General features: G+C 55.6%; 56 protein-coding genes and 3 pseudogenes (2 of these 59 running past the window's edge). 26 read left to right on the top strand and 33 right to left on the bottom strand.

Features of this window, described 5'->3' with window-relative positions:
- The 3 genes in view from fdnG to fdnI are tightly spaced (at most 11 nt apart) and all read left to right on the top strand, a layout consistent with a single transcriptional unit that may run on beyond the window.
- Positions 1 to 2,039 carry the 3' portion of a formate dehydrogenase-N subunit alpha gene (fdnG, locus tag C0560_RS10835; protein ID WP_248858509.1) on the top strand. 1,009 nt of this gene lie to the left of the window's left edge, so 2,039 of the gene's 3,048 nt are visible here — the last part of the coding sequence; its start codon lies beyond the left edge, outside the window; its stop codon occupies positions 2,037 to 2,039.
- Between the two features lie 11 nt (positions 2,040 to 2,050).
- On the top strand, positions 2,051 to 2,935 hold the full coding sequence (gene fdxH, locus C0560_RS10830) for a formate dehydrogenase subunit beta (RefSeq protein WP_248858508.1): 885 nt from the start codon (positions 2,051 to 2,053) through the stop codon (positions 2,933 to 2,935).
- Positions 2,928 to 3,584 carry a formate dehydrogenase-N subunit gamma gene (gene fdnI / locus C0560_RS10825; RefSeq protein WP_100780102.1) on the top strand — a complete coding sequence of 219 codons (657 nt, stop codon included), beginning with the start codon at positions 2,928 to 2,930 and terminating at the stop codon, positions 3,582 to 3,584. Before fdxH ends, fdnI begins: the two co-directional genes overlap by 8 nt.
- 84 nt (positions 3,585 to 3,668) lie before the next feature.
- Here fdnI and ppk2 read toward each other — a convergent pair whose 3' ends face one another.
- Entirely contained in the window at positions 3,669 to 4,487 is an 819-nt protein-coding gene (ppk2, locus tag C0560_RS10820; protein WP_107703536.1) for a polyphosphate kinase 2, read from the bottom strand.
- A 143-nt stretch (positions 4,488 to 4,630) separates the two neighbouring features.
- Here ppk2 and C0560_RS10815 point away from each other — a divergent pair, with 143 nt between their 5' ends.
- The gene (locus tag C0560_RS10815; RefSeq protein WP_100780104.1) at positions 4,631 to 5,272 is read left to right on the top strand and encodes a Qnr family pentapeptide repeat protein; all 642 of its coding nucleotides are present in this window, start codon (positions 4,631 to 4,633) and stop codon (positions 5,270 to 5,272) included.
- Positions 5,273 to 5,392: 120 nt separating this feature from the next.
- Positions 5,393 to 6,568, top strand: a complete 1,176-nt coding sequence (gene araJ / locus C0560_RS10810) for an MFS transporter AraJ (RefSeq protein WP_100780105.1) — start codon at positions 5,393 to 5,395, stop codon at positions 6,566 to 6,568.
- A 6-nt stretch (positions 6,569 to 6,574) separates the two neighbouring features.
- Here the strand turns inward: araJ and C0560_RS10805 are convergent, their stop codons facing one another.
- The 7 genes from C0560_RS10805 to C0560_RS10775 form a co-directional block, all read right to left on the bottom strand.
- Positions 6,575 to 7,666 carry an alkylhydroperoxidase domain protein gene (locus C0560_RS10805; protein WP_248858506.1) on the bottom strand — a complete coding sequence of 364 codons (1,092 nt, stop codon included), beginning with the start codon at positions 7,664 to 7,666 and terminating at the stop codon, positions 6,575 to 6,577.
- A gap of 9 nt (positions 7,667 to 7,675) precedes the next feature.
- On the bottom strand, positions 7,676 to 8,665 hold the full coding sequence (locus C0560_RS10800; protein WP_248858505.1) for a putative FMN-dependent luciferase-like monooxygenase: 990 nt from the start codon (positions 8,663 to 8,665) through the stop codon (positions 7,676 to 7,678).
- Positions 8,662 to 10,269, bottom strand: a complete 1,608-nt coding sequence (locus C0560_RS10795) for an ABC transporter ATP-binding protein (protein WP_248858504.1) — start codon at positions 10,267 to 10,269, stop codon at positions 8,662 to 8,664. Before C0560_RS10795 ends, C0560_RS10800 begins: the two co-directional genes overlap by 4 nt.
- Complete coding sequence (locus C0560_RS10790) at positions 10,266 to 11,117, bottom strand: ABC transporter permease (RefSeq protein WP_100780110.1); 852 nt, start codon at positions 11,115 to 11,117, stop codon at positions 10,266 to 10,268. Before C0560_RS10790 ends, C0560_RS10795 begins: the two co-directional genes overlap by 4 nt.
- A complete protein-coding gene (locus C0560_RS10785) occupies positions 11,114 to 12,058 on the bottom strand; it encodes an ABC transporter permease (protein ID WP_123427875.1) in 945 nt (314 codons plus the stop codon). Before C0560_RS10785 ends, C0560_RS10790 begins: the two co-directional genes overlap by 4 nt.
- A gap of 10 nt (positions 12,059 to 12,068) precedes the next feature.
- Entirely contained in the window at positions 12,069 to 13,688 is a 1,620-nt protein-coding gene (locus tag C0560_RS10780; RefSeq protein ID WP_248858503.1) for a TIGR04028 family ABC transporter substrate-binding protein, read from the bottom strand.
- A gap of 142 nt (positions 13,689 to 13,830) precedes the next feature.
- Complete coding sequence (locus C0560_RS10775) at positions 13,831 to 15,033, bottom strand: NAD(P)/FAD-dependent oxidoreductase (RefSeq protein WP_248858502.1); 1,203 nt, start codon at positions 15,031 to 15,033, stop codon at positions 13,831 to 13,833.
- A 211-nt stretch (positions 15,034 to 15,244) separates the two neighbouring features.
- Here C0560_RS10775 and C0560_RS10770 point away from each other — a divergent pair, with 211 nt between their 5' ends.
- A complete protein-coding gene (locus C0560_RS10770) occupies positions 15,245 to 15,754 on the top strand; it encodes an Rrf2 family transcriptional regulator (protein ID WP_100780116.1) in 510 nt (169 codons plus the stop codon).
- Between the two features lie 5 nt (positions 15,755 to 15,759).
- On the opposite strand, the gene adhP is transcribed toward C0560_RS10770, so the two are convergent.
- Positions 15,760 to 16,770, bottom strand: coding sequence for an alcohol dehydrogenase AdhP (adhP, locus tag C0560_RS10765; protein WP_100780117.1), 1,011 nt, complete (start codon positions 16,768 to 16,770; stop codon positions 15,760 to 15,762).
- 272 nt (positions 16,771 to 17,042) lie between these two features.
- Here adhP and C0560_RS10760 point away from each other — a divergent pair, with 272 nt between their 5' ends.
- Complete coding sequence (locus C0560_RS10760) at positions 17,043 to 17,642, top strand: inorganic diphosphatase (protein WP_248858501.1); 600 nt, start codon at positions 17,043 to 17,045, stop codon at positions 17,640 to 17,642.
- A gap of 37 nt (positions 17,643 to 17,679) precedes the next feature.
- Here the strand turns inward: C0560_RS10760 and C0560_RS10755 are convergent, their stop codons facing one another.
- The 6 genes from C0560_RS10755 to C0560_RS10730 form a co-directional block, all read right to left on the bottom strand.
- Complete coding sequence (locus C0560_RS10755) at positions 17,680 to 19,389, bottom strand: ABC-F family ATP-binding cassette domain-containing protein (RefSeq protein ID WP_248858500.1); 1,710 nt, start codon at positions 19,387 to 19,389, stop codon at positions 17,680 to 17,682.
- 338 nt (positions 19,390 to 19,727) lie between these two features.
- Positions 19,728 to 21,425, bottom strand: coding sequence for an NAD-dependent malic enzyme (locus C0560_RS10750; RefSeq protein ID WP_102103746.1), 1,698 nt, complete (start codon positions 21,423 to 21,425; stop codon positions 19,728 to 19,730).
- 175 nt (positions 21,426 to 21,600) lie between these two features.
- Positions 21,601 to 21,738 carry a stationary-phase-induced ribosome-associated protein gene (gene sra / locus C0560_RS10745; protein ID WP_102103745.1) on the bottom strand — a complete coding sequence of 46 codons (138 nt, stop codon included), beginning with the start codon at positions 21,736 to 21,738 and terminating at the stop codon, positions 21,601 to 21,603.
- 96 nt (positions 21,739 to 21,834) lie between these two features.
- Positions 21,835 to 22,050, bottom strand: coding sequence for a biofilm-dependent modulation protein (gene bdm, locus C0560_RS10740; protein WP_100780123.1), 216 nt, complete (start codon positions 22,048 to 22,050; stop codon positions 21,835 to 21,837).
- Between the two features lie 139 nt (positions 22,051 to 22,189).
- A complete protein-coding gene (locus tag C0560_RS10735) occupies positions 22,190 to 22,711 on the bottom strand; it encodes a VOC family protein (RefSeq protein WP_248858499.1) in 522 nt (173 codons plus the stop codon).
- Between the two features lie 51 nt (positions 22,712 to 22,762).
- Positions 22,763 to 23,614: a Vmh family MBL fold metallo-hydrolase gene (locus tag C0560_RS10730; RefSeq protein ID WP_123427886.1), complete on the bottom strand. Its 852-nt coding sequence runs from the start codon at positions 23,612 to 23,614 to the stop codon at positions 22,763 to 22,765.
- 113 nt (positions 23,615 to 23,727) lie between these two features.
- Between C0560_RS10730 and C0560_RS10725 the strand changes: the two genes are divergently transcribed.
- The gene (locus C0560_RS10725) at positions 23,728 to 24,609 is read left to right on the top strand and encodes a LysR family transcriptional regulator (RefSeq protein ID WP_181827895.1); all 882 of its coding nucleotides are present in this window, start codon (positions 23,728 to 23,730) and stop codon (positions 24,607 to 24,609) included.
- A gap of 87 nt (positions 24,610 to 24,696) precedes the next feature.
- Entirely contained in the window at positions 24,697 to 25,125 is a 429-nt protein-coding gene (locus C0560_RS10720; RefSeq protein WP_100780129.1) for an OsmC family protein, read from the top strand.
- Between the two features lie 26 nt (positions 25,126 to 25,151).
- Here the strand turns inward: C0560_RS10720 and C0560_RS10715 are convergent, their stop codons facing one another.
- Positions 25,152 to 25,970, bottom strand: a complete 819-nt coding sequence (locus C0560_RS10715) for a mannuronate-specific alginate lyase (RefSeq protein ID WP_248858497.1) — start codon at positions 25,968 to 25,970, stop codon at positions 25,152 to 25,154.
- A 234-nt stretch (positions 25,971 to 26,204) separates the two neighbouring features.
- On the opposite strand from C0560_RS10715, the gene C0560_RS10710 reads away from it, so the two are divergent.
- From C0560_RS10710 to dsbG, 3 genes are all read left to right on the top strand, one after another.
- Positions 26,205 to 27,686, top strand: a complete 1,482-nt coding sequence (locus tag C0560_RS10710) for a carboxylesterase (protein WP_248858496.1) — start codon at positions 26,205 to 26,207, stop codon at positions 27,684 to 27,686.
- Between the two features lie 181 nt (positions 27,687 to 27,867).
- Complete coding sequence (locus C0560_RS10705) at positions 27,868 to 29,082, top strand: diguanylate phosphodiesterase (protein ID WP_102103739.1); 1,215 nt, start codon at positions 27,868 to 27,870, stop codon at positions 29,080 to 29,082.
- Between the two features lie 169 nt (positions 29,083 to 29,251).
- On the top strand, positions 29,252 to 30,013 hold the full coding sequence (gene dsbG, locus C0560_RS10700; protein ID WP_248858495.1) for a thiol:disulfide interchange protein DsbG: 762 nt from the start codon (positions 29,252 to 29,254) through the stop codon (positions 30,011 to 30,013).
- Positions 30,014 to 30,020: 7 nt separating this feature from the next.
- Here the strand turns inward: dsbG and C0560_RS10695 are convergent, their stop codons facing one another.
- Together C0560_RS10695 and C0560_RS10690 are read right to left on the bottom strand one after the other, a co-directional pair.
- On the bottom strand, positions 30,021 to 31,325 hold the full coding sequence (locus C0560_RS10695; protein WP_181827891.1) for a glycoside hydrolase family 10 protein: 1,305 nt from the start codon (positions 31,323 to 31,325) through the stop codon (positions 30,021 to 30,023).
- Between the two features lie 6 nt (positions 31,326 to 31,331).
- A complete protein-coding gene (locus tag C0560_RS10690; RefSeq protein ID WP_107703553.1) occupies positions 31,332 to 31,619 on the bottom strand; it encodes a VF530 family DNA-binding protein in 288 nt (95 codons plus the stop codon).
- 285 nt (positions 31,620 to 31,904) lie between these two features.
- Here C0560_RS10690 and C0560_RS10685 point away from each other — a divergent pair, with 285 nt between their 5' ends.
- From C0560_RS10685 to C0560_RS10670, 4 genes and pseudogenes are all read left to right on the top strand, one after another.
- Positions 31,905 to 32,900 (top strand): alpha/beta fold hydrolase, encoded by a 996-nt coding sequence (locus C0560_RS10685; protein ID WP_100780140.1) that lies wholly within the window; start codon positions 31,905 to 31,907, stop codon positions 32,898 to 32,900.
- Between the two features lie 44 nt (positions 32,901 to 32,944).
- Positions 32,945 to 33,685, top strand: coding sequence for a response regulator (locus C0560_RS10680; protein ID WP_248858494.1), 741 nt, complete (start codon positions 32,945 to 32,947; stop codon positions 33,683 to 33,685).
- Positions 33,682 to 34,980 (top strand): ATP-binding protein, encoded by a 1,299-nt coding sequence (locus tag C0560_RS10675; protein ID WP_248858493.1) that lies wholly within the window; start codon positions 33,682 to 33,684, stop codon positions 34,978 to 34,980. The genes C0560_RS10680 and C0560_RS10675 overlap by 4 nt, the downstream gene beginning before the upstream one ends.
- A gap of 137 nt (positions 34,981 to 35,117) precedes the next feature.
- A pseudogene (locus C0560_RS10670) lies at positions 35,118 to 36,310 on the top strand (cytochrome c biogenesis protein/redoxin).
- A gap of 44 nt (positions 36,311 to 36,354) precedes the next feature.
- Here C0560_RS10670 and C0560_RS21025 read toward each other — a convergent pair.
- Positions 36,355 to 36,436, bottom strand: a pseudogene (locus C0560_RS21025) (trans-aconitate 2-methyltransferase); the annotation flags it as partial.
- A 72-nt stretch (positions 36,437 to 36,508) separates the two neighbouring features.
- Positions 36,509 to 37,093, bottom strand: a complete 585-nt coding sequence (locus tag C0560_RS10665; protein WP_100780147.1) for an NUDIX domain-containing protein — start codon at positions 37,091 to 37,093, stop codon at positions 36,509 to 36,511.
- 86 nt (positions 37,094 to 37,179) lie between these two features.
- On the opposite strand from C0560_RS10665, the gene C0560_RS10660 reads away from it, so the two are divergent.
- The gene (locus C0560_RS10660; protein WP_248858492.1) at positions 37,180 to 37,953 is read left to right on the top strand and encodes a DeoR/GlpR family DNA-binding transcription regulator; all 774 of its coding nucleotides are present in this window, start codon (positions 37,180 to 37,182) and stop codon (positions 37,951 to 37,953) included.
- Positions 37,954 to 38,006: 53 nt separating this feature from the next.
- Here the strand turns inward: C0560_RS10660 and C0560_RS10655 are convergent, their stop codons facing one another.
- Both C0560_RS10655 and arsH read right to left on the bottom strand, forming a co-directional pair.
- Positions 38,007 to 38,369 (bottom strand): DUF4406 domain-containing protein, encoded by a 363-nt coding sequence (locus tag C0560_RS10655; protein WP_181827886.1) that lies wholly within the window; start codon positions 38,367 to 38,369, stop codon positions 38,007 to 38,009.
- Between the two features lie 306 nt (positions 38,370 to 38,675).
- The gene (arsH, locus tag C0560_RS10650; protein WP_248858491.1) at positions 38,676 to 39,383 is read right to left on the bottom strand and encodes an arsenical resistance protein ArsH; all 708 of its coding nucleotides are present in this window, start codon (positions 39,381 to 39,383) and stop codon (positions 38,676 to 38,678) included.
- Positions 39,384 to 39,470: 87 nt separating this feature from the next.
- Between arsH and C0560_RS10645 the strand changes: the two genes are divergently transcribed.
- The 4 genes from C0560_RS10645 (at position 39,471) to C0560_RS10630 (ending at position 42,265) form a co-directional block, all read left to right on the top strand.
- Positions 39,471 to 39,791 (top strand): metalloregulator ArsR/SmtB family transcription factor, encoded by a 321-nt coding sequence (locus tag C0560_RS10645; protein ID WP_123427901.1) that lies wholly within the window; start codon positions 39,471 to 39,473, stop codon positions 39,789 to 39,791.
- Positions 39,792 to 39,836: 45 nt separating this feature from the next.
- Positions 39,837 to 41,126, top strand: a complete 1,290-nt coding sequence (locus C0560_RS10640) for an arsenic transporter (protein ID WP_248858490.1) — start codon at positions 39,837 to 39,839, stop codon at positions 41,124 to 41,126.
- Positions 41,127 to 41,138: 12 nt separating this feature from the next.
- Positions 41,139 to 41,567, top strand: a complete 429-nt coding sequence (gene arsC, locus C0560_RS10635; protein WP_248858489.1) for a glutaredoxin-dependent arsenate reductase — start codon at positions 41,139 to 41,141, stop codon at positions 41,565 to 41,567.
- Between the two features lie 173 nt (positions 41,568 to 41,740).
- The gene (locus C0560_RS10630; RefSeq protein WP_102103728.1) at positions 41,741 to 42,265 is read left to right on the top strand and encodes a lipocalin family protein; all 525 of its coding nucleotides are present in this window, start codon (positions 41,741 to 41,743) and stop codon (positions 42,263 to 42,265) included.
- A 95-nt stretch (positions 42,266 to 42,360) separates the two neighbouring features.
- Here the strand turns inward: C0560_RS10630 and C0560_RS10625 are convergent, their stop codons facing one another.
- The 3 genes from C0560_RS10625 to budA are packed head-to-tail and all read right to left on the bottom strand — an operon-like array spanning position 42,361 to position 45,623.
- On the bottom strand, positions 42,361 to 43,131 hold the full coding sequence (locus C0560_RS10625) for a (S)-acetoin forming diacetyl reductase (protein ID WP_248858487.1): 771 nt from the start codon (positions 43,129 to 43,131) through the stop codon (positions 42,361 to 42,363).
- 19 nt (positions 43,132 to 43,150) lie between these two features.
- Positions 43,151 to 44,872: an acetolactate synthase AlsS gene (gene alsS / locus C0560_RS10620; protein WP_181827878.1), complete on the bottom strand. Its 1,722-nt coding sequence runs from the start codon at positions 44,870 to 44,872 to the stop codon at positions 43,151 to 43,153.
- Positions 44,844 to 45,623, bottom strand: coding sequence for an acetolactate decarboxylase (gene budA / locus C0560_RS10615; RefSeq protein ID WP_100780161.1), 780 nt, complete (start codon positions 45,621 to 45,623; stop codon positions 44,844 to 44,846). The genes alsS and budA overlap by 29 nt, the downstream gene beginning before the upstream one ends.
- A gap of 105 nt (positions 45,624 to 45,728) precedes the next feature.
- On the opposite strand from budA, the gene C0560_RS10610 reads away from it, so the two are divergent.
- Positions 45,729 to 46,610, top strand: a complete 882-nt coding sequence (locus tag C0560_RS10610) for a LysR family transcriptional regulator (protein WP_248858486.1) — start codon at positions 45,729 to 45,731, stop codon at positions 46,608 to 46,610.
- Positions 46,611 to 46,625: 15 nt separating this feature from the next.
- On the opposite strand, the gene C0560_RS10605 is transcribed toward C0560_RS10610, so the two are convergent.
- Positions 46,626 to 47,960, bottom strand: coding sequence for a PLP-dependent aminotransferase family protein (locus tag C0560_RS10605; protein WP_248858484.1), 1,335 nt, complete (start codon positions 47,958 to 47,960; stop codon positions 46,626 to 46,628).
- Between the two features lie 104 nt (positions 47,961 to 48,064).
- On the opposite strand from C0560_RS10605, the gene C0560_RS10600 reads away from it, so the two are divergent.
- On the top strand, positions 48,065 to 48,955 hold the full coding sequence (locus C0560_RS10600) for a DMT family transporter (protein ID WP_248858483.1): 891 nt from the start codon (positions 48,065 to 48,067) through the stop codon (positions 48,953 to 48,955).
- Between the two features lie 28 nt (positions 48,956 to 48,983).
- On the opposite strand, the gene C0560_RS10595 is transcribed toward C0560_RS10600, so the two are convergent.
- Entirely contained in the window at positions 48,984 to 49,871 is an 888-nt protein-coding gene (locus C0560_RS10595; RefSeq protein WP_248858482.1) for a LysR substrate-binding domain-containing protein, read from the bottom strand.
- Positions 49,872 to 49,982: 111 nt separating this feature from the next.
- On the opposite strand from C0560_RS10595, the pseudogene C0560_RS10590 reads away from it, so the two are divergent.
- Positions 49,983 to 50,557, top strand: a pseudogene (locus C0560_RS10590) (nuclear transport factor 2 family protein).
- Between the two features lie 57 nt (positions 50,558 to 50,614).
- A complete protein-coding gene (gene tam / locus C0560_RS10585) occupies positions 50,615 to 51,373 on the top strand; it encodes a trans-aconitate 2-methyltransferase (protein ID WP_248860278.1) in 759 nt (252 codons plus the stop codon).
- Positions 51,374 to 51,379: 6 nt separating this feature from the next.
- On the opposite strand, the gene C0560_RS10580 is transcribed toward tam, so the two are convergent.
- Both C0560_RS10580 and C0560_RS10575 read right to left on the bottom strand, forming a co-directional pair.
- Entirely contained in the window at positions 51,380 to 51,820 is a 441-nt protein-coding gene (locus C0560_RS10580; protein ID WP_248858481.1) for a GNAT family N-acetyltransferase, read from the bottom strand.
- The gene (locus C0560_RS10575) at positions 51,817 to 52,305 is read right to left on the bottom strand and encodes a GNAT family N-acetyltransferase (RefSeq protein WP_248858480.1); all 489 of its coding nucleotides are present in this window, start codon (positions 52,303 to 52,305) and stop codon (positions 51,817 to 51,819) included. Before C0560_RS10575 ends, C0560_RS10580 begins: the two co-directional genes overlap by 4 nt.
- A gap of 96 nt (positions 52,306 to 52,401) precedes the next feature.
- Between C0560_RS10575 and C0560_RS10570 the strand changes: the two genes are divergently transcribed.
- Entirely contained in the window at positions 52,402 to 52,950 is a 549-nt protein-coding gene (locus C0560_RS10570; RefSeq protein WP_248858479.1) for a GNAT family N-acetyltransferase, read from the top strand.
- 7 nt (positions 52,951 to 52,957) lie between these two features.
- Here the strand turns inward: C0560_RS10570 and C0560_RS10565 are convergent, their stop codons facing one another.
- The 4 genes from C0560_RS10565 to C0560_RS10550 form a co-directional block, all read right to left on the bottom strand.
- Positions 52,958 to 53,872, bottom strand: coding sequence for a bestrophin family protein (locus C0560_RS10565; protein WP_100780169.1), 915 nt, complete (start codon positions 53,870 to 53,872; stop codon positions 52,958 to 52,960).
- 202 nt (positions 53,873 to 54,074) lie between these two features.
- Positions 54,075 to 55,526: a tagaturonate reductase gene (locus C0560_RS10560; RefSeq protein ID WP_107703574.1), complete on the bottom strand. Its 1,452-nt coding sequence runs from the start codon at positions 55,524 to 55,526 to the stop codon at positions 54,075 to 54,077.
- Positions 55,527 to 55,642: 116 nt separating this feature from the next.
- On the bottom strand, positions 55,643 to 56,170 hold the full coding sequence (locus tag C0560_RS10555; protein ID WP_123427930.1) for a GNAT family N-acetyltransferase: 528 nt from the start codon (positions 56,168 to 56,170) through the stop codon (positions 55,643 to 55,645).
- 65 nt (positions 56,171 to 56,235) lie between these two features.
- A protein-coding gene (locus tag C0560_RS10550) for a sensor domain-containing diguanylate cyclase (protein WP_181827870.1) crosses the window boundary here: on the bottom strand, positions 56,236 to 56,651 show its 3' portion. The gene runs 568 nt beyond the window's last position; only the last 416 of its 984 coding nucleotides appear in the window; its start codon lies off the right edge, out of view; the stop codon is at positions 56,236 to 56,238.

Genomic DNA, 56,651 nt, shown 5'->3' with positions numbered 1-56,651 from the left:
CCTGGAACTATCAGTTCGATGAAAACGGTTTTGCGAAACGCGATGAAACCCTCACCGATCCGCGCTGCGTATGGAACTTGCTGAAACAGCACGTTTCTCGCTACACGCCGGACGTGGTGGAAAACATCTGCGGAACGCCGAAAGCGGACTTCCTGAAAGTGTGCGAAGTGCTGGCCTCGACCAGTGCGGCCGATCGCACCACCACGTTCCTGTATGCGCTGGGCTGGACGCAGCACACCGTTGGTGCGCAGAACATCCGTACCATGGCGATGATTCAGCTGTTGCTCGGCAACATGGGGATGGCGGGCGGCGGCGTGAATGCCTTGCGCGGACACTCCAATATTCAGGGGTTAACGGATCTGGGGCTGCTCTCCACCAGCCTGAGCGGCTATCTGACGCTGCCGTCGGAAAAACAGACCGATCTGCAGACCTATCTCGCGGCCAACACGCCAAAAGCGACACTGCCGGAGCAGGTGAACTACTGGAGCAACTATCCGAAGTTCTTCGTCAGCCTGATGAAGTCTTTCTACGGCGATGCGGCGCAGAAAGAGAACGACTGGGGCTTTGAGTGGTTGCCGAAATGGGACCAGGCCTACGACGTCATCAAGTATTTCAACATGATGGATAAGGGCAACGTCACAGGCTACATCTGCCAGGGCTTTAACCCGGTGGCCTCTTTCCCGGATAAAAACAAGGTCGTGCGCAGCCTCAGTAAGCTGAAGTACATGGTGGTGATCGATCCGCTGGTGACGGAAACCTCTAACTTCTGGCAGAACCACGGCGAGATGAACGATGTTGATACCGCGTCGATTCAGACCGAAGTCTTCCGTCTGCCGTCGACCTGTTTCGCGGAAGAAGATGGCTCCATCGCCAACTCTGGCCGCTGGCTTCAGTGGCACTGGAAAGGCCAGGATGCACCGGGCGAAGCGCGTAACGACGGCGAAATTCTGGCCGGTATTTACCATCGTCTGCGCGAGATGTACGCCCAGTCAGGTGGTAAAGGGGCGATACCGCTGCTGAAAATGCGCTGGGATTACAAGCAGCCGGACCATCCGGAATCGGAAGAGGTCGCGAAAGAGAACAACGGCTATGCGCTGGAAGATCTGTATGACGCCAACGGCAATCTGCTGGCGAAAAAAGGTCAGCTGCTGAACAGCTTTGCGCTGCTGCGCGATGACGGTTCAACGGCCTCCTCCTGCTGGATCTACACAGGAAGCTGGACCGAGCAGGGCAACCAGATGGCCAACCGCGATAACGCCGATCCGTCAGGACTGGGCAATACGCTTGGCTGGGCCTGGGCGTGGCCGCTCAACCGTCGCGTGCTCTACAACCGTGCATCGGCGGATATTAACGGCAAGCCGTGGGATCCGAAACGCAAACTGATCGCGTGGAACGGTACGAAGTGGGCGGGGAACGATATCCCGGACTTCAACACCGCACCGCCGGGCAGTGCGACCGGGCCGTTTATCATGCAGCCAGAAGGGCTGGGGCGTCTGTTTGCGCTCGATAAGCTGGCAGAAGGGCCATTCCCGGAGCACTACGAACCGATGGAGACGCCGCTCGGCACCAATCCGCTGCATCCGAACGTGGTTTCCAGCCCGGTGGTTCGCCTGTATGAAGACGACGCGCTGCGCCTGGGTAAGAAAGATAAGTTCCCGTACGTCGGGATCACCTATCGTCTGACCGAGCATTTCCACACCTGGACCAAACACGCGCGGCTCAACGCCATCGCGCAGCCGGAACAGTTTGTCGAAATCAGTGAAACCCTGGCGCGCTCGAAAGGCATCACCAACGGCGATCGCGTGAAGGTCAGCAGCAAACGCGGCTTTATTCGCGCGGTGGCGGTGGTTACGCGTCGTCTGCAGACGTTGCACGTCAACGGCCAGCAGGTCGAGACCGTGGGCATTCCGCTGCACTGGGGCTTTGAAGGGGTGGCGCAAAAAGGCTATCTCGCCAACACCCTGACGCCAAACGTCGGCGATTCCAACTCGCAAACGCCGGAATATAAAGCGTTTCTGGTCAACATCGAGAAAGCGTAAGGAGCGATTCAATGGCTATGGAAACACAAGACATTATCAAACGCTCCGCGACCAACGGCATGACTCCCGCGCCTCGTGCGCGGGACTATAAAGCAGAAGTCGCCAAGCTGATTGATGTCTCTTCCTGCGTGGGCTGCAAAGCCTGCCAGGTGGCCTGTTCGGAGTGGAACGACATCCGCGATGACGTCGGGCACTGCGTGGGCGTTTACGATAATCCGGCGGATCTCAGCGCCAAATCCTGGACGGTAATGCGTTTTAGCGAAACCGATCAGAACGGCAAGCTGGAGTGGTTGATTCGTAAAGACGGCTGTATGCACTGCGAGGATCCGGGCTGCCTGAAGGCATGCCCGTCCGCCGGGGCGATTATTCAGTACGCCAACGGGATCGTCGATTTTCAGCAGGATAACTGCATCGGCTGCGGCTACTGTATTGCCGGCTGTCCGTTCAACGTGCCGCGTCTGAACAAAGAGGATAACCGGGTATACAAATGTACCCTCTGCGTGGATCGGGTCAGCGTCGGGCAGGAGCCTGCCTGCGTAAAAACCTGTCCGACCGGGGCAATTCATTTCGGTACCAAGAAAGAGATGCTCGAGGTGGCGCAGGAACGCGTCGATAAGCTCAAAGCACGCGGATATGACCACGCGGGGATTTACAACCCGCAGGGCGTCGGCGGGACGCATGTGATGTACGTTCTGCATCACAACGACCAGCCAGAGCTGTATCACAATCTGCCTAAAGATCCGGCGATTGATACCTCCATCAACCTGTGGAAAGGAGCGCTCAAACCGCTCGCGGCGGCCGGATTTATCGCCACCTTTGCCGGTTTGATTTACCACTACATCGGTATCGGGCCAAACAAAGAGGTGGATGGCGACGAGGATGAACATCATGAGTAAGTCGAAGATGATTGTGCGCACCAAGTTTGTCGACCGCGCCTGTCACTGGACGGTGGTCATTTGCTTCTTTCTGGTGGCCGTGTCCGGGATCTCTTTCTTCTTCCCGACGCTGCAGTGGCTGACGGAAACCTTCGGGACGCCGCAGATGGGCCGAATTCTGCACCCGTTCTTTGGCGTGCTGATTTTCGTGGTGCTGATGTTTATGTTCGTGCGCTTTGTGCATCACAACATCCCGGATAAGCAGGATATTCCGTGGGTGAAAGGGATTGTCGAAGTGCTGAAAGGCAACGAGCACAAAGTCGCGAAAGTGGGCAAGTACAACGCCGGACAGAAAATGATGTTCTGGACCATCATGAGCATGATTTTTGTGCTGCTGGTGACCGGGGTGATTATCTGGCGTCCCTATTTTGCCCATTATTTCCCGATTCAGGTGATTCGCTACAGCCTGCTGATCCATGCGACCGTCGCCATCATTCTGATCCATGCCATCCTGATTCATATGTATATGGCTTTCTGGGTGAAAGGATCGATTAAAGGGATGATCGAAGGGAAGGTAAGCCGCCGCTGGGCGCAAAAACACCATCCGCGCTGGTATCGTGATGTCGAAAGACTGGAAGCGAAAAAAGAGAGCACGGAAGGGATGAAGTAACCTCATGCGCCGTCGGTATTTGCCGGCGGCGCTGCGTTTGTGCAGTCCTGGGGCAGGTGTTTTATCGGTTGCCCCGGGCGCTTTTCAGAACCGCTCGGCAATATAGCGGAACGGATAATCCGTCGGTTTTACTTTACCCACTTTACGCTTCGGCAGTTTTACCGGCTCGACGGGCAGGGTTTTGTAGGGGATTTGCGACAGCAAATGCGAGATGACATTCAGTCGCACCCGTTTTTTATCCTCGGATCGAGCGACAAACCACGGCGCCCAGGCGGTATCGGTGGCGGCAAACATCGCATCGCGCGCTTCGGTGTATTTATCCCACAGTCTGAACGATTTGATGTCCATCGGTGACAGCTTCCAGGTTTTACGCCCGTCATCAATACGATCCCGCAGGCGGCGCTCCTGCTCTTTGGGCGTCACTTCGAGCCAATACTTGATCAGAATGATCCCCGCATCCACCATCGCCCGTTCCATGGTCGGCGTGCCATCCAGAAACTTTTGCACCTGTTCAGGCGTACAAAAGCCCATGACGCGTTCAACGCCCGCACGGTTGTACCAGCTGCGATCGAAAATCACGATTTCTCCCGCCGAGGGCAGATGCGGCACGTAGCGCTGGAAATAGAGCTGACTTTTCTCTTTCTCTGTCGGCGCGGGCAGCGCAACGACGCGAAACACACGGGGGCTGACGCGCTCGGTGATGGCTTTAATCGTTCCGCCTTTGCCTGCACCGTCGCGGCCTTCAAACACCACGCAGACTTTTAGCCCTTTACTGACAACCCACTGCTGAAGCTTGACCAGCTCAACGTGCAGACGCCGCAGCTCCTTTTCGTATGCCTTCTCTTTCAGCGGTTCGCGTTTCACATTTTCCGCCGGGCTTTTCGCTTTCTTGATGTTTCCCATGGCAATCCTCTTCGACAGAAGGGAGGGTAAGAACACTTTGAAGTGTAATCGTGCTCGCAAATCCTCGCGGGAATTATTTACACAACACCATGGGATCGGGTTAGAATACGGCATTACTGTATATAAAAACAGGTGGTCGTAAAATGTTGACGCTGGACGGGGTAAGAATTGGCAAAAACCAGTTTACGGGCGAGAAAATTGAGAACGGGACATTTCGCCACTGCGACTTTTCCGGCGTCGATCTGACCGGCACGGAATTTATCGGCTGTCAGTTTTACGATCGCGAAAGCCAGCAGGGCGGGAATTTTTCTCGCGCTACGCTGAAAGACGCCATTTTCAAAAATTGCGATTTAACGATGGCCGATTTCAGGAACGCCAGCGCGCTGGGGATTGAAATCCGTGAGTGCCGCGCGCAGGGCGCAGACTTTCGCGGCACCAGCTTTATGAACATGATCACCTCCCGCAGCTGGTTTTGCAGCGCGTACATCACCAAAAGCAATCTCAGCTACGCCAACTTTTCCAAAGTGGTGCTCGAAAAATGCGAGCTGTGGGAAAACCGCTGGAACGGCGCGCAGATCCTCGGCGCAACGTTTAGCGGCTCCGATCTGTCGGGCGGGGAGTTTTCGTCATTCGACTGGCGGGCGGTTAACGTCACCCATTGCGATCTGACCAATTCTGAACTCGGCGATCTGGACGTGCGCGGCGTCGATTTGCAGGGGGTGAAGCTCGATAGCTATCAGGTTGCGCAAATTATGGAACGCCTGGGCGTCGCGATTATCGGTTAAGGATATTCACAAGCCAGACCGAATGAATGGATTAACGTGTCAGAGCGCCAATTGGAACTGGCTCACCATACCCGTTTGTTCAATAATGGCTGTTGCAAATTTTTAACAAATGGCTGTGGTATGAAAAAAACCGTTTTTTCACTGGCGCTGGGTACTTTTGGACTGGGCATGGCCGAGTTTGGCATCATGGGCGTGCTGACCGAGCTGGCGCACGATACCGGCATTTCGATCCCCTCTGCCGGGAGCATGATTTCGTACTACGCCTTTGGCGTGGTCATTGGCGCGCCGATCATCGCGCTGTTTTCAAATAAGTTCTCGCTAAAGACGGTTCTGCTTTTTCTGGTCGCCCTGTGCGTGGTCGGAAACGCCATTTTTACCTTCTCAACGTCCTATTTCTGGCTGGCCATCGGGCGGCTGGTGTCCGGCTTTCCGCACGGGGCCTTCTTCGGCGTCGGGGCGATCATCCTTTCAAAGATAGCACCGCCGGGAAAAGTCACCCTCGCCGTATCGGGGATGATTGCCGGAATGACGGTCGCCAATCTGGTGGGGGTTCCGCTCGGCACCTGGCTTGGGCATGAATATAACTGGCGCTACACCTTCTTTCTGATCGCGGCGTTTGACGCGCTGGTGATCCTCTCGGTCATTTTCTGGGTGCCGACTCTGTACGATAAAACCGAAACCCGACTCACGGAACAATTTCACTTTTTGAAGAAACCGGAACCCTGGCTGATTTTTGCCGCGACGATGTTCGGTAATGCCGGAGTCTTCGCATGGTTCAGTTTTGTGAAGCCGTTTATGGTCAACGTCTCCGGCTTCTCCGCCGGATTTATGACCGTTATCATGATGCTGATGGGGCTGGGCATGGTGCTGGGTAATCTGCTCAGCGGCAAACTTTCCGGTCGTTACAGCCCGCTGCGCATTGCGGCGACCACCGATCTGGTGATCGTGGTGTCGCTGTTGATGCTGTTTGCCTTCGGTGAAAATCAGGCTGCGTCTCTGGTGATGGGCTTTATCTGCTGCGCGGGGCTGTTCGCGCTGTCGGCACCGCTGCAAATTATGCTGCTGCAAAATGCGCAGGGCGGCGAGCTGCTGGGTGCGGCAGGCGGGCAGGTGGCCTTTAATCTTGGCAGTGCGATTGGGGCGTATTTCGGCGGGATGATGATCGTTCTCGGCTACAGCTGGAGCTATGTGACGTTACCGGCGGCGCTCCTCTCATTCGCCGCCATGTCATCGCTGCTGCTGTATGGCCGTCAGAAAGCCAAACGGGCGGAGGCTAACGCCAGCGCGTTAGCCTGATTTACGTTACGGAAGGTAAGGTTCGCCGAGGGTCAGCATTAAACGGTTGGCCCAGGCGAAGAACGCCGCAGATTGCACCAGATCGAGCTGTTCAAGCGTGTCCAGAGACTGCTTCTCCAGTGCCGCGAGATGCGCGGGTGTCACAGCGGGTGGCGTCACGGACAGCGCCGCCGCAAAATCAATTTCCGCCTGCCAGCGCGCCGATTGCCCCTCGCTCAGGGACTGCCCCGGCCGCACGGCCAGCAGCGCGTCTACGGCATTATCGTCCTTCGACAGTTGGCTCGCCTTACGCGCATGGACAGATGCGCAGTAAATGCAGCCGTTGATCTTGCTGGTCACCGTTGCCGCCAGTTCACGCTCCGCGCGCGGCAGACCGCCTGGCGTGTAAAAAATCCCTTTATCGGTCAGCGTGCGCTGTTCCAGAACCGGCAAATTGCGCCCCAGCAGGCGGAAATAGTCTGAGTCCGTATGGCCAAATTTCGCAAGAATAGCCTGCTCGTCGGCGTTGAACTCTGCCAGCGGTTTTGACGCCAGCCACGGCTCCCAGCCCAGCTCCTGCTGCGTGAACTGTACCGGCGCCGGTTTGCCGCTTTTTGTCTCAGGCGTGCTGTGCCAGATCCCCGCCACCACCGGGGTGTCGCTTGCCGCCACGGTTTTGTCATTCAGCAGGCGCAACCCGGCGACGAGACGGCTCTGAAAACTCACAAACGCAATCAGCTGAGCCAGCGTCACAATGGCTTCTTTGCTCCATCCCGCCTGCGTCAGCGCGCTTAATGCGCCGGGCGTGGCTTCGACCGGGGAAAACGTCAGCAAACGCGCAAAGGTCAGCGCGGGCGTCAGGCGTGCGGAAGTCGGATCAGCCAGCCCAAAACCGGCGTAGTGGGCGGCCAGCGCATCAACGCGGTGCCATTTTGCGACTTTAGCGGCCACCGCCGCGCGTTCATCAAGGGGGAACGCCGCATCCTGCTGGCTAAAAAGTGTTTCATAGCTGCCCTGGGCATGACGGGTGGCGGCATCGCGCGTGGCGCGAGCCGTTGCCAGCGGCGAACCGGGGGCGATTTCCGCTAATTCGGCAACAATATCCTGACTTAAAGACATAGGGACTCCTTAAAGAATATGAGGGGCGATATGTTCAGCAATAAGCTCAATCGAACGTAAGGTGTCCCGGTGGGACGGCTCAACGGAATGGACCTGGAATGAAATATGCGTCGCCCGTTTGAGGACGGAATCCTGAGCAAGGGAGTCCAGCACGGTGCGCGGCGCGCCGATATGGGCGTCGAACTGGCGAATATAATCTGTGACACTGTCACCGGTTACGGTATGACCCGCCGCCCTGTGCGCCTCTGCCTGCCGGGTTAACCCGGGCGTCGCGACGTTCAGAGCATACGCATCGCTGTCGGCCACAAACGCCGTGCGCGAGGCCAGAATTCGCGGCGCCACTCCCGAGGGCAGCGCGGCGAGATAGGCATCCACAATCGGGTTCTGAATCTGGTCGAGAGTAAGCTCTGGCTGGTCAGCCGGGCGAGGCTGAGTGCGGGAGAGCATCAGCCCGTGCCCCGCCCGGGCGGCGCGCACGGCGCCTTCAACGGAAAAGGTCGCAATCCACACGCGCTCTGCCAGCTGCGGCGCAGGTGGATAGAGATGGTTATCCGGATGTGTCAGGGAATCACCGCGCCAGGCGCTCTGAATCAGGTGCAGATGGTCGGCAAAGGTCGCGCCGCGCTCGTCGAACGTCAGGCCGAAAGGCAGAAACGAGGTCGGCGTACCGCCGGAGCCAAAACCAACTTCAAGGCGACCGTCCGCCAGCAGATCGAGGACCGCCGCGTCTTCCGCCACGCGCAGCGGGTTTTCCATCGGCAGGGTAATAATCGCCGTGCCCAGACGGATGCTTTGGGTCTGGGCCGCAACGTGAGCGAGGAACACCAGCGGCGACGGCAGGCCGCCTTCGCGCTCATGGAAATGGTGCTGAGCAATCCAGGCCGTATGAAAACCGTGGCGCTCGGCATGGCGGATCTGTTCTGTTGCCAGACGATAGCGCGCTTTCGCAGGCGCGTCGTCGAGCAGGCGGGTAAAGAATCCCAGGCGTTTACGCGTCATGCGTACTCCTTCGTAACGGGTGAAAAATGGGGGATGGCGTCGATCAGCTCGCGGGTATAGCTGCTCTGTGGCGAGGAGAAGAGCGCCTCCACCGTGCCATGTTCAACAACCTGACCGCTGCGCAGCACTGTCACGCTGTGCGCAATACGGCGAACGGTCGCCAGATCGTGGGTGATAAACAGATAGGTCAGCCCCAACTGCTGCTGGAGTTGTTGCAACAGGGCGAGGATTTGCGCCTGCACCGTGACATCCAGCGCCGAGGTCGCTTCGTCCAGTACCAGAATGGTTGGCTCCAGAATCAGCGCACGAGCGATGGCCACGCGTTGACGCTGGCCGCCAGACAGCTCGCGAGCGGTACGACTGAGCAGCTCAAGCGGCAGGGCCACGCGGGTGGTCACCGCCTCGACGCGGGATTTGCGCTCCGCTCGGGCGAGCTTATTGAAGTTTTTCAGCGGCTCTTCGATGATCTCAAACAGCGTTTGCCGTGGGTCGAGGGAGGCAAACGGATTCTGGTAGACGAACTGAATTTTCTGCCGCAGCTGGCGGCGTGCTTCCACGCTGAGCTGGGTCGCATCGATATCATCGAGGGTAACGCGCCCGCTGTCCGCCTGCTCAAACCCCAGTAAAATACGGGCCAGAGTGGTTTTCCCCGATCCCGACTCCCCGACCAGCGCGTGCGTGTTGCCGCGCTGCACATCAAAACTGACGTTATCCAGCGCCTGTAAAGTGTGGCCTTTGCTGAGAGTAAACTGCTTGCTGATGGCCTGAGCGCGAATGGCAGGAGAGGCCAGCCGAAGGCCTGAGACCGGCGCAATGGTCAAGCGCCAACCCTGCAAATCGCTCAGCAACTGGCGGGTATAGGCGTGCTGCGGGGCGCGCACCACGTCGGCGGTTGCCCCCTGTTCCTGAACTTCACCGTGCCGAAAGACCAGTAAGCGATCGGCACGCTGAGCGGCCAGGGCCAGATCGTGGGTGACGAACAGCACCGCCGTTCCCGATTCGCGGCGCAGGATATCCAGCAGGTCAAGAATGCGTTTTTGTACCGTCACATCCAGGGCACTGGTCGGTTCATCGGCGATGATCACATCCGGGCGCAACGCGATGGCGATGGCGATCAGCACCCGCTGTTTCATCCCGCCGGAAAGCTGATGTGGATATTGCTTCATCCGCTGCGCCGGGTGGCTTAGCCCGACTTTAGTCAGCAGCGCCAGCACCTGATTTTCTAGCTCGATCTTTGTGATTCTGTGGTGAATATGCAGCACTTCGCCCACCTGGGCACCGATGGTTTTGACCGGATTCAGGGAGTTGCCAGGGTCCTGCGGCACCAGGCTGATACGCGCTCCGCGCAGGCTGTTGAGCCGTTTTGCTGACCACTGGCTGATCTCTTCGCCGTTCAGCACAATTTTGCCGCTGTCGCGACGGGCGTTGTCCGCCAGCAAGCCGATAATCGCCTGCGCAGTGGTGGTTTTCCCGGAGCCAGACTCGCCCACAAAGGCCAGCATTTCTCCGCGTTTCAGGGTGAAACTGACGTTGTGGACCACTTCACGCCACTGGCGACCGATGCGGTAGCTTAAGGTCAGATTTTCCACGGACAGAACGGTCATGAGCGGCCTCCGCTTAACTGTTGGCTGATACGGTTGGTGGCAAGCACCACGGCGATCACCACGATGCCGGGGAAGGTGGTCAGCCACCAGGCGGTAGAGAGATAGTTACGCCCTTCGGCAATCAGCAGTCCCCATTCCGGGACGGGCGGCGGGGTGCCGTAACCGAGGAAACTTAACGTCGAGAGGGCGAGGATCGCCTGACCAAACTGCAAGGTCGCGAAGGCCAGCACCGCCGTCAGGGAGTTCGGTAAAATGTGACGCCACAGCACTGCCCAGAAGGTGCCGCCGCTGCCGTAGGCCGCTTCGACGTAATCTGCGTGACGAATACGCACCACTTCGCCGCGCGCCAGGCGGGCAAAACTGGCAATCGACGCCACACCGACGGCAATAGCCGCGTTCACCGTGCCGAAACCGAGCAAAATAATCACCGTCAGGGAGAGCAGCAGCGAGGGAATCGACAGCAGCACATCGACAAAACGCATCAGCACCGACTCCACGCGCCCGGCGAAGGCACCGGCGATAACCCCCATTGCCGTGCCAGCCACTAATCCCATCGCCACAGCCGCCAGGGCGGCGCTGAGTGAGTGGGATGCGCCATAGACAATGCGCGCGTAGACGTCACGACCAAGTTGATCGGTTCCCAGCCAGTGTCCCGCCTGGGGAGCTAAACGCTGTGCGCCTGCGATCCCTTCAATCGGGCTGTAGTGGGTGAGCAAACCCGGCGCCAGTGCGGCCAGAGCGGCAACGATAATCACGCCCCACGCCAGCCATAATCCGGGCTGAATGTCGACGGTGCGAAGGGCCGGGACGCGTTTTCGCGCCGCGGCGGCATAGTCCACCAGACTCATGATGCACCTCCGGTGACGGTTTGCAGACGAGGATCAAACAGCGGCATCAGCAGATCCACCAGCAGGTTTATCAGCACAAAGCCCAGGGCCGAGATCATCACCACCGCCTGTAATACGGCGATATCCTGGTTGTTGACGGCCTGCTGCGTGAGCTGGCCCAGACCGCTGCGGCCAAATACGGTTTCGGTAATCAGCGCCCCGGCAATCAGTTCGCCGAGCAAAATCCCGGCGATATTCAGCACCGGCAGCAGCGCATTGCCCGTGACGTGACGCCACAGCACGCCGGTTTCGCTCAGCCCCTTGGCGCGCGCGACGGCGACGAACGGCTGAGCGGACACCTGATCGAGACTGCGCATCAGAATTTGCGCCAGCGGGGCGGAGATCGGAATGGCGACAGTAACGATCGGCAGGATCAGTCCCTGCAAGGGCGACGGGTTAATCACCGGAATCAGCCGAAGCTGGAATGAGAACAGCTGGATGAGCGCGATGCCGAGCCAGAAGGTCGGCAGTGAGATAAACAGTACCGGCACGGACTGAATGGCGTTACTCACCCAGCGCAGCCCCGGCAGACGTGCGGCAAACGCCAGCACGAAGGCCAGTATTACGGCCAGCAGGAACGCCGGTAGGGCAAGGCTCAGGGTGTCCGGCAGATTGCTCGCGATCAGTTCGCTCACCGGCACGCCCGCCTGCAATGAAAAACCAAAATCGCCGCGCAACATGGCAAACAGCGTGTGGAAATACTGCTGCCAGAGCGGGCTGTCTGCACCGTAGGCGACGCGCATCTCTTCGATTTGCGCCGGGCTTAGGCCCAGATCCGGGTTCTGAAATTTAATCAGCACCGCATCCCCCGGCAGCACCTGAAGCAGCACGAAGGAGAGGGTAAAGGCGGCCCACAGGACCAGCAGCCCCATTCCGGCCCGTCGCAGCAGATAATGGCTCATCATCGCCCCCTTAGTGTTTCTCAATCCACGCGCCGTAGAACGACGGACGTCCTACCGCTTCGAAGTTCACCCCTTTCAGCCATGACGCACCGGCGAAGACCTGCGGCTCTTCAAAAATCGGAATTACGTAGGCGTTATCCAGCAGATAGCGCTGGGCATCGCCCGTCAGCTGCAGGCGTTTTTGCGGATCGACTTCGGCGGAGATGTTCACCAGCAGTTCGTTGAGTTTGTCGTCGCGGAAGCTTTTCACCTTGTCGCTGGAGCCACCTTTTTGCAGCAGCGCGTCGCGGTTGGCCGGATAGAACATGCTTTTCACCACATCCGGATCGGCGCGGCCGACTTCCGACACCGTCAGCGGCGTTTTCAGCGGGTCGAGGTTATCCAGCGTGCGACTGCCCGCATCACCCGCCTTGACGCTCAGCGCCACGCCGACCTGACGCCACTGTTGGGCCACCAGTTGCAGCACCTCTTTGTTTTGCGGCTGCGGCAGGGATTCATAGACCGTCAGCGCCAGTTGCTGTCCGTCTTTGGCACGGATACCGTCGCCGCCGGTTTTCCAGCCCGCATCATCGAGCAACGCGTTGGCTTTCGCCGCGTCAAAGGTCAGCTTGTCGCTGAGATCGACAAAGCCAGCGGCAGAATCGGCAATCACCGATTTCGCCTGCGGGTAATTTGGTGAGAAGAGGGTTTCAACGACCTGTTTCGCATTGGTGGCATGGAGCAGCGCCTGACGCACGCGAAGGTCAGACACCAGCGGGTTGTCCGGGCGGAAGCTGATACTGTCGTTTACGCCGCGCGTTGGGGCAGCGTAGATTTTATAGCCCTGTTCGGTGGCTTGTTTTTCGTCGTAGGCCTGCACCTGACGGATAAAGTCAGCCTGGCCCGCCAGCAGCGCGCCGACGCGTACGCTGTCTTCCGGCGTGACGATAAATTTAATGCCATCCAGATTTGCCGGGCCTTGCTGGGCGAGGTTTTTCGGGCCCCACTGGTACGCTTTGCGCGCCTCAAGGGTCACTTCCCGGCCCAGTTTTTCATCTTTCACCACGAACGGGCCGGAGCCGATGATGTGGCGCGCGTCGCCCAGCTCTTCAAAGTTGCGCTTCAGGGTGCTGAGTGACACCAGCCCAGAACCAATAGTGGCGGTGCCCTGTAAGAATCCTGGCGACGGTTTTTTGAAGTAGAACTTCACCGTCTGCGGATCGATCACTTCGCTGCGGTCGTAGTTGTTGATCACTTCGGAAACCGGCAGGCGCTGGGCTTTGTTGCCCAATCCATAGGTGTCGAAGTTTTTGGCCACCGCGTTGGCGTCGAGCGGCGTGCCGTCGGAGAACGTCACACCAGGGCGGATTTTAAAGGTGTATTCGGTTTTGTCGGCGTTGGTGGACCAGCTTTCGGCGATCCACGGCTCCACCTCCAGCGTTTTCGGGTTCTGCCAGGTGAGCTTGTCGGTGATCTGATTCAGAATGCCGCCGTTCGGATAGAAGCCGCCCGCCGGGGGATAAAGATTGGTGTGCGCCTGTTGTTCCAGATAGACAAGCGTGCCGCCTTTAACCGGTGTGTCGGCGGCGTGAGCAGCCGTCGCCGCGAGGATCAGCGCCGTCAGCAGCGGCAGGCGAAAAGGGGTTTGCATGGTGAATTCCTTTGTTATCTTCGTTTTAGCGTCGGATCCATCATCGGGCGCGGCTGAAAACAAAGGAACAAAGGAATTGAGATAAGGATTGCCGGAAATCGGAAATATACAAGCCGCCCTCGGTCAGGAGCGGATGAACTCTTTACACAAACTTCGCCAGTGGGTCCGCTGCCGCAAAGGCAACTGCACGATCGGCTGCTGGTGGATAGATCAGTTCGTTGGTGATGGCAATTTTGAGTTTTTTCGCCTCTTCACGGACCAGTTTCACCTCTTGCTCCCAGCCCTCGGTGTACACCGCGCCCCAGGCACCGAGATCGAGGCAGGTGACGTAATTGACCTGGCGGTACGGGTAGGGCTCGACGTTCAGCAGGCTGGCAGCGGCGTTGTGTCCGGCAAATTTTCCGAGCTGGATCGCATGCTGACAGGTCATCAGCGCCGTATTCCCCACATCATCCGTTTTCGCATGGGCGGTATCGCCGGTGGCGAAGACGTCCGGGTGCGCAGGGATTTGCAGCAGTTCATTCACCCGCAGACGCGACTGAGCGTCACGCTCGCCGTCAATCTGAGTCGTCAACGGATGAGCTTCCACGCCAGCGGTCCAGACCACGGTGGCAGCGTCAATGCGTTCGCCACTCTTCAGAATGACGCCTTGCGCATCGACCGCTTCGATTTCGCTGTTCAGACGCCACTCCACGCCCAGCTCTTCGCTGGCATTCGCAATCACATCGCGCAACGCTTCACTGTAACGACCGCCGATAACCGCACCGCGCTCAACTACGATTACTTTAGTCTGCGTATCATCACCAAAGCGGGCACGCAAACGCGCCGGTAATTCGGTTGCCAGCTCAATGCCGGTAAACCCGCCCCCACAGACCACCACGGTGTTACGCGCCGGGGTAGAGGGCTGATGAACCAGGGCATCGAGGTGTTTTTCGAACACCTGAGCAGATTCAAGCTGATCGATATCAAAAGCAAATTCAGTCAGTCCGGCCACCGCCGGGCGTTTGGCCTGGCTGCCGGTGGCCAGTACCAGGCGGTCATACGTTATGAGGGAAGTGTTGCCCTGGCTGTCGCTATACCACACGGCTTTCTCTTTGGTATCAATGCGTTCTGCGCTTCCCTGAATGTACTCAATGCTAAGCTCGGCAAACAGATCCGTCAGGGGAGCCACCAGTCCGGCGACGTTCTCTTCATAGAAACGCGGGCGAACGCGCAGCTCAGGTTGCGGAGCCAGCACGCTAATACGCAGATCGGTGCTCCCGTTCAGCGCCGCCAGGCGCGCTGCGCTCACCGCTGCCCACATACCGGAAAAACCACTGCCCACAATTAAAATATGCTTTTTCATTTTCGATCCTTTTGCTCATCAGGCTTTGTGTCTGACCTGACTGCAACTATACTTGTCGGAGTTAACTCCGACAACTTTTTTCTGAGTTAACGAGCAGGCGCATATAAGACAAGCTAAAAATCAGTGAGTTAACTGGGGAGGGAGTCATGGGCTGTTTTTCCGCTCACGAACGCGGCTATAATAACCACGAATAATGAGAGCGGAGTTAATCATGGCCTTTTACAGTTCCGGTGTGGAGTACGCCATTCATAGTCTGATGTGCATGGTAGATGCCAAAGGCAACGAGCGAGAGTTGAGCGTCCGGGAGATGGCGGAACTGCAGGGTGTGCCTTACGACTATCTGGGCAAAATCTTTACTCGTCTTTCGCGGGCGGGGCTGGTCAACAGCACGGAAGGCAAGGGCGGCGGGTTTAAACTCGCGCGTCCGGCAGAACTCATTTCAGTGCTGGATGTGGTGCATGCCATTGATGGCGAGAAGAATATGTTTGAATGTCGGGAAGTGCGCCAGCGGTTGGCGGTGTTTGATGAAGCTCCACCGGCCTGGGTTTGCGACGGGCCATGCGGCGTGCGTTCGGTGATGGACAGCGCCCAACAGCGGATGGAAGAAGAACTGGCGCGCCACACCATTCTCGATCTGGCGCGCAAAATGTACCGTAAAGCACCCGATACATTCCTGATTGAAGTACAGGACTGGATTACGGATCGTCGCAGCCCGTCCTGAATCCATTAAGAACGGAAATCAATCACCATACGGCCACGGATCTGGCCTTGTTCCATCTCTTTGAAAATCGCGTTGATGTCGCCGAGCGGTCGCATCGTGACTTTCGGTACCACTTTGCCTTCGGCGGCAAACTGGAAGGCTTCGACCAGATCCTGACGGGTCCCCACCAGCGAACCGACCACCTGAATTCCATCCAGTACCAGACGTGGAATATCCAGGCTCATGGCTTCTGGCGGCAGACCGACAGCCACCACACGGCCACCGGCACGCACCGCATCGACCGCAGAGTTAAACGCGGCTTTCGCCACTGCGGTGACGACCGCAGAATGCGCTCCGCCGGTTTTTTCCTGAATCACTTTCGCCGCATCTTCGTTGCGGGAGTTGATCGTCAGATCGGCACCCATGTCGGCGGCCAGTTTCAGCTGCGCATCATTCACGTCGATGGCAATGACTTTGGCATTAAAGACGTTTTTCGCGTATTGCAGTGCCAGGTTGCCCAGCCCACCCAGACCGTAGATCGCAATCCACTGGCCCGGTTTGATGTGGGAAATTTTTACCGCTTTATAGGTGGTGACGCCAGCGCAGGTGATGCTGCTGGCCGCCGCGGATTCCAGGCCGTCCGGCACTTTTACCGCATAATCGGCGGTTACAATGCACTCTTCAGCCATCCCGCCATCAACGGAATACCCGGCGTTTTTCACGTCGCGACACAGGGTTTCGTTGCCAGAGTTACAGTATTCGCAATGACCGCAGCCCTGGAAGAACCAGGCCACGCTTGCGCGATCGCCCACTTTCAGAGAGGTGACGCCAGGACCGATTTGTTTGACGATGCCAATCCCTTCATGGCCGAGGATCACCCCGGTTTTATCGCCAAAATCGCCGTTCTTCACGTGAAGATCCGTGTGGCAGACGCCACAGCATTCCATCTTCAGCAGCGCTTCGCCGTGTTGCAGCGCGCGCAGGGTTTTATCGGTGACATTAACCTGATGATCTTGAGTAACGACAGCAGCCTTCATATGTATCTCCATGTTCATGTTCGGTATCTGCATAGCCAGTAAGAAAGATGAGAATCGTTCTTACTCCTTAAGGATTAATGCTTTGGCGGTTTTATACAAGGGCGGGGCAACATAATGTAATAATTTCGTTGTCATTCAGGCGATTAAAGCATCAATAAACCATTCAAGCCCTGAATACAGGTGGGGATGAGGAACTGACAAAAAAACGTCATGGTTCTGTCATCTGGAAAACGTAACGTGTTGGCTTCCCAATAACCGAAGAGTTAAAAGACATGAAGCTGTTCAAAACCTTACTGGCCGTTAGCGTTCTCCTTTCCGCCTCTGTGCAGGCGCAAAATATCCTGGAATTCCCACAGCCGGAAAATAATCCGGAAGAGTTTTATGCCGTCACCGAAATCCCGGCGGGCGGTATCATCAAATATGAAACCGATGCCAAAACCGGTTTTATTATTGCCGATCGTTTCCAGTCGATGCCCGTAGCGTATCCGGCTAACTATGGTTCCCTCACGCAGTCCCTTGCAGGGGATGGCGATCCGCTGGACGTGATTTTCTACACCCGCGCGCCAATGGCACCGGGTACGCTTATCAAACTGCGTGCGATTGGCGTGCTGAAAATGGTGGATGGCGGGGATAAAGACGACAAAATTGTGGCTGTCCCGGCGAGCAAAATCGACCCGACCTACGACGACATTAAAGAGCTGAGCGATCTGCCGAAAATCGAAGTGCAGCGCCTCGAATCCTTTTTCCGCGTCTATAAAGAGCTGCCGGAAGGGCGTAAAAAAGTGGAGCTGAATGGCTTTAACGATGCCGCCACAGCGAAGCAGGAAATCAAACAGGCGTGGGACGCCTGGAAAGCGAAAACACCGCAATAATGAACTGGCCCGGCTGAACGTGCAGCCGGGCGCAGGGTTACAGCTGTGCTTCTAGCCGGGCAATCTCCTCGCGCCACTGTTGCTGAAGCTGAGGTTTTTGATGCTTCGACTTACGCGCCATATCCTCAGCCAGCAGCGTCTCCAGCGCCACCAGTCTTTCGAGCAGATCGTCAAACTCTGTCGGCGCTGATTGCGCTGTATTGGCTGACACGTCAGATGGGGTTAATCCGCTGCTTTCCCGCAGACGGGCAAACACCGCTTCGGCGTCATGCCATTCGCTGAGCCTGCCGTCCTCAATCAGCCAGAAGCGGTTACAGCTCTGGCTGATAAGCTGCCTGTCGTGACTCACCAGCAGCACGCCGCCTTCAAACTGTTGCAGCGTTTCGGCCAGCGCCTCTTTCCCTTCCATATCCAGGTGGTTGGTCGGCTCATCAAGCATCAGCAGGCTGTAACGGGCGAGCGTCAGGCCGACAAACAGCAGGCGAGAACGTTCGCCGCCGCTGAGGGTAATGACTTTCTGCCCGTGGCGCATCCACGGAAAACCGGCGCTGATGAATGCCATTTTGCGCACCTGCGGGTCTGGCGCGAACGGCTCCAGCGCCTCCAGCAGCGGGGCATCGTCCGGCAGTTGGTGCAGCGTCTGGTCGTAGTAGCCCAGGGTCAAGCGGGGATGGATTTTCAGTTCATCCGTCGACTGTTCTGTGACAAATTGCCGCCAGATAAGCTTCATCAGCGAGGATTTCCCGCAGCCGTTACGGCCCATAATCGCCACGCGGTCGCCGCTCTTAAGCCTCGCGATATCCACGTCAAACAGCGCGGGCAAGCCGGGCACCGGAGGGACGGGAAGATGCGTCATCTCCAGCAACCGGTCGGCACGCAGCGCATCGCCACGCAGTGTTAACGTCCACGGACTGCCCGCCGTGAGATCGGTCTGGCTCTCTTTCAGGCGTTCGACCTGTTTTTCCATCTGTTTCGCTTTGCGGGCGAGATCTTCGTTGTCGTAGACCTTGCCCCAGGTCGCCAGCCGTTTGGCGCTGGCCGCAACGCGGTCGATCTCTTTTTGCTCGGCCTTATGCCGCTGGGCATCGCTTTCGTCTTTTGCGGCCAGCGCCTGACGGGCGGCGGAGCAAGGGAGGGCGAAGCTGTGCAGCGTTTTATCGCGCAAAATCCAGCTGCCGTTGGTGACGGCATCGAGCAGCTGTCGGTCATGGGACACCAGCACAAAGCTGCCGGACCAGTTCTGTAAAAACTGCTCCAGCCAGAGCATGGTTGGCAGATCGAGGTGGTTGCTGGGTTCATCCAGCAGGAGCAGGTCGGGATCGCTGATTAACGCCCGCGCCAGCAGCAGCCGTGTGTGCTGCCCGCCGCTCAGGGTCGACGACTGTAAGGCCATATCCTGCGCGGTAAAACCCATACCGCAAAGCAACGTTTCGGCGCGCCAGCGCAGGCTGTCGCGTTCAGCTGCGGGCAGTTGCGCCAGCACGGCGTCGAGCATTGACAGAGGATAAATCGATTCCGGCAGATGCTGCTCCACGCGTGCCATCAGGCAGTGGCCGGCGAGCGCCACCGTGCCGACAGAAGGGGACTCGGTGCCATCGAGGATCTTCAGCAGGGTACTTTTGCCGCAGCCGTTATCGCCCAGCAGACCAATGCGGTCGCCTTTTTTCAGGGTAAAAGAGAGCGAGTCGAAAAGGGTGTTAAACGCCGTTTCAACGCGGAGAGATTGTGCAGTTAGTAATGTGCTCATTGTTGCTTACTCAAGTGTTACAGGCATGGAAATGCCTCGTCAAACATCGCTGACGATAACTCAGTAAGCCCGAGGGAAGGGATTCAGGTGTGGGTGTCTTCGCTCAAGCAGAAGTTATCGCAGCACGATACCGATAACGCTTGAGCTGGTGCGATCACCAAATGTATGTGAAACATTGAAAATTTCACTATACAGCATAATTAGCCTCCTTATTTATTCAGTGGGTTTATGGATGAAGGAAGTGTAGCGGGGTTTTACAGGCCCGGCAAGCAGAGCGCCACCGGGCCTGGCGTTTGCCGGGTGGCGTTGTGCTACCCGGCGACTTACAGAGTGAAGGTTTAAATCGAGGTACGACGATAGTTCCGGTATTCCGGCATCCAGAAGTTGTCGTCGATGGCCTGTTGCAATGCATCGGCGGAGGTTTTCACCGCCACACCCTGTTGCTGCGCCATTTTGCCGACCGCAAAGGCAATCGCCCGCGATACGGTATGGATATCCTTCAGTTCTGGCAGCACCAGACCTTCGCCGTTGGTCACCAGCGGAGAGTGCTTGGCCAGAGTTTCGCTGGCAGACATCAGCATTTCGTCCGTAATGCGCGACGCACCGGATGCGATCACACCCAGACCAATTCCCGGGAAGATATAGGAGTTGTTGCACTGCGCGATGGGGTAGATTTTGTCCTTCCACACTACCGGATCAAACGGGCTGCCGGTCGCGACCAGCGCATTGCCTTCCGTCCAGGCGATGATGTCCTGCGGCGTAGCTTCGACGCGAGAGGTCGGGTTAGAGAGCGGCATCACGATAGGGCGCGGGCAGTGTTTGTGCATTTCGCGGATGATCTCTTCGGTGAACAGCCCGGTTTGCCCCGAAACGCCGATCAGAATATCCGGCTTCACGTTGCGTACCACGTCCAGCAGGGAGAGCACTTCGTTATCCGTATCCCAGTTTTTCAGGTTTTCGCGTTTCTGCACCAGTTTGGTCTGGAATGGCAGCAGGTTTGGCATTCCGTCGGTCAGCAGACCGAAGCGATCGACCATAAACACCCGCGACCGGGCCAGCTCTTCGCTTAAGCCTTCGCGCTGGGTTTGCGCGATGATCTGTTCTGCAATCCCACAGCCGGCAGAGCCTGCACCGAGGAAGACAATTTTCTGGTAGCTAAGCTGGCTGCCTGCCGCGCGGCTGGCGGCGATCAGCGTGCCGACGGTCACCGCTGCGGTGCCCTGAATGTCGTCGTTGAAAGAGCAGATCTCATCGCGATAGCGGTTGAGCAGCGGCATGGCGTTTTTCTGCGCAAAGTCTTCGAACTGCAGCAGCACGTCTGGCCAGCGGTGTTTTACGGCCTGAATGAAGTCGTCGACGAACTGATAATACTCATCGTCCGTTACGCGCGGATGGCGCCAGCCCATATACAGCGGATCGTTCAGCAGCTGTTGGTTATTGGTGCCGACATCCAGCACCACCGGCAGCGTATACGCCGGGCTGATGCCTCCGCAGGCGGTATAGAGCGAAAGTTTGCCGATAGGAATACCCATGCCGCCGATACCCTGGTCGCCGAGGCCCAGAATACGCTCGCCGTCCGTCACCACGATCACTTTGATGTTGTGGTTCGGCACGTTTTGCAGAATGTCATCCATGTTGTGGCGGTTCTGGTAGGAGATAAACACGCCGCGCGAACGACGGTAGATCTCGGAGAAGCGCTCACAGGCCGCCCCGACGGTCGGGGTGTAAATCACCGGCATCATCTCTTCGAGGTGATTTTGCACAAGGCGGTAGAAAAGGGTTTCGTTGGTGTCCTGGATGTTACGCAGGTAGATGTGTTTGTCGATTTCTGTTTTGAAGCCCTGGTACTGGATCCAGGCGCGTTCGGCTTGCTCTTCGATGGTTTCGACCACTTCCGGCAGCAGGCCAAGCAGGTTAAAACTGCTGCGCTCTTCCGCGCTGAAGGCGCTGCCTTTATTCAGCAGCGGGAACTCCAGCAGAACCGGCCCCGCGTAGGGGATATAAAGGGAACGATGATGTTTTGCTTTGTTGTCCATGTCACTCACTCGATTTTTTGAATATCCGTCCCTGGCACTGCGTATTGTCATCTTTCTGGCTTGCTGGCAGGGCGACGTCGACTGGCATTATAAAGGAGCTAAATGTTAATTACCGCAACACACAAACAAAAACACCATCGGTTTTGCCGATGGTGTCGTGATTCAGTGACGTGAATTATTTGTCTGCGTGGCGTTTTCTGCCGTGCGTGTGGGTGACTACCGTTTCGTTGCTGCCCTCGATCACCACTTTACGTTGGTTAGACAGCTTATAGTTCAGTCCCAGAATGTGACGTGCCTGACGGTTCGATTTCATATTAACTCCTCAATCCTGTTGATAGTTTTAAGGACCAGTTTGCTTTCGCAAACGAAATGTAACCCCTTAGGTTGCAGATCCAGCATAGCAGGTATTTTACAGGGGGCGATGTTGACCACTCACAACGTAGTTAATGGTCTGCTGGTAGATATCACTGAGGATGTCATTATCTGAGGCCTCGACCCAGCGGGTGAGTTCCATTAAAATGTCATCTTCAGTGACCGCGCCATGCTCGGCGCGCAGGCCCTGTTCAATCGCATTCACCAGGGCCGGTTGTGCGGAATGAGTATTTGCTGAGTAATGTGTAAACATGCTGCCTCCGTGTCGTTATCTGTTTAATAATCCGGTACGCAATTCATAATTCACATTCAGAATGGCAAATATTCTTCCCGCTGTGGTTCAGATTCATCCTGGAAATAAAAATATCATATTTAACGTTTTTTTCGTTAACTCAGGGTTTCCAGCGACGTAGATTCGTAAATTTTTCGTAGGGCATCGGGGACGGCCATGATATCAATTCAACCACGCTTCCCCAGGGGGTTTTGCCGTAGCAAAAGGCATTGCCTTCGCCACGTTCAGCGGGGAATGAAAGGGGTTTTGGCTCGGTAAACATCTCGCCGCCCGCGGCGGTAAAGCACGCTATGGTACTTGCAAAATCATCGACATAGACAGCGAAGTGTTGCAGGCCAAAATCACTGGGACGGGCAGCGGATTGCTGTTCTGGGCCGTGCATTTCAAACAGTTCAATGCCTGGGCCATGAGGCATTGCCAGCATCCTGATAGCGCGGACTTTGGTCCCTGGAAATAGCCTTAATGTATTTTCCTGGGCTTCGTCATCAATATTTTCACTGCCAGGATCTGCTGAACGATATATCACTTTTGCTGCGAACGCTTTCTCAAAAAATAACGTGGCTTGTTCAATGTCAGGAACCGTAATACCAAAGTGGTCAATTCCTCTTACTGAGGGTTGCATAATCATCTCCTGCTATAAAAAGAATAAATATAGCAGGAGACCGTTAGCCTGTTACCACTTCATTTCGCCGGTATTGACCTTCGCGCTCAATTCCAGGGAGCTGACTTCGGCAAGATCCGGCCACTGTTTTTTCATGGTGTCGATCACGCCAGTTGACGCTTTATGCGCCGCCAGCGCCTGCTCAAATTGCTGCAGGTAGGTGCGGGTAAAATCGATGGCGGCGGTACCGGCAGGCGGGGTACCGAGGTAATGGCCTGGGATAACGCGCTCGGGTTTGTGCGCGGCCATTTCATCCAGGGTGGACAACCACTGCTGGCGGCTGGCTTTGGTTTGCGTGTCTGCCGTCCAGAGGTGAATGCCGGACGAAACGCCCGTACCGCCGAGAATGGCTTTGGCCGACGGGATCCACACGTAGGCGGCGTAGCTGTCTGCCTGCTCGATATCGATTTTCTCGCCGTCCACCATAAAGGTGGTTGAGGCAATCACCTGCGGGACAATCAGTTCCGACGGCGCGCCGTCCTTCATCTGCGGCCCCCAGAAGGCCAGTTTGGCATCTTTGGTGGCCTTGATGTGATCCACCACCGCCTGGGTCGCCACCACTTTGGCATTCGGGAAGGCTTTCACCAGTGGCTGAAGGCCGAAGTAAAAATCCGGATCGCCGGAGGTGATCACAATCTTGCTGAGGGTTTTACCGCTGCGGCGCACTTTTTCGACCAGTTGCTCGCCATCTTTGACGCTGAACTGCGCATCGAACAGCACCGCCTCTTTCGGCCCGGAAACCAGCGTCGAAGAGACGGCGAAGATACCTTTCTCCTGTGGGTTATAGGTATCCAGCGTTAAGGGCGCGGCAAAAATAGCGGGCGCGAAGAGGGCGCACAGTAGGGCAAGGCGATTGAGCTTCATCATTTTGTCTCGGTAGTGTCGGAAAGTCTCTATTGTACGGATCTCTCGATTTGCCAGAATTCCTGAAACAAGACATGCTTAGTTTCATAAATCGAGCAGATGGAGTCATAACAATGGATCGCGTGATTGCCGCCCAGGTCTATAACCGTATTTGCGAGCTGGGGAGTCTCAGCGCTGCGGCCCGCGCGCTGGGCATTTCTCGCCCGATGGTGAGCCGTTATCTGGAGCAAATGGAGAAATGGGCCGGAACGCGGCTGGTGCATCGCTCCACGCGTAAGCTCACCCTGACGCCTGCCGGGGAAAAGGTCTTGCAGAAAACCCGCAATCTCACACGGCTGTCGCAGGAGATTGAGGATCAGTCCTCCCGTGAAACGCCGTCCGGCACGCTGCGCGTAGCCTGCGCCCACTTCACGGCGATGCAGATTGTCGCCCCGATGCTGCCAGATTTTCTGACGCGTCATGCCAAAGTGCGCGTCGAAATGGACGTTAATAATCATCCCGTCAGCCTGGTGGGTGAGCGCATCGACGTGGCGATCCGCATTACCGACAACCCGGAACCAGGAATGATCGCCCGCCGTCTGGGTGAGTGCCGCTCGGTGCTTTGCGCCTCGCCAGAGTATCTGGCTAACCACGGCGCGCCGCTAAGCCTTGAGGATCTCGCGCAACACAACTGCCTGCATTACAGCTTCTTTGCCGGACAGTCATGGAATTTTCTCACCGACGCGGGAGAGGTCGTTTCCGTTGCGGTGAGCGGCAATCTGAGCGCCAGTATTTCGTCGCTGCTGATGGAGGCCGCCATCCAGCACTGCGGGATCGCAATGCTGCCGGCGTGGGAAGCGCAGCCCGCGCTGGAGTGCGGCAAGCTGGTTCCCGTCCTCAGCGCATTCACGCCGAAACCGATCGGCATTTTTGGGATCTATCAGTCCAGGGATTATCAGCCTGCGGCCCAGCGCTTATTCCTGGATGCATTGAGCGAGTCGTTGATGACGAAGTGAGCAAACGCCTAAGAGTGTTCCGTGTTCCTCTCACATTGGTGTTGACGTTCTATACTTAATCCTTTGTAAGCCAAAAGGAGAGCAATAATGACGATTCATAAGCACGGTTCGGCACACTGGTCTGGCGATATTAAACGCGGCAAAGGAACGGTTTCTACGGAAAGCGGCGTCCTGAATCAACAACCTTACGGCTTTAATACCCGTTTCGAAGGCGAAAAAGGGACCAACCCGGAAGAGCTGATTGGCGCAGCGCATGCCGCCTGTTTCTCAATGGCGCTGTCACTGATGCTGGGAGAGGCGGGTTATACTGCGGATTCCATCGATACCACGGCGGATGTGTCGCTGGATAAAACTGACGGCGGCTTTGCGATCACCAAAATCGCGCTGCAAAGCAAGGTAACCGTACCAGGCATTGAGCCACAGCAGTTCGACGGCATTATCCAGAAGGCGAAAGCCGGATGTCCGGTCTCTCAGGTTCTTAAAGCGGAAATCACGCTGGATTATAAACTGAACTAATCTCTGCAAAGCCGGGCGCTGCCCGGCTATTGTGCGTAGATGAGCGTTAACTGACCGCCGAGACGGCGGTTTTTTATTGGGCGCAGTCTGTCTCTTCGCGCAAGCGTGACGCTGTCACATTTCGTCAGGTCACAATATGGCTCTAACCACTCATCATGGGTGTCGTGCGTCAGGACATATCCCGCGAGCCTTTTGAGCGCACTACGGTTTTGCTGGGTGATATCTACCTGATTAGCTTTCGCAAAGCTTGCGATCATCACCAGCGGCTGAAGGGCATAGTGATGATAGGCCACGGCGCGTGGGCCGCGCTTTTGTTCGTTGGGTAATATGCCGTTCGCGGTAATCTGGCTTGCTGCGATGCGGTACTCTTTTAACGACCAGTCGAAGAGATCCCGGCGATCGAGCGCCACCGACGCCGCCATCACTGACCATGCGGCCCAGTAGCTGTGATTATTGGTTTTAGAAAGGGGCAGACCGTCCCAGTCCTCTCTCACCTGATCGGCAAGCAACGACAACCAGCGCGTCGTCGCACCATCGTCTTTTGCCGGTGCGTTCAGTTCAATCCAGCTGGTGGCGAGTGTCGCCAGCGCCCATTTACGCATCGACCGCCCGGTGTGGTTGGTTTGCGTCGAGGTTAACGCCCCGGCGTTTGCCCAGCTCGTAAAGCCATTCAGAACACACTCCCGCGTTTTCTCATCGCCGCTCTGTTTATAGCGCCAGACCATGTCGGCGATCCCGCGTTCAAAATCGGTAATCGGTTTTGTCTGGGCGCGAAAGTCGCTTTCCGCCTGCGGGTTTAGCGTCGCGCGAGCGCTGTCAGACCCGTCGTATTTACTGCGAAACACAAGATTGCCGGTGTACGGCGCGGGGAGAGGAACACATTTGCCTTGCAGTCTGTGCGGCTGGGCTTTGACAAAACCGGGGGGCGGCACGAGCGGCGCCGAAAAAACAGACATGGGCAGAAGCAGCAGAAGAAGTGAAAGGCGCATCAAATGACTGTACGCCAGGATTGCACTTTTGGCATCGTGCGTTATCTCTTTTAAGATAGGTCCTTATTTTTTACAGAAAGAGAGACGGGAATGGCTAATCTGCCGTGGCGGATACGGGTGCGTATGTGGGCATTGATGAAACGTGCCGCTATGGTGCTGGGAATTGTGCTGATCGTGCTCCTGGCGGTGCGGGTCTATAAGACCGAAACTGGCCCGGCGCTGCATCCCTGGCATACCTGGACGGCGCACGAGATGTCTGTGCAGGAGGTTGATCGCGCCAGTTTCAGTGATTATCTGACGCGCGAAACGGCGATTTTCCACGATCTGCAAACGGAGGTGACGGACAAACTGGATAAAGCGGATCAGACGCCGTTGAACCGCTATTATCGTCACAGCCCTATGTGGCCGGGCCAATTTCCCGATGACGGCAATCGTTCGTTTGTGCTGATGCCGGAAGGTAAACCGCAAGGCGCCGTTGTGCTGTTGCACGGGCTGACGGATTCGCCCTATAGCGTACGCAGTATCGCCGTTGATTATCAACAGCGCGGGTTTGTGGCCGTTGCGCCACGACTTCCAGGACACGGTACGGCACCGGGTGCGCTAACCCATATCGACTGGGAAGCGTGGCTGGCCGTGGCGCGTATGGCGGTTCGCGAAGCAACGCGCCTTGCGGGCAGCGATGTGCCTCTGCATCTGGTGGGTTATTCCAACGGCGGGGCGCTGGCGATGAAATATGCTCTCGACGCCAATGACGATCCCCGTCTTCGCAAACCGCAACAGCTGATCCTGCTGTCCCCGATGATCCGCGTCCACGCGTTTGCGCGTTTTGCCGGTCTGGCGGGGTTACCCGCGCTGTTACCGTCGTTTGCCAAAGCGGCGTGGCTCAGCGTTCTGCCCGAATATAATCCGTTTAAATACAACTCCTTTCCGGTGAATGCCGCGCGCCAGTCCTGGCAGTTAACGCAGGCTTTGCAAAAGCAGCTTAACAATCAGGCGCGCCAGAATAAACTGGCCTCGTTCCCGCCGGTGCTGGCATTCCAGTCGGTGATGGACTCCACTGTCAGCACGCGCGGGGTGGTCGATTCGCTGTTTAATCTGCTGCCGGAGAACGGGAGCGAGCTGGTCATATTCGATATCAACCAGGCGAGCACGCTGCGCCCGCTGTTCAGGCCGGGTTCGTATGTGGCGGTGAAAGGGCTGCTGCCGACTGCACCGCGCCGCTTCGCAATCACGGTGGTGAGCAATGCCTCTGCGCAGACGTTAAACACTGAAGCCCGCACCACGGCACCAGGGGCGGTGAATGATACAGTTCAACCGCTCAAGACGCCGTATCCGCGCGATCTCTACTCTTTATCGCATGTGGCGATTCCGTTCCCGCCAACAGACGATCTGTACGGCAGCGAGCCTGTGAATCCGCACCATTACGGTATCAACCTGGGAAATATCGCCCTGCGCGGCGAAACCTCGGTGCTGGTGGTAGGGATGGATTCGCTGATGCGCGTGACCTCAAATCCGTTTTATAGCTACATGCTGGAGAGGATTAATCAGCGAATTATCCCCGCAAAGGGATAAACGGCAAATATCCCCTTGCGGGGATAAAGAGGGCAAAGTGACAATTACTACATTTGGGCTGGTTATGTTTGTACTAAAAAATCTGAAAATGATTTGTTGAGGCAATATTATTAGTCGACGGCTATAAATTATGATAAACAATCGCTTAAAGGCGAAATTATCATGGCGAGACTGACTTACCGTGCTGACTACACTCATTTATCGAAGCCAGTTAAATTCATCCTGTGAACCATTCGAGCTCATTTCACTGGTCGAAAAAGCAAAACAGCGTAATGCCGGGCTAAACATTACCGGCATTCTGCTGTTTAACGGCGCGGAGTTTCTGCAAATCCTTGAGGGGAAAGAAGAGAACGTCGTTACGCTTTTCCAGAAAATCCGGGCTGACAAACGGCATAACGGCGTCGTGGAACTGATGCGCGATTACGGTCCACGCCGTCGCTTCGAAAACGTTGGCATGCTGCTGTTCGACCTGCAGGTAGATACGCCAAAATCCGTGCTGCAATCGGTGCTGCGCTACAGCAAACTCGAAAGCTATCTCACTTCTGAAGATCGGGTATTTAAATTCATTCAGCGTTTTATTACGCATAAAAAGCAGCCTGGTGCGAACGATGCATTTCGCCCCGAAAGCTGGAAGCTGGAATCAGAACTGGCGCCTTTTGGACGAGGCGTCGAAGGGTTAATGACAAACCAGATATGCCAGTTTGCTTTCCAGCCGATTGTTGAGCCTTCCGAGGGGAAAATCACCTCCCTGGAGGCGTTGATTCGCGGCAATGACGGGGGAAGCCCAGAGCGATTCTTTAACGCCATTCATCCCGACAAACTCTATGAAATCGATCTTCAGACCAAAGCCTATGTCTTTGCGCTGGCAGAAAAAATCGGTATTGGCAGTCATAAGATCGCCATCAATCTGCTGCCAGGCTCACTAATCAATGTGCCCGATGCGGTAAGTTTCCTGCTGGAAAATATCGCGAAACACCATCTTTTGCCTGAGCAAGTGGTGGTGGAAGTGACGGAAAACGAGATGATTTCCGGCTTTAAACAGTTTAATAGCGCCATCAAACAACTGCGGGCAGCGGGGATCGGTCTGGCTATCGACGATTTCGGTTCGGGATATGCCGGGCTGTCGCTGCTCACCAAATTCCAGCCGGATAAGATCAAAATTGATCGGGAAATTGTCAGCGATATTCACCTCAGCGGCCCGAAGCAGGCGATCGTGAAATCGATTGTCAGCTGCTGTACCGATCTGGAAATTACGCTGGTGGCAGAAGGTATCGAGAAGATGGAAGAGTGGTGCTGGCTGGAATCGGCCGGGATCAGACGTTTCCAGGGCTTCCTGTTCTCTCGTCCGCAGCTCAACGGTGTCGGGGATATTCACTGGCCACTGATGACGCATTAACGCGCGATGAAATTTTTCTCTCCGCATATATAAACGCCTGGTTGTAAGCAGGGGACTGGCGCTTATTGGTTCAGGAAAAAAGTGACAAAGACAAAACCTTACACACCAGGTAAGGGGATATCCATCGTTATGGTCTATTATCGGTGCGTCTTCTTTTTACAGGTGTGTTATGCGCAATCTTCTTCTTATGACCACATGGTTTATTCCCGCGCTGGCCATGGCAGCCAGCGATATTCCGCCGATTGTGAAGCAGTTTGGTGAGCAGCAGGGCATTCATAATATCAAAGAAATTGATGCTCCCGGCGGAGTAAAAAGCTGGATCGGGCAGTATCAGGACATGGGCGTCACGCTGTTTATGACGCCTGACGGGAAGCATATTATCTCTGGTTATCTTTATGATGATAAAGGGAAAAACATCAGCGAAGCCTATTTCCAGAAAGAGATTTACATCCCGTTAGGCCGTCAGATGTGGGATACGCTCAACAAAACGCAGCCGTTGAAAGAGGGCGCACAGACTGCCTCCCGGAAGGTGTATGTTTTTGCCGATCCGTTCTGCCCGTACTGCAAAAAATTCTGGGCCGAAGCCCAGCCGTGGGTAAAAGCCGGGAAAGTGCAGTTAAATACGCTGCTGGTGGCGTTTTTGAATCCGAAAAGTGGCCCAAATGCGACAGCCATTCTGAATGCAGCCGATCCGGTCGCGGCGTGGAAAGAGTATGAACTCTCCGGCGGTAAAATTCTGCCGGAGCTGAAGGGCACCTCATCGCGAGAGACCTTCAATTTGCTCCAGCAGCACCAGAAATTGATGGATGAGCTGGGCGCAAACGCTACGCCCGCAATCTATTACATGAATGACCGAAACGAGTTGCAGCAGGTGGTCGGGATGCCCGATCAGAAGCAATTACTGGAAATGTTCGGTCCAAAACCCGACTAGCCGGGGTTCACGAACCCCAGCGAGTTTTGATGTAGCTGACCGCTTCCTGCGCCTGCGGCTGGTTGAGATAGTCCTCTCTGAACAGAATCGTACCGTCGATGTGCGGTACCGATTCGTTCAAATCGAGCTGTTTTTTCAGCTCCGGCACACCGCCATTAACGGTCCAGTCTGGCTCATTTTTAGATCGTTCACCCACTTTATACAGCGCGACACCAATATAAAGGCGCGTGTTGGTCGGCTTAACGACGTCTGCCCACCATTTTGCCAGCACATCATAACGCGCGGCTTTGCGTGAGAAGGGCCAATATACCTGAGGCGCAATATAATCCAGGAGACCTTGCTTCACCCAAAGACGGGTATCGGCAAAGGCTTCGTCATAGGCTGCGGCACCGGACGTTTCGGATCCTAACGGATCGTGGGAGCGATTACGCCAGACGCCCGCAGGGCTGACGCCAAATTCGACGCCGGGATTCAGCTGCTTAATCGAGCGCGAAACTTGTTCAATGAGCTGTTGGGTGTTGTGTCGGCGCCAGTCGGCTTTTGACGCAAACCCGGCACCATATTTCTGGAACGTCTGATAGTCATTGAGCGTCGAGCCTGGCGTTTCGGTGTAGAAATAGTCATCGAACTGCACACCATCGACCGGATAACGTGAAACGACTTCGGCCACAATACTGGTGATCCAGTCGCGGGCTTCAGGAATACCCGGGTCGAGCACGTAGCGATCGCTGGCGGTGCGGATCCAGTCGCGATGCAGAACAAACACGCTGGCCGGATTGAGTGAAATCGTGCGATTCAGTTCCGCGACTGTGCTCGGTTTAGTATTGGTCGTGACCCGGTAAGGGTTAAACCAGGCGTGGACTTTCATACCGCGTTTGTGCGCTTCGTCGAGCATAAACATCAGCGGGTCGTAGCCTGGATCTTGTCCGACGTGTCCGGTGAGCGTGTCAGACCAGGGTAAAATCTTTGACGGCCACAGCGCCGTGCCATCCGGTTTGACCTGGAAAAATACCGTGTTAATACCGAGGCTTTTCAGCTTATCGAGCTTATCGGTCAGCGCTTTTTGCTGCACGCTGTTGCGGGTAGCTGGGTTGCTGATATTGACGGAGGAGACCGGCGGCCAGTCGAGACGAGACACGGTCGCCAGCCAAATGCCGCGCATCGGGCCATGATCACGTGATTTATCAGGCAGTGGATGTTTGGTCACCGGCGGAAGCGGGGTGACTAAGGAAACCGGCGGTTTGGATGAGCAGCTGGCGAGCAGCAGCGCGAGAAGAATAAGTGCGCCAGAACGTTTAACGTGTAAGGGCATCTGATGTTAACTCTTTTTCAGTCGGCTGTTAGCCCAAGGGTCATCATGAAGCGGGTCAGATTCTTCAGGTGCCGCATCGTCCAGCGAGTCCAGATACAGGGCTTCAACTTCAGCACGTGCCCAGGGAGTACGACGCAAAAACTTCAGACTCGATTTAACGCTAGGGTCGCTTTTAAAACAGTTAATGTTGATCAGTTTGCCCAACTGAACCCAACCGTAACGGGCAACCAGTGCGTTGACTTGCATTTCAAGCGTAACGCCATGCAAAGGATCTTTGGAAATATGAGCTGCCATAGTGAAGTCCGGTTTCTGCTGTGAGTCGTCAAGGAGTGCAAGGGAAGGGTACAAGAAAGTCCGGTTATCGGCAAACAATCCAGGGGCTTTTCGCATTGGCGAAGCCGACGATTATGTTCGTTATCGCGTCTCGCGTTAAGACGCAATGACCTGTTATTTGTATCACACTGTATCAACGTCTCTGATACATACACAGGCTTGCAATAAAGGCCCATTCGCACATATCCGTTATACAAACCGATGTTGTTATATCCCCGTGAATCGCACTCAATCGGAGATAAGAACATGTTCAGCAAACTCGCATACTCAACTCTGGCGTTAACCGTTTCTCTTGGTACCGTCATATCCTGTCAGGCCGAAGCAACCGGTACTGATTTCGCGACGGCTTTTGATCATCCTCAGCAGATTAACGCCGGCGACCTTAACGTCGGTTATGTCGACATCGGGCCGAAAAATGGTCAACCGATCATTTTATTACACGGCTGGCCCTACGATATTCATAGTTATGCGCAAGTCGCTCCCGCGCTTGCAGCCAAAGGATATCGGGTGATTGTGCCGTCTCTACGTGGCTACGGAACTACTCGTTTCCTCTCAGATAAAACGCCGCGTAACGGCCAGCCTTCGGCCATGGCGAAAGACGTTGTGAACCTGATGGATGCCCTGAACATCAAGCAGGCCGTTTTTGCAGGATACGACTGGGGTGCCCGTACGGCGGACATCGTCGCGGCGCTGTGGCCAGAGCGCGTTAAATCGCTGGTCTCCGTCAGTGGATACCTGATCAGCAGCCAGCAGATTGGCAAACAACCCTTACCGCCGAAAGCAGAAGTTCAGTGGTGGTATCAGTTCTATTTCGCCACTGAACGTGGCGCTGAAGGCTATGCCAAAAACACCCATGACTTCGCCCGTTTGATCTGGTCACAGGCATCACCTGACTGGAAATTTAGCGATGCAACGTTTGACGCCAGTGCTAAATCCCTTGATAACCCGGACCATGTCGCGGTGACGCTCAGTAACTATCGCTGGCGTTTAGGGCTGGAAAAAGGGGAGCGCAAATACGACAGCTATGAGCAAAAACTGGCAACGCTTCCGAATATTACCGTCCCGACGATCACCATCGAAGGCGGAAACAACGGGGCGCCGCATCCTGCTCCACAGGCCTACGCCGGGAAATTCACCGGTAAATATGAACACCGTACCTTTGGCAAAACCGTAGGTCACAATCCACCGCAGGAAGATCCGCAGGATTTCGTTAACGCAGTTGTTGACGCTGATAAACTCTGAAACGTGCTATTTTCAATACGTTACCCTTCAGTCTGGAGATTACTGTGGAGCATATTGATCATATCCTTGTCGTCGATGACGACAGGGATATTCGTGAGCTGATTGTCGATTACCTCGTTAAGGCCGGATATCGCGCCTCCGGCGCGGCAAATGGCAAAGAGATGCGAGTTGTGCTTGATAAACAGCATATCGATCTTGTGGTGCTGGATGTCATGATGCCCGGCGATGACGGATTAACGTTGTGTCGTCAGCTCCGAAGCAGTAAACATAATGACTTGCCCATTCTGATGCTCACGGCGCGTAACGAGGAAACAGACCGGATCCTGGGGCTAGAGATGGGCGCAGACGATTACGTCGTGAAGCCTTTTGTTGCACGCGAGTTACTCGCGCGGATAAAAGCCATTTTACGTCGTTTCCGCACAATGCCCCCCAATTTACAGGTGACAGAGGCCGGGCGACTGGTCACGTTCGGTGAATGGCAGCTGGACACCGTGGCCCGTCATTTAATCGACAGTGAAGGGATGGTGGTGGCGCTCAGTGGGGCGGAATATCGTTTGCTGCGCGTGTTCCTCGATCACCCTCAGCGCGTCCTGACCCGGGATCAACTGCTCAATCTGACCCAGGGGCGCGATGCCGAGCTTTTTGAACGATCGATTGATCTGCTGGTGAGCCGGGTTCGTCAGCGTCTGAATGAAGATGCCCGCACGCCGGCCTATATAAAGACCGTGCGCAGTGAAGGCTATGTTTTTACAATGCCGGTGACCATAAAAGAGGCCAATGAATGACGCTTTGGCCACGCTCGTTGCTGTCCCGACTGTTGGTCATTGTGCTGGCTGGACTCTTACTGGCCAATACCCTCAGCCTGACGCTGGTGATGGTTGAACGCATGCACAGCGCCCGCGCCGTAATGCTGGGTAATCTGGAAAACGATGTTGCCACCAGCGTGGCCATTCTTGACAGGCTGCCCGCTCGGGAGCGGGAAGCCTGGCTGCCGCGGCTTGAGCGCGGTAACTATCGCTATATTCTTGGGCCAGGAGAACCGGGCGCACCGCCTGAGGATAAGCGTTCACGCGATGCCATTCGAACGCTAAAAGAGACCCTTGCGGCTGATCATCCGCTCACGTTTACCGCCGTTCCCGGTCCCATTTCCCATATTCAGGCGCATCTCACCTTACGCGATGGCGCACCGTTAACCATCGATCTGACACCACGCATGCCACCAGTCGCCAGCTGGTTACCTGTCGTGCTGGTATTGCAGCTGCTGCTGCTTGCGGCCTGCGCCTTGATCGCCGTTCGTCAGGTGATTCGACCTTTTTCACAGTTTACCCGTGCGGTTGAAGCGCTTGACCCGGCGGCAAACACACCAATGAAGGAGAAGGGGCCGGTAGAAGTGCAAAGAGCCGCGCATGCCTTTAACGCGATGCAGGCGCGTATTCAATCCTATCTCCGCGAACGCGCGCAGATCCTGGCATCTATTTCTCACGATCTGCAGACGCCCATCACGCGCATGAAATTGCGCGTCGAGATGAGCGAACAACCTGAGTTACGCGACAAGTTATTGAACGACCTCGATAACATGACCCGTCTGGTGCGGGAGGGGATTGCCTATGCCCGGTCATCAGAATCCCTGAAGGAAACCTCGCTGAAGCTGGAGCTGAATGCCTGGGTAAATAGCATTGCCTGTGATTATCAGGACATTGGTAAAAACGTGCAGTTTCAGGCAAACGACACCCGCCTGCCGATAGTGACTCGGCCGCAGGCACTTCGCCGGGTGATGACCAACCTCCTGGATAACGCGCTTAAGTTTGGTGGCTATGCCGTTATTGAGATTGATGATTCTTCTGCCGGAGACATTGCTATCCATATTCTGGATGGCGGGCCGGGGATACCTGATGCTGAACTCGACGCGGTATTGCAGCCTTTTTATCGGGTAGAAACATCGCGTAACCGTGATACCGGCGGAACCGGCCTGGGGCTGGCGATTGCCGCGCAGCTGACCGCGCAGCTTGACGGGAAACTGCGGCTGGCAAACCGGCCTGAAGGCGGGCTGAAGGTCACGGTAACACTACCGCGTCGCTAATTGTACGGTTTTGTATCCGGTTTCGTTAGCGATACGAGAGCAGACAAATCGCCCCTTTTTGCACACATCCCAAACACATCCTTACGATGAAATACCCTCACTGCAGCATCGCAGGCCATCTGTAATGTGAGGTTTCTATGTTTTTGATAATCGCTTTTCTGGGCGGGATGATAAGCCTGCTCAGTCCATGTACGCTCCCGGTGATTCCTCTTCTGTTTGCCGGTTTTCAGGGGCAGCGAAGACATATCCTGGCTCTGCTGGCAGGGATGATCGTGATGTTTACCGTGGTGGCGATGGTTGTCACTGTTGCCAGCGAATGGATCACGGATGCCACGATAATAGGGCGCTGGTTGGCACTCATTATTCTGGCTACGGCCGCGCTGGCCTTAATTTTCCCGTCATTCGCCCAGCGTATAGCCGGGCCTGCGGTCAACGCGGGCAATATATCCTCAACACCCGCAGCGGACAAACGCGTGGAATGTTTTCCGCTTTCCTGGCCGGACTTGCCGTCGGTCTGCTCTGGTCTCCCTGTGCCGGACCGATCCTCGGGGCTATTTTCAGTATCAATATTGCGGGTCATTCGACCATCACCACCGGCGCGCTGTTGGCGGCGTATGGCAGCGGATGTGCGCTTATGCTGAGCCTGCTTATGGCCGGTGGTCGAAAATTGATGGCACCGCTGCGGGCCAAATCAGCGCTGATGGAGAGATTGCGCAAGGGGGCGGGTGTGGTGATGTTAGCGGCTGTTGCGTTCAACGCCACGGGGATGAACTCGGTGCTGAAAGGTGCAAATGGAGTGGCAGACCGTCTTGAAACGACGCTGCTGACCCTGGCGAAGCCCGCCACTGCCCCAGTAAAACTGCGGCCAGTTGTAATGAACGAACCCATCAGTCAGTTGCCTTCGTTAAGTGGAGGAACCGGGTGGATTAATGGTGACCCTGTCACGTCTGAGTCATTGCGGGGTAAAGTTGTACTGATTGATTTCTGGACCTGGGACTGTATCAACTGCCAGCATACGCTCCCGCATGTCCGCGACTGGGCCACACGATATCAGTCCCAGGGTCTGGTGGTAATCGGCGTGCATACGCCTGAATATCCGTGGGAAAAACCGCTCTCGTCGGTGAAAAACTCGGTGAAGAAATGGGGACTGCCGTATCGGGTCGTGACGGATGATAACTACGAGATCTGGAACGCCTTCGGAAACCAGTACTGGCCAGCACATTACTATTTCGATGCCAAAGGGCAGTTACGTTATACCTCTTTTGGCGAAGGTAACTATGAACAGCAGGAAAACGTTATCCAGCAACTGCTTAAAGAGGCTCGGTCATAACGTTGCTCAGGACCGACGTTGAGCGATGACACGTCATCCAGGGGAATTCTGGCGAGCAATTCAGCGGCGGGGCCGAATACGTTCGGCTCCGCGTCGCAGGTGAAGGGAAGGGTTCCAGTCGGCCATTTTTGCATCTCCGTTGTGCATGCTTAACACCCGCAGACACCTGCACTGCGGCAGGTATCTGTCCTACGGCATTTACAGAATGCCTTTCAGGGCAACATGATAAAGCAGCATGATGGTTTTCCCGTCGACAATCCTGCCCGTTTCAATGCCGCGCAGTGCCTCTTCCAGCGTCATTTCCAGTACGTCGATATCTTCACCCTCCGCTTTGAGTCCACCGCCTTCACTGGTTTTGTCTTTCAGCTGGTATTCGGCGAGATAAAAATAGAGTTTTTCAGTGACGGAACCTGGGCTCATGTAAGCTTCAAAAATTTTCTCAACGCGGGAAACGCTATAGCCGGTCTCTTCCTCCGCTTCTGCTTTAATCCGGCTTTCCGGATCCATGTTATCGAGCAAGCCCGCAGCAGCTTCAATAAGGTCATCTTCGTGCCCGTTAATAAAGACAGGGAAGCGGAACTGGCGGGTCAGGATCACTGTCTTTTTATCCCGGTTATAAAGCAGGATGGTGGCTCCGTTTCCCCGGTCGTAAACTTCGCGATTTTGCCGCTGCCATTCACCATCGCGTCGCTGCAGATCAAAGGTATATTTTTTCAGGATGTACCAGTTATCTGACAGTGTCTCACTTTCTATGATGCGTACATCTGCACGTTTTGATTGCACGTTTGTTCCTCCTTACGTAGAGTAATTATCATAAACAGCATTGTCGTGCAGTTTCAAGACTAATCGTGCAATATCAGGAATTCCTTATGCTCACAACACAGCGAAAACAATTGATCCTTGAAAAGCTCGAGGCTGAAGGTCAGGTCCAGTCGAAAGCGCTCAGCACGCTCTTCGCGGTGTCTGAAGACACCATTCGGCGTGATTTACGCGAGCTGGCGGCAGAAGGGCGTTTACAGCGAGTTCACGGTGGAGCGCTGCCGTCATCCTCGGCCATTGCTCCGTTTGCTGAGCGTAAGTCGGTAAAGATGGATGCCAAGAAAAATGTCGCCCGTAAAGGTGCGCAGCTGATTTCTGACGGCCAGGTGGTGATCATTGACGGCGGCACGACCACTTCAGAGCTGATTACATTTTTACCTCCTGATTTGAAGATAACCGTGGTCACGCACAGCCCAGGCATTGCGCTGGGACTTGTCGAACATCCCTCCATTGAGGTTATCCTGATCGGTGGTCGTCTGTATAAACACTCTATTGTTACGGTCGGCGCGGCTGCTATCGAAGGCATCGAAAAAATCCATGCGGACCTGTTCTTTATGGGAGTGACCGGCATCCATCCTGATGCGGGCCTGACGACCGGAGATTTTGAAGAGGCGAGCATCAAACGTGCATTTTCCGGCAGAGCCGCCGAAACGGTTGTGCTGGCTTCCCCCGAAAAAATCAATACCGCGTCATCTTTTGTGATTGGTGATCTTTCGCTGGTGAACACCATTGTCGTTGAAGACGATACCGATAGAGCCTGGATTAACGCGGTAAAAGAAAAGGGGATATCCGTGGTGATGACCTCAGAATTGGAAGTGGCCTAAGAAAAGCCTTTATGGTCCGGCCTGTCGGTACTCCGACAGGCTGGCAGATAACATCAAACCAGTGGGATATCCTCAAGCGCAGTGTAAATCTTAAGCCCCAGCGTTTGCGCCACCTCTATGTCCATATCGGCACCTTTGGACGCGCCGGCAATCCGGTAGATAGCATCACATTTTGCAATGAGTCGGTGCGCGACGGGATACAACATGGCTTCACTGATTTCATCATCCATCGATTTCGAGCCAGCCATTTTTGCCAACGGTAAGGCCAGCCATTCGCCAATAACCGGAACGTGTCCACGTTGATAGACGGCTAACGCCGCGTTTTCAAGACGGGCAAGGTTTTCATCAATGCGCGCCTGCACGCCATCGGTGCCGCTACGATAGGGGCCGGCGATTAAAATCAACTGTTGTGTCATATCAACCTCAGTAAGTCAGAGTGCATGAGTTTGCACGTTTGTGCGTATTTTGTTTCGAGGTTTATATTAATCGTCAGTTACGTGCAGTTTCAAGTGATATCGTGCATCAGGGGGGAGTTAAGACAGTTGCAGAAGAGTAGAGCTGGTCTGGTAATGCGTTTGTTTTATTAAATCCCTAATTTAACATAATATACATTATGCGCACCAATCATATAACCACTCAAATCTGCCATCCACATCAGGCTGATTATGTACAACCGGAGTTCGCTCAATCCGGTCTTTTCCGCATCCCTCTGAAATCGATTCTCAGATTTTTGCCTGATTCACTCGCGCCGACAGCGCCTGGTGATTCTCTTTTCTTTCGCTGTACCTGTCGGACAGATAACCTGCGTGTCTTTTAAGAATCAGCGTGATTTTATAAAGCTCTTCTGTGACATCCACAATTCGATCGTACCAGGCTGACGGTTTCATCCGTCCTTCTTCATCAAACTCCTGCCACGCCTTGGGCACTGACGACTGATTTGGAATGGTGAACATTCGCATCCAGCGACCAAGGATTCGCATCTGGTTGACGGTATTGAATGATTGCGAGCCTCCGCAAACCTGCATCACGGCCAGCGTTTTTCCCTGGGACGGCCGAACCGCGCCTTCACTCAGCGGTATCCAGTCAATTTGCGCTTTCATCACCGAACTCATTGCGCCATGCCTTTCGGGAGAACTCCAGACCATCCCGTCACACCATCTGACCAGCGCCCGCAGTTCGAGCACTTTCGGATGGGTTTCCGGTGCGTCGTCCGGCAATGGCAGACCCGATGGATTAAATATCTTCAGGTCGGCGCCCATTTCGGTCAATAACCGCCCCGCTTCTTCTGCGGCAAACCGGCTGTAGGAACGCTCCCGAATGGATCCGTAGAGAATCAGAATGCGTGGCGGCGTTGTTGGGTCACTGCCTGAAATTTTGCTGGTGACCGTATCATCAAAGAATTGTGGTTCGATGGCGGGTAAATGTTTCATGAAATGGCTCCGTTCTTAAACGCTGTACTTTTAAAGTTATCATATATGGATTAGCATATGTGTTGTCAAATCTTATCGAGGTGCAACATGCTACAGCCTGTTCAGCTTTTTAAATTACTTTCTGATGAAACCCGTTCAACGATCGTGATGTTGCTCAGGGAGTCCGGAGAGCTTTGCGTATGCGATATCTGTGCAGCAACGACAGAGTCTCAGCCCAAAATTTCACGCCACATGGCGTTATTACGTGAGGCCGGGCTGGTTTCCGATCGTCGTGAAGGGAAATGGGTGCACTATCGCCTTTCGCCACATATGCCCGCGTGGGCGGCGGCGATTATTGACTCAGCCTGGAACTGTGAGCGTGAAAACATTCGCAACACGCTAAACAACGCTTCACCGGCTGCATGCTGAAATGCGTTTACATATTCGTCTGAATAGATATGAATGGAGTAACTGATGTTATTGGCCGGTGCAATTTTTCTGCTTACCCTCGTTCTGGTTATCTGGCAACCACGGGATCTGGGCATTGGCTGGAGCGCCATGCTGGGTGCAGGTCTGGCTTTACTGACGGGTGTCGTTCATCCCGAAGATATCCCGGTAGTCTGGCAAATCGTCTGGAACGCCACCGCCACGTTTATCGCCGTGATCATCATCAGTCTTCTTCTTGATGAATCCGGATTCTTTGAATGGGCCGCGCTGCATGTTGCCCGCTGGGGCAATGGCCGTGGCCGCCTGCTGTTCACCTGGATTATCCTGCTGGGTGCGATGGTGGCCGCGCTGTTCGCCAACGACGGTGCCGCGCTGATTTTGACCCCGATTGTAATCGCGATGCTCCTCGCGCTGGGTTTCAGCAAAGGCGCCACGCTGGCCTTTGTCATGGCGGCCGGATTTATCGCCGATACGGCCAGCCTGCCGCTGATCGTGTCAAACCTGGTGAATATCGTGTCGGCGGATTTCTTTAAACTGGGCTTTGCGGAATATGCCGCAGTGATGGTCCCGGTCAACCTTGCGGCGATTGCTACAACATTGGTTATGCTGCATGTGTTCTTTCGCAAAGAGATTCCCGCCGTTTATGACGTCTCTCTGTTGAAGCAACCGAAAATGGCCATTCGCGATGGCGCGACCTTTAAAATGGGCTGGCTGGTTCTGGTGCTGCTGTTAGTCGGATTCTTTGGTCTCGAACCGCTCGGCGTGCCGGTGAGCCTGGTTGCTGCCGTCGGTGCGCTGCTTCTGTTTGCCGTCGCGAAAAAAGGGCATGCCATAAATACCGGCAACGTGCTGCGTGGCGCGCCCTGGCAGATTGTGATCTTCTCGCTGGGCATGTACCTCGTGGTCTACGGCTTGCGCAATGCGGGCCTGACGCACGCCCTCTCTGCTCTGCTCAACCAACTGGCCGATCACGGTTTGTGGGCTGCGACACTCGGGACCGGATTCCTGACGGCGTTTCTCTCCTCCGTAATGAACAATATGCCAACCGTTCTGGTGGGTGCCCTGTCGATCGATGGCAGTACCGCGACCGGCGTCATCAAAGAGGCGATGATCTATGCCAACGTTATCGGCAGCGATCTGGGCCCCAAAATCACCCCGATTGGTAGCCTGGCGACACTGCTGTGGCTACACGTTCTGGCGCAGAAAAATATGACCATCACCTGGGGATATTACTTCCGGGTCGGGATCGTCATGACCATCCCGGTGCTATTTGTGACGCTGGTCGCGCTGGCGCTTCGCCTGTCTTTCACTGTGTAATGAGGTACTGATATGAGCAACATCACTATTTACCACAACCCAGCCTGCGGCACGTCGCGAAATACCCTTGAAATGATCCGCAACAGCGGGACGGAACCCAAGATTATCCTCTATCTGGATACCCCGCCCACGCGGAAAGAGCTGGTGAAACTGATTGCAGATATGGGGATCAGGGTTCGGGCGCTGTTACGCAAAAATGTCGAACCCTATGAGCAATTAGGGTTGGCAGACGACTCTTTCAGTGATGACCAGTTGATTGATTTCATGTTACAGCACCCTATTCTCATCAACCGGCCCATTGTCGTTACACCTCTGGGGACGCGTTTATGCAGGCCATCAGAGGTGGTGCTGGATATTTTGACGGAAGAGCAGCGCGGTGCGTTCACGAAAGAAGATGGTGAACCGGTTGTGGATGAACACGGAAAACAGATCAAGAAATAATGACTGTTCAAGGAAGCGCTCAGTTTTTCAGGCCCGTACAGAATAACCTGCGCAATCTTCGCTGTTCACCGTCAGCCGTCTTATCAGGAAATACTCAATTTTTTGTGATAATCATTCTGACCTGTTGTTTACACTACACTTAACTCCCGGTTACTAAAAAGAAAGGAGTTCGCATGAAACTATGGCCTGTGATGACGGGTATCGCTGTGGCGCTCACGCTGGTTGCATGTAAATCACCGACCCCACCAAAGGGCGTGAAGCCTGTCAGCGACTTTAACGCCAGCCGTTACCTCGGTAAATGGTATGAAATCGCGCGCCTGGAAAACCGCTTTGAAAAAGGGATGGAACAGGTTACAGCGACGTACGGTCTGCGTAGCGACGGGGGAATTACCGTACTCAACCGTGGATATGATCCGATTAAGAACAGGTGGAAAGAAAGTGAAGGGAAAGCGTACTTCACCGGAGCGCCCACCACTGCAGCGCTGAAAGTCTCGTTCTTTGGCCCGTTTTACGGCGGCTATAACGTGATTAAACTGGATAAGGATTACCAGCACGCACTGGTCAGCGGCCCGAATCGCGACTATTTATGGATCCTCTCTCGCTCAACAACCCTTCCAGAGACTGTCAAGCAGGACTTCCTCGCGACGGCGCGTGAGCTGGGCTTCCCGGTGGAACAGCTGGTCTGGGTCAAGCATTAAGGATTAGCAGATAGCGGGCGACAGAGAAAACCGCGCATAAAAAAAGCCCCTGCAATGATGCAGGGGAAACACATGTCAGAGCTTATCGTTATTTTTTAGTTAAACACCATTCCGCCGTCAATCAGCAAAGACTGACCGGTCATGTAGTTAGAATCAGGCCCTGCGAGGTAAGAGACGCAGGCGGCGACATCTTCCGGTTCGGACAAGCGGCCAAGCGTGATGCGTTTGGCGAAGGTTTCAGTGCCGTAGCCCGCCGGTTTGCCTGCGGCATCGGAAATCTGACGGTCAATCTCTTCCCACATCGGCGTTTTCACAATACCCGGGCAGTAGGCGTTAACGGTGATGCCGAGCGGAGCCAGGTCTCGCGCGGCGGTCTGCGTTAAGCCGCGTACGGCAAATTTGCTGGAACTGTAGACCGCCAGTTCAGGATTTCCCGTATGGCCCGCCTGGGAGCAGGCGTTGATGATCTTACCGCCGTGCCCCTCTTTGCGAAAAGCGTCAATCGCGGCCTGAATCCCCCAGATCACCCCTTTCACGTTGATGTTATAAACCCTGTCGACAATCTCAGGCGTGATCGACTCGATAGGCGTAGACGGCGCGATCCCGGCGTTATTGACGATCACATCGAAGCCACCCAGCGCCCTTCGGGCTTTCTCTACTGCCGCAAACACCTGCTCACGGTTCGATACATCCACCTTCACGGCAATGGCTTTGCCACCGTTACGGATGATTTCATCGGCGACGGCTTTTGCTGTTTCGCCGTTGTAATCGGCAATAGCAACCGCAAAACCGTCCTTCACCAGGCGAAGCGCAATCGCTTTACCAATTCCCTGACCGGAGCCTGTTACGAGAGCAACTTTATGCATGTTTTTGTCCTTAAGTAGTTCACAAAATCTGACTGAGATGGAGCTGGCCCATCAGCAGCGGGTTGTCGCTATAGTCGACGGGAATGGCCACCACGGCAGGGCCGTCGACCTCCATCGCCGCACGTAGCGTGGGTTCCAGCGCGTCGGCACTCTCCACGGCAAAGCCTTTCGCGCCAAACGCATCGGCATAGGCTTTGAAATCCACCGGGCCGAAGTTCACGCCGGAAAGGCGCTGGTATTTTTTCTCTTCCTGGATAGCCACCATGTTGTAGCCGTTATCAACCCAGATAATGTGCAGAATGTTGGCTTTGAGGCGCACGGCGGTTTCCAGCTCCATGCTCGACTGCAGGAATCCCCCGTCACCGGACACCGAGACGACTTTGCGGCCAGGGTTGACCAGCCAGGCGCCAATCGCCCACGGCAGCGCAACGCCCATGGTCTGCTGACCGTTTGAAATCATCACCTGACGCGCGCGGAAGCTGTAGAGATAGCGGGCAATCCAGATGTGGAAACTGCCCATGTCGACGGTGAGCGTCACGTCGTTGTTAACGATGTCCTGCATGGCACGCACGATGCGCAGCGGATGCAGGGCAAACTGGTTAAGCGATGCGCCACGTCTGTCGAGCAAGTCACGCTGATGTCGGCGATCGAGGAGAACTTCAGTGGCGCGCGGGCTCAGCTCCAGCGTATGGCTGATCCGGCTGGCGAGCCGGTTTAGCGTGCCGGCAATATCCCCGACCAGTTCGAGGTCCGGAACGTAGTTACGCTCTTCATAGGCCGGAAGTACATCAATATGCACCAGAGTGGCGTCGCCGCTATTCCACATAGACGGCTCGTATTCCACCGGGCTGTATCCCACGCAAATAATCAGATCCGCCAGATGTAACAGCCTGTCGCCCGCCTGATTATTAAACAGGCCGACGCGTCCGGCGAAGCGGGTGAAGTGCTGTTGATTCACGGCTCCGGCCGCCTGATAGGTGCTGGTGACAGGAATACCGCTTTTCTCCAGTAGCGTATGCAGCGCCGCGCTGTTCGCGGGCTGGCTGGCCATCAGGCCCAGCAAAATGACCGGATTTTTGGCGTTTTCGATGAGCTTCGCGACGTCATTAATCGCCGCGTCAGGGGCCGGGCCCATGAGTGCCGATGTGCTGGCAGGCAAAATCGCGCCGGTGGCCGGCAGATCGACAATATCCTGCGGCAGGCTTACAAACGCCCCGCCCGGTCTGCCCTGCTCAGCGGCGCGAAAGGCGTTGGATACCACCTCGGCAATGGCATCCGAAGAACTCACCTCCACGGCATATTTGGTGACCGGGCTGAACATGCTGACGGTGTCCATGCTCTGATGGACCAGTTTGGCTTTATCTGCCCGTTTCACAGCCCCACCCAGGGCAACAACGGGGTCACCTTCGCTGTTGGCCGTGGCGATACCAGTGATCAGGTTTGAACAGCCCGGACCGGAGGTGACAAGTGCCACGCCTGCTTTACCGGTCAATCGCCCTACCGCTGCCGCCATAAACGCCGCATTTGCCTCGTGGCGCACGGGAATGATGTTGATGGAAGAATCCAGCAGTGAATCAAAGACTTTATCGATTTTTGCGCCGGGAATACCAAAGACCTGTTTCACGCCCTGCGCTTCCAGCTGGCCGACAATCATATCGGCACCATGCGCCCACTGACGAGCCTGTTTATCACTGTTCACGATGATTCTCCTGTTAGTTTTCGACGGAACGGATCGCTGCATCGAGGTCGCCCGGGTGGAGATTAGCCTGCAAAAACGCGCTGTCGGCAGGCAGGTCAATCATCAGCTTGTGAATTTCACCGAACGTGAGTACGCCCTGCTCAAGCTGGTAATCGAGCAGATGCCCGCCGCCCTGACGATCGTCAGTGATGAAGTGTTCGTGGTAACCCGCCACGTTAATGCCCTGCATATGCTGCGGGGTACGGAATCCGACCAGGACCCCCTTGCGCTGGTTAAAACGAAACACCGGCTGGTCGTCGAGCACGTCGGTCATCGCGCGATAAGGCGGCGTCTGACGAGGAACGGTACGGGTGTGTGCGTGGCGGAAGTTGCCGTCGATACGCAGGGCGCAAAACAGATTATCCGATGGAATTTGCTGGTCTATCACGTCATGGATCTGCTGGCGGCTGACCGGCTCATCAAATGTTTTCTTATATTGCGGCTGGAACCAGGTCATCACGGCAAACGGCGTTTTTTGCTCCGGCTTTGCCGCGCGGGCGCTACCATCGGCGCGCAGCTGGTAGACCTGGCTGCTAAAGGCAATCATTTCGCCATCCAGCTCGTTGAACGTGCCGAGGCCAAAATCGCCGTGCGTGAGCAGGCTGGCGATGGTGGTCTCCCCTTCATATACGCCGCTCAACAGGGCGCTCATTAGCGATGTCTGATAGATCACGTTGTCAGGGTGTTGCGCCGAGAATCCTCTAAGGGTTTCGCACAAACTCGCCTCACAATCGCATGCAGATGAATGCGTCATCATGCGTTTCCTCTTCAACTTTATTTATAAAGGTTAAATAAATGTTGACCCGATTCAGCAGAGAGTTCCAATATAGAAAGCATGCGGGTTTGAGACGTTTTTGATATGGAACTTCGTTATCTACGGTATTTTGTTGCGGTTGCGCGCGAACGACACTTCACCAAAGCGGCTAAAGCACTGGGGATGTCGCAGCCTCCCCTGAGCCAGCAGATCAAGCGGCTCGAGGAGGAAGTGGGCACCCCGCTGTTCAGGCGCCTGACGCGGGGCGTGGAACTCACCGAGGCGGGAGAAGCCTTCTATGAGGACGCCTGCAAAATCCTCGCGATGAGCTATGCCGCGCTGGAGAAAGCCAGGGGCATTGCGCGCGGGCTTAGCGGGAATTTGTCGATTGGGATCACCAGTTCAGATGCGTTTCATCCGCAGATCTTTGCGCTGATTCATCAGTATCAGCTTCAGAACCCGGCGGTGACGGTTCACCAGGTCGAAGCCAATATGTCCTCGCTGATGACGATGCTGGCAGAGGGGGAACTGGATATCGCCTTTGTGCGTTTACCGTGCGAGAGCAGCAAGCAATTTGAGCTGAAGTTACTCGACCGGGAACCGATGGTGGTGGCGTTACACCGTACGCATCCCCTTTCGGCGTGCGACGCGCTGGCGCTAGACCAGCTTCGGGATACGCCGATGATTTTATTTCCGCAGGAGGTTGCGCCAGCCCTGTTCGAGCGCGTTTACGGCTGCTGCGAGCGGGCCGGAATTGATATGCACCATACGCTGCAATCCTCGCAGCTTTCGTCCTCCCTGAGCATGGTCGCCGCAGGGGGCGGGTTCGCCCTGGTGCCACAGTCGATGGCCGCCATTTCGCCGACCGATGTGACCTACCATGCCCTGACCACACCGGAACTCTTTACGGATATCGCCCTCTGCTGGCGTCGTTTCGAACGCTCGCGGACGGTGAAACGTTTGTTAGGGATGCTGAAAGTGGATTGAGTTCCGGTATTCTGTTCAGCGGCTTTGCTCTAACGCTATCGCTTCACGCACCTTGACCAGTGCGGCGCGCAGATGCTCAATTGACACCGACCCCAGCGCGATGCGGATGGCCTGAGGGATGGTCTGCGCCGTACAGAACGGCTCTGCCGTTGAAACGGAGATATGGTTGTCCATCAGATCTTTTACCACCCGGTCGGCGCGCGCCTCTTCAGCCAGGGGAAGCCAGGCGAAATAGGAATTTGGATGAGTAATGCACGCCAGCTCGCCTAAGGAGTCCCTGAGTACCGCCTGCCGTTCGCGCGCATCGCGTCTTTTCAGCGTTTCAAAACGCGACACCGTACCGTCCTGAATCCAGTTACACACCAAAGTTGTCATGATGGATGGCGTGTTCCAGCTGGTCGCCCGAACCGCCCGTTCCAGGGCCGGACGGTACGATTCAGGGCAAATCACCGCGCCCACCCGTAGCCCGGTTGCCACGTTCTTTGAAAATCCGGTGACGTAAACCGTGCGTTCCGGTGCATAAACCGCGACCGGCGGCGGTGGCCTGCCAATCAAATAGGCATACGCTGTGTCTTCGATAATGATGAGATCGTGGGCGCGGGCAATCCCGGCCAGCACTTGTCGCTGCTCGCGATTCATCACCCAGCCCAAAGGGTTGTGCAACGTGGGCATGGTGTACACCGCCCTAACAGGGCGTTTTTGGCAAATCTGCCGTAACGCGTTCAGGTCCGGGCCGTCAGCCAGCGACGGGACGGGGATCAGCTCCAGATGATATAACGTGGCCAGCGCTTTAAAACCGGAATAGGTCAACGCGTCCACGGCCACTACATCGCCGGGGCGCAGCAGCCCCATCACCGTGACGGTCAATCCGTGCTGGGCGCCATTGACGATGACGACATTGTCCGGCGCAGGGCGAAATCCCTGACAGGAGAAATGCCCGGCAATAATCTCGCGATCGGTCAGCCTCCCGGCATGGGGCTGATAGCGCAAGTGCGATTCGATATCACCGGTGTTCGACACCTGGCGTAACGCCTCGCGCAGCAGCTCTCCCTGCCCCGCTAACGCGGGATAGTTAAAGTTCAAATCCAGCACATCGGATGCCACGGCCTGTTGATCGACCCCGTGGCCGTAAGGAACAGAAATCTCGCGGACAAACGTCCCTCGCCCGGTTTCGCCACTCACCAGCCCCATCGCTTCCAGCTCCGTATAGACGCGGGTCGCCGTCGCCAGGGAGATTTTTTCCCGCTGTGACAGATGGCGGTGGGTCGGCAGCCGGGTGCCAGGCGTGAGCGTCCCCGCCCGAATCAACGCTGCGAAGGTATCCACTATCGCTTTATACCGGGCTTTCATCGAATATATCCATGACAATTTTTTGATTGTATCGGATTCATGAGACTACCATCGGCTTCACAGATGCTCAAGCCTGCGGGCGTGATGAAAATTAAGAGGTGTTCGTGGTCAATTCCGTAGTGCATAAAACGGATTCCAACACGATGTCCGGCTGGCTGAACGGGCTGCTGGGCGTCATCATTTTCAGCGGTTCGCTACCCGCCACGCGTGTGGCGGTGCTGGATATGAATCCATTTTTCCTGACGTTCCTGCGGGCATCCATTGCCGGTCTTTTTGCCATGATGCTGATCGTCGGGTTTAAGGAAAAACGCCCGCAACTGTCGCACATCCTGCCTCTCGTCGTGGTCGCGCTTGGGGTGGTGATCGGCTTTCCTCTGCTGACGGCGCTGGCGCTTCAGCATGTCACCTCGGCGCACTCGATTGTTTTTCTCGGCCTGCTGCCGCTCAGCACCGCGATTTTTGGCGTGCTGCGCGGCGGTGAACGGCCCAAAAAAGCCTTCTGGATGTTCTCTGTGCTGGGCAGCGTTCTGGTGATGGGCTTTGCCCTCTCACAAAGCGCGGCAGTTTCTCTTGTTGGCGATCTGCTGATGCTCGCTGCGGTGATCGTCTGCGGTCTGGGTTATGCCGAAGGCGCCAGGCTGACCCGTGTGCTCGGAGGCTGGCAGGTTATCAGCTGGGCGCTGTTGATTTCTCTGCCCTTTATGCTGACGGCCACGGTGATGACCCAGCCTGCCTCCTTCAGCCACATCGGATATTCCGCCTGGCTGGCGCTGGGATACGTCTCTCTTTTCAGCATGCTGATTGGCTTTATTTTCTGGTACAAAGGGCTTGCGCAGGGCGGGATCGCTGCCGTCGGTCAGCTGCAGTTGTTACAGCCGTTCTTCGGCCTGGGGCTGTCGGCGACGCTCCTGCACGAAAGCGTCAGCCCGTTGATGATCGTTATCACCGCAGGCGTCATTCTGTGCGTCATCGGTTCGCGGAAATGGGGCAAATAACGCGCTCCAGAATGAGGCGTGGGGCAGATCAACGAGCCGCGCCCTGTGCTGCTAACGACAGAAATGCGTTCACCGCGCCGCTTGTCTCCGTGTCACGGCTAATCAGCAGCAAATTGGCCGTTAACGCCGGGGCATTCAGACGGCGATAAACCAGGCCGGGAATATTCACCTGCTGCAGCGGTGCGGGAACCAGCGCAAGCCCCATTCCGGCGGCAGCGTGGGCCAGGACGCTCAGGGTGCTGTCAGAAAGGTGTGCGATCTGCAGCCTGCTTTGCAGCTGCTGGCTCAGCATGAGATACAGATTTTCATGCGCATCATGGGCGTCGTAGAGGATCAGCGGCTGCCCGGCAAGCATCTCGACGGTGAAGAGCGGACGCTCAGCCAGCGGGTGTTCGTCCGACAATGCCACCAGAATGTCCCAGTCCCCTATCCTCTGCACTCTGATTCCGGCGGTCAGGGTTTTGCTGTGATCCGGCGTGTAGCCGATATCCTGCCGCCCGGCGAGAATGGCTTCCACCTGCTGCTGCGCCGGGACCTCCTGCAAAATCATCTCCACATCCGGATAGCGTTGGCGAAAATGACGCAAATCACGCATCAGTTTCCCGCTAAATACGGCATTCCCGGCAAACCCGATTCGCACCGTGCCGGTCTCTCCGCGCAGGGATCGCGCAACGGCGTGTCGGGCAAACTCGGCCTGCTCCAGCGTGCGTCGCGCCTCGGTCTGGAACAGTTTTCCCGCTTCAGTCAGCTCGACGCTTCGGCTGGTCCGAACCAACAACGCGCCGCCGAGTTCCTCCTCCAGCGCACGGATCTGCATACTCAACGCCGGCTGGACGATGTTCAGGCTCTGAGCGGCGCGGCCAAAATGCTTCTCTTCCGCCACGGCCAGAAAATAGCGTAACTGGCGTAAATCCATGTCGCACCTCCAGCAATCATTAAATCTGATTAATCTGTCATTTTATAGTATTGGATGTTATCGAACGCAGGGTGAATACTCCATGCATCTTTCATTAGCGGAGCACGAAAAATGGAAAACAGAACTGAAGATCGCCTGCAGATTACCGACCTGATCAACGGCTGGATCCACCGGGATTTGAACGAATGGGAACAGCTGCGTTCACTCTTTCACCCTGACGCACTATCGAAGTCACCTGGTTTGAAGGGCTTTTCGGTGATTTTGTGACGGGTTCAGAGCGTATGGGGGCATCGGATATCCGCACCAAACATCTGATGGGCAGCCCGATTATTACTTTTAAGGGTGACAAAGCGATCGTGGAAACGAACGCCATTATTATCGCCGAAAACGTCAAACTGAACGTGGGCTGCAACGGACATAACCGTTTCTACGACCTGATGGAGAAACGTGACGGCGTCTGGAAATTGTTCCATCGTCAGAGCATTTACGACATGGGCACCTTTACGTTCCCGATGGGAATGGTGGAGATAGACGCGGCGACTGCCGAGAAATACCCGCGAGAATACGCCGCTCTCGCCTACGTGCTGGAGAAGAGTGGGTTCCCGGTTAAACGTGTTTTTGCCACGCGCGGCAGTGAATTAGAGCGAAAAATGAAAGCTGACGGCCAGACCTGGTTAAACGCCTGAACATAACCATCGCCAATCATCTACACTTGCTGAAACCCGCAAACTGGAGATGCGATGATGGCCGACTGGAACCCTTCTTTATATCTGCAATACGGCGCGGAACGCACCCGTCCCGCCGCCGAACTGCTGGCAAGAGTGGCGCTGAACGAGGTGACGGATGTGCTGGATTTGGGCTGTGGCCCGGCAAACAGCACCGCACTTTTGCATCAGCGCTGGCCATCGGCACACATTGTTGGCGTGGATGATTCACCGGCCATGCTGGAACAGGCGCGGGTTGCGTTACCCGAATGCCAGTTTATTGAAGCCAATATTCAAACCTATCGCCCGGCGCATTCGGTTGATCTTGTCTATGCCAACGCGTCGCTGCAGTGGATTTCCGATCACTACGAGCTACTCCCGCACCTGGTTTCTCTGCTCAAAATGAACGGCGTGCTGGCGATTCAGATGCCTGATAATCGCGATGAGCCATCGCACGTTTTGATGCGTGAAGTGGCTTATGAGCAAGGTTTCCCGGACCGCAGCCGCGATCCGCTGCCCGGCGTTCATGCCTATTTTGATATTTTGACGGACGCGGGTTGCGACGTGGATATCTGGCGCACCACCTACTATCACAAGATGAGTTCGCATCAGGCGATCGTTGACTGGGTGAGTGCCACCGGATTGCGCCCCTGGTTGCAGGAGCTGAGCGAACATGAGCAGCGGAACTATCTGGATCGCTATCTTGAACTTCTGGAGCAGCAGTATCCGCTGCAGGAAAACGGGCAGATTTTGCTGGCTTTCCCGCGCCTGTTTATCGTTGCGCGTCGTGAACCTTAAAAGAACTTAAAGCGACAGGCGATAACGTACAAAATCGTCCGCTTCACTAAACTTGTCATACAGTTTTCGCGCAGGGTTGTTTTGACGCGTCACCCAGTACAGCGTTGTCCACCCTTCGCGCTTTCCTTCCGCCTGGAGGGCCTCTATCAGCGCCTTTCCGGCACCGCTCCCACGCACATTTGCATCGACAAACAGATCTTCCAGATAGCATACGGGCGCGGTTGAAAATGTCCCTTCATGCAGCACACACAGGGCGAAACCCACGACTTTTCCGTCCATTTCCGCGACCCGACAGAGCAGTGCAGAATGCGGGCTCAGCGCCCTTTCCCATGTCGACGCGGTCACGGACTCATCGAGTTTGCATTCGTAAAACGCCGTGTAGCCATCCCACAGCGGCCGCCAGTCGGCATAATCCTCTGCACGCAACGCCCTTACGGTTATCGTCATAGGGTCTCCTCGCCGGTTAAATCGATCGTCATGTGAATACAACGCAGCTGCGCATCGGCCATTCTTGAATAATGAAATCCCTCGCTAACCGTTACAAAGCCTTGTTTCTGATAGAAAGTCTGCGCGTTGGGCGTTGAGGAGAGCGTTAATTGCGAAATACCGCGTGCGCGTGCCTCTGCTTTAATCGCCGCGATGATCCGCCCCGCCAGCCCTTTTCCGGCTGCTTCGGGGACGGTAAAGATCGCTTCCACGCTGCTGGCGGCCAGATCGAGATAGCCGCTTGCCACGATTTCTCCCTTCTCATCGTCGACCACGTAAAAGGGATTATCGATTATCACCTGACGGTAACTTTCCGGCATTGCCTCCGGCGTCCAGCGGGCGATCACGTCACTATCATAGCTACTCTGGCAGCCTGCACGGATAGCCAGATTGCGAACGAGCCAGAGTCTTTCTGCCTCTTCCGGTGCGGCCAGTCTTAACGTCATATTTTCCTCGGCTATTCAGTCACAGCAGAATGTGGTAATCATGAAAATAGCAGAAGGCAAACAAAAACATAACGACAAATAATGGAGATCCGAATCGTGAAAACGCCCACGTTAACCACTGAACGTCTGTTACTCAAACCGCTGGAAGCGGAAGATGCGCTGCAAATCCAGACATTATATCCGCACTGGGAGATTGTTCGTTATATGGTGGCGAGCGTACCCTGGCCCTATCCGTCCGATGGCGCAGAGACATACGTGAACAACGTCGCCCTGCCGGATGTGGAAAATGGGGTGGCGTGGTTCTGGACGATTCGTTGCAAAGACAACCCCGATCAGCTGATTGGCCTGATCTGCCTGTACGACGTCGAGGATAATAATCGGGGATTCTGGCTGGCGCCCGAATGGCAGGGTCAGGGCTATATGCGCGAAGCGAGCATTGCCGCGACGGACTTCTGGTTTAATACGCTGAACAAACCGCTTCTGCGTGCGCCAAAAGCCGCCGTCAACCAGCGCTCACAGCGGATCTCTACCAGCAGTGGAATGCGCCTGGTGAGAACGGAAAAGAAAGCCTATGTCAGCGGCGAGCTGGATTCGGAGTTATGGGAAATCACCCGCGAGGAGTGGAACGCCTTGCAGCGTTCCTGAATGTTCATTACGTGAGCTGGTAATGCTTGTCCGGTAAGACGCGGGCGGGGATTTCCGGCTCATCGTTCATTTGCAGCAGATCGATCTCCATCGCATTGCAGATGGCATCCAGCGGCAGGTCGTTATTTTCCACGCCGAAAGGCTCTTCCAGCTCTTCAGCCAGCGCATCGAGGGAAATAAAGGTGTAAGAGATCAGCACCGAGACAAACGGCGTCATGTAGTGCAGATCGACCACCAGGGCGAACGGCAGCATAATGCAGAACAGATAGACCGTGCGGTGCAGAATCAGGGTGTAGGCAAACGGCACCGGCGTATTGGCAATCCGCTCGCATCCGGCTAACACCACGGACATGTCGTTCAGACGATTGTTGAGGCTGTGGAACAGAATATCTGACAGCTGCCCTTCCCGACGGCGCACCGCCAGCCACTCGCCCATGATCAGCAAAATACGGTTCGACGGCGAGTTTGAATCCATCACCGCGCGTAAATGTGACGCAGAAAGATAGCGTGAAAGCTGCTCCGCCTGCGGCTGGCGTCTGAGCGTCATGCGCAGGCAATGGGCGAAGGCGATCTGCAGACGCACGAACTCGCTGAGATGCGGATCGTCCGGGAGCGTGTTTTTCACCTCGCGAAATAGCGAGCGTGACGCTATCATCAGTTGCCCCCAAAGCTGGCGAGCCTCAACGTAGCGCGAATAACAGGCGTTATTGCGAAACCCGAGGAAGATAGCAATCGCCACGCCGAGAATGCTGAACGGCGCAACGGTCAGTTTGATCCCAAGGGAAGAGTACCAGGGTAACATCACGATAACAGCGATGGATAACAGGAAGTTAAGGAACAACCGGGTAAAGATTTTAGACAGGACGGAGCCGTGCCAGACAAAAATCAGGCGCAGCCAGTGCTGTTGAGGACGAACAATCATAGTCAGCTTCAGGTCAATAAAGAGCGCGACTATTAAACGTGATCGCCGTCACGGTTGCAAGCTTGTTACAGGATTGCTGCCCCTTTTTAACTGCGAGACAAAAAGCGCACGGTGCCGAAGTGTGTTATAAAAAAAGGGAATATATAGTATGTTGTAACTAATGATGCTTTAAATAAAACCCGGCCGGAGCCGGGCGAGAGGATTAGCACAGCGGTTTGACGGCCGCGCGCATCCCCTTCAGAAGAATCGCATCCAGATCGAGCGTAACCTGTTCTACCAATCCGCTCACTTTCGTCAGATCCTGCTCCCAGTGATCGCTCACACTGAGAACCGCTTTCACCAGTTCGCTGGTGCTGATCTGCTTATCATGATGCTGCGCCCAAAGTTGCTGATAGCGCTCCAGCCAGTGTAGATCGTCCTGCACCGGATAGTTTTCACCCTCACGCTCTGCACGATAAAACGCGATCAACGCGGCCAGCGCAAAGGTGAGACGCGCAGGTAATTTCCCGGTCGCCTTCTGCCCTGCCAGCAGCTGCGGCAGGATACGGGTGCGGTATTTTGTCATCCCGTTCAGGGCAATCGACAGCAGCTGGTGTTTGATGTACGGGTTACGGAAACGCCCTGTCACCGCGCTGGCGAAGGATTCCAGCTCATCTTTTGGTAAATCCAGCACCGGGATGATCTCCTGGTAGATGGCCTTTTCCACAAATGCGCAGATTTCTGCGTCGTTCATCGCGTCGCCGACCGTATCCAGCCCCGCCTGGAAGGCCACCGGAACCAGTGCCGTGTGCGCGCCGTTAAGGATTGCGACTTTGCGCTCTTTATACGGTTTGATGTCGTCCACAATCAGGACGTTAAGCGGGAATTTATCGAGGCGCAGTTCGGCGGCCAGAGATTTAGGCCCCTGAATCACAAACAGATAGAAGTGTTCCGCGGTATCGAGGAAACCATCGTGGTAGCCCAGTTCCGTTTCGAGGGCGGCCACTTCGTCACGCGGGTAGCCGGTGACAATGCGGTCCACGAGGGTGGAGCAGAAACTGTTGGCATCAACCAGCCACTGGGTGAATGCCGCTGGCAGCGCCCACTCCTGGGCATATTTCAGCACCAGTTCACGCAGCGCATCGCCGTTATAATCAATCAGTTCGCACGGAATAATCACCCAGCCTTTGTCGGCCGCGCCGTTGAAATGGCTGAAACGCTCGAACAGTAAACGGGTGAGTTTTGCCGGATAACTCACGGCAGGCGCATCGTCGAATTTGTCATCGGCGTGATAGCTGATGCCCGCTTCGGTAGTGTTGGAGAACACAAAGCGCATATCCGGATTGTGTGCGAGTTTAAGGAATTCGTCGTACTGGCTGTAAACACTGATTTCACGATTCACGGAGCGGATCAGACGCGCGTCGCTCACAGCCTCGCCCTTCTCATTCAGGCCGCGAATGATCGTGGTGTACAGACCATCCTGAGTGCTCAGTGAGGGCGGGAAATCGCTCTGGATAGGACGAACAATTACCACCCCGGAATTCAGATCGGTGTGCTCATTCAGCAGGTCGATCTGCCAGTCGATGAACGCACGTAAAAAGTTACCTTCACCAAACTGGATGATACGTTCAGGATAGAGAGCACCGGGAAAATCACGACGATTGAGTGTGTTCACAAGGGGTTCCTTTTTAAATTAGTCATACAGCTCGATAAGATTGGTCCAATAACTTATCAAACTTTTCGACCATGAAACCCTGTTTTGATCAATTCATAAAGCAATTGTGAAAAATATTATAAAAACTTATAGAACACCGATGTCGCCGTCATTTCGCCGTCCGGCATCAGGGCGTAGCGCGGGATCTCACCGACCTTTTGCCAGCCCGCACGCTGATAGAACGTCTCAGCACCGCTGCCCGAAGCCGTATCCAGTACCAACACGGTTTTACCCTCTTCCACAGCCACCGCTTCCAGGGCTTCCATTAAGCGCATCGCCACACCGCGACGGCGGGCTTTTTCGTGGACCAGCAGCTTGGCTACATCCGCGCGGTGCGGCTGGTTCTCCGGTTGATCGGTGATGAGCTGCACGGTACCCAAAAATTCGCCACCTTCGTCTCGACAGGCCAGCACGGTGCGCTCCCGGCGGGCCACGCTTTCCGCCACGCCAAGCCAGAACTGACGCGCTTTTTCAGCCGAAAAAGGTAGCATAAAGCTCACCGACGCCCCGCCGTTAACGCAGTTTTCGAGGATGTCAGCCAGTGAGTCGAGATGCGAGAGAATATCGTCACGTGAAAGGGTGTGAATGTGCAGAGAGGCGGTCATGGGATTTCCTTGTGAAGAGACCGCCTCAGATTGCCTTTAACAATTATTTAACGCAAGCACGCCATTCATAGGCTTTTATTATGTCCGCTGTCTGCACTGTATCGCTGTTTCATGGCGAGGATTTTGTCGTGAGCGGTCTGTAGCCAGCGCTGCAAATCATCCTGCTGATGGTCGAATTCACAGATTCCCCAGGAGAATGTCAGGCTCCAGGGATGCAGCCCCCGCTGGTTGTATTCCGCGACCTGCTCATTGAGATACTGCATCGCAATCCAGGCCCCCTGCTCATCCGTATCGGCAAACAGAACCGCGAATTCATCGCTACCGTAACGCACCAGCAGATCCGCCTCACGGAACGAGGTGCGCATCAGCTCGGTCATGGCTTTCAGCGCCGCATCGCCTTCTGCCTGCCCGTAGCGTTCGTTGATTTGTCTGAAGCGGTCCAGATCCATCCAGGCGAGCGTCAATGGCTCTGCACGACGCC

The organism is Lelliottia sp. AC1, from assembly GCF_023278595.1.
In the GTDB taxonomy this organism is placed as follows: domain Bacteria; phylum Pseudomonadota; class Gammaproteobacteria; order Enterobacterales; family Enterobacteriaceae; genus Enterobacter; species Enterobacter nimipressuralis.
This window is presented reverse-complemented; position numbering and strand designations above follow the sequence as displayed.

Coding starts and splice junctions, on each gene's coding strand:
- C0560_RS10735 (WP_248858499.1), bottom strand. CDS start 22,711: ATGCAACCCTCAGTAAGAGGAATTGACCACTTTGGTATTACGGTTCCT.
- fdxH (WP_248858508.1), top strand. CDS start 2,051: ATGGCTATGGAAACACAAGACATTATCAAACGCTCCGCGACCAACGGC.
- C0560_RS10640 (WP_248858490.1), top strand. CDS start 39,837: ATGTTATTGGCCGGTGCAATTTTTCTGCTTACCCTCGTTCTGGTTATC.
- C0560_RS10630 (WP_102103728.1), top strand. CDS start 41,741: ATGAAACTATGGCCTGTGATGACGGGTATCGCTGTGGCGCTCACGCTG.
- bdm (WP_100780123.1), bottom strand. CDS start 22,050: ATGTTTACACATTACTCAGCAAATACTCATTCCGCACAACCGGCCCTG.
- C0560_RS10690 (WP_107703553.1), bottom strand. CDS start 31,619: ATGGCAGCTCATATTTCCAAAGATCCTTTGCATGGCGTTACGCTTGAA.
- araJ (WP_100780105.1), top strand. CDS start 5,393: ATGAAAAAAACCGTTTTTTCACTGGCGCTGGGTACTTTTGGACTGGGC.
- C0560_RS10770 (WP_100780116.1), top strand. CDS start 15,245: ATGGCCTTTTACAGTTCCGGTGTGGAGTACGCCATTCATAGTCTGATG.
- dsbG (WP_248858495.1), top strand. CDS start 29,252: ATGCGCAATCTTCTTCTTATGACCACATGGTTTATTCCCGCGCTGGCC.
- C0560_RS10805 (WP_248858506.1), bottom strand. CDS start 7,666: ATGTCTTTAAGTCAGGATATTGTTGCCGAATTAGCGGAAATCGCCCCC.
- arsC (WP_248858489.1), top strand. CDS start 41,139: ATGAGCAACATCACTATTTACCACAACCCAGCCTGCGGCACGTCGCGA.
- C0560_RS10800 (WP_248858505.1), bottom strand. CDS start 8,665: ATGACGCGTAAACGCCTGGGATTCTTTACCCGCCTGCTCGACGACGCG.
- C0560_RS10725 (WP_181827895.1), top strand. CDS start 23,728: ATGGATCGCGTGATTGCCGCCCAGGTCTATAACCGTATTTGCGAGCTG.
- fdnI (WP_100780102.1), top strand. CDS start 2,928: ATGAGTAAGTCGAAGATGATTGTGCGCACCAAGTTTGTCGACCGCGCC.
- C0560_RS10655 (WP_181827886.1), bottom strand. CDS start 38,369: ATGACACAACAGTTGATTTTAATCGCCGGCCCCTATCGTAGCGGCACC.
- C0560_RS10605 (WP_248858484.1), bottom strand. CDS start 47,960: ATGAAAGCCCGGTATAAAGCGATAGTGGATACCTTCGCAGCGTTGATT.
- C0560_RS10815 (WP_100780104.1), top strand. CDS start 4,631: ATGTTGACGCTGGACGGGGTAAGAATTGGCAAAAACCAGTTTACGGGC.
- C0560_RS10575 (WP_248858480.1), bottom strand. CDS start 52,305: ATGACGTTAAGACTGGCCGCACCGGAAGAGGCAGAAAGACTCTGGCTC.
- tam (WP_248860278.1), top strand. CDS start 50,615: ATGGCCGACTGGAACCCTTCTTTATATCTGCAATACGGCGCGGAACGC.
- C0560_RS10790 (WP_100780110.1), bottom strand. CDS start 11,117: ATGAGTCTGGTGGACTATGCCGCCGCGGCGCGAAAACGCGTCCCGGCC.
- C0560_RS10610 (WP_248858486.1), top strand. CDS start 45,729: ATGGAACTTCGTTATCTACGGTATTTTGTTGCGGTTGCGCGCGAACGA.
- C0560_RS10645 (WP_123427901.1), top strand. CDS start 39,471: ATGCTACAGCCTGTTCAGCTTTTTAAATTACTTTCTGATGAAACCCGT.
- C0560_RS10625 (WP_248858487.1), bottom strand. CDS start 43,131: ATGCATAAAGTTGCTCTCGTAACAGGCTCCGGTCAGGGAATTGGTAAA.
- C0560_RS10785 (WP_123427875.1), bottom strand. CDS start 12,058: ATGAGCCATTATCTGCTGCGACGGGCCGGAATGGGGCTGCTGGTCCTG.
- C0560_RS10685 (WP_100780140.1), top strand. CDS start 31,905: ATGTTCAGCAAACTCGCATACTCAACTCTGGCGTTAACCGTTTCTCTT.
- sra (WP_102103745.1), bottom strand. CDS start 21,738: ATGAAATCGAACCGTCAGGCACGTCACATTCTGGGACTGAACTATAAG.
- C0560_RS10780 (WP_248858503.1), bottom strand. CDS start 13,688: ATGCAAACCCCTTTTCGCCTGCCGCTGCTGACGGCGCTGATCCTCGCG.
- C0560_RS10775 (WP_248858502.1), bottom strand. CDS start 15,033: ATGAAAAAGCATATTTTAATTGTGGGCAGTGGTTTTTCCGGTATGTGG.
- C0560_RS10595 (WP_248858482.1), bottom strand. CDS start 49,871: ATGGATTTACGCCAGTTACGCTATTTTCTGGCCGTGGCGGAAGAGAAG.
- C0560_RS10565 (WP_100780169.1), bottom strand. CDS start 53,872: ATGATTGTTCGTCCTCAACAGCACTGGCTGCGCCTGATTTTTGTCTGG.
- C0560_RS10720 (WP_100780129.1), top strand. CDS start 24,697: ATGACGATTCATAAGCACGGTTCGGCACACTGGTCTGGCGATATTAAA.
- C0560_RS10710 (WP_248858496.1), top strand. CDS start 26,205: ATGGCTAATCTGCCGTGGCGGATACGGGTGCGTATGTGGGCATTGATG.
- C0560_RS10580 (WP_248858481.1), bottom strand. CDS start 51,820: ATGACGATAACCGTAAGGGCGTTGCGTGCAGAGGATTATGCCGACTGG.
- budA (WP_100780161.1), bottom strand. CDS start 45,623: ATGACGCATTCATCTGCATGCGATTGTGAGGCGAGTTTGTGCGAAACC.
- C0560_RS10675 (WP_248858493.1), top strand. CDS start 33,682: ATGACGCTTTGGCCACGCTCGTTGCTGTCCCGACTGTTGGTCATTGTG.
- C0560_RS10730 (WP_123427886.1), bottom strand. CDS start 23,614: ATGAAGCTCAATCGCCTTGCCCTACTGTGCGCCCTCTTCGCGCCCGCT.
- adhP (WP_100780117.1), bottom strand. CDS start 16,770: ATGAAGGCTGCTGTCGTTACTCAAGATCATCAGGTTAATGTCACCGAT.
- ppk2 (WP_107703536.1), bottom strand. CDS start 4,487: ATGGGAAACATCAAGAAAGCGAAAAGCCCGGCGGAAAATGTGAAACGC.
- C0560_RS10750 (WP_102103746.1), bottom strand. CDS start 21,425: ATGGACAACAAAGCAAAACATCATCGTTCCCTTTATATCCCCTACGCG.
- C0560_RS10555 (WP_123427930.1), bottom strand. CDS start 56,170: ATGACCGCCTCTCTGCACATTCACACCCTTTCACGTGACGATATTCTC.
- alsS (WP_181827878.1), bottom strand. CDS start 44,872: ATGCAGCGATCCGTTCCGTCGAAAACTAACAGGAGAATCATCGTGAAC.
- C0560_RS10695 (WP_181827891.1), bottom strand. CDS start 31,325: ATGCCCTTACACGTTAAACGTTCTGGCGCACTTATTCTTCTCGCGCTG.
- C0560_RS10660 (WP_248858492.1), top strand. CDS start 37,180: ATGCTCACAACACAGCGAAAACAATTGATCCTTGAAAAGCTCGAGGCT.
- arsH (WP_248858491.1), bottom strand. CDS start 39,383: ATGAAACATTTACCCGCCATCGAACCACAATTCTTTGATGATACGGTC.
- C0560_RS10755 (WP_248858500.1), bottom strand. CDS start 19,389: ATGAGCACATTACTAACTGCACAATCTCTCCGCGTTGAAACGGCGTTT.
- C0560_RS10760 (WP_248858501.1), top strand. CDS start 17,043: ATGAAGCTGTTCAAAACCTTACTGGCCGTTAGCGTTCTCCTTTCCGCC.
- C0560_RS10795 (WP_248858504.1), bottom strand. CDS start 10,269: ATGACCGTTCTGTCCGTGGAAAATCTGACCTTAAGCTACCGCATCGGT.